Raw genomic sequence first — 55382 nt, forward strand, 5'->3', positions numbered from 1 at the left:
CGCACATGATCGTGGTGACCGGGGCGACCGGCCGGTTCGGGCCCGTGGTGGTCGAGGACCTGATCGCGAAGATGCCGGCCGGCGAGGTCGCCGTCGGGGCGCGCGACCCCGGGAAGGCGCGCCGGCTCGCCGAGCGCGGCGTCGGCGTCCGCGAGGCCGACTACGACGACCCGGCGAGCCTGGAGCGCGCCTTCGACGGCGCCGACCGGCTGCTGTTCGTCTCCGCCTCCGACACGACGCCGGGGGTGCGGGCCCGCCAGCACGCGAACGTCGTCGCCGCGGCGGCGACGGCGAAGGTGGGGCACGTCGTCTACACCAGCGCCATCACCGCCGAGGACGGCGCGAGCTTCCTGGCCGACCACACGACGACCGAGCGGGCGATCCGCGACGCCGGCCTCGCGTACACGTTCCTGCGCAACACCTTCTACACCGAGGAGCTGGTGCGGCCGGACGTGGCGACGGCCGCCGAAGTGACCGCGCCGGCGATCGGGCAGCCACTGGTGACGGCGACGATCGCGGACCTGGCCCTGGCGGCGAGCGCGGTGCTCACCGGCGACGGTCACGAGGGCGCCGTGTACGAGCTGCGCGGCCCCGGATGGACGTACCCGCGGCTGGCCGAGGCGCTCGGGGTGCCGTACCGGGAGGTCTCCGACGACGAGTCCGGCATGGCGTTCGTCCTGCCGCTGCTGCGGCTCCCCCAGTTCGGCACGCCGACGCCGGACCTGGAACGGCTGCTCGGCCGTCCCGCGACGACGGTGGAGGAGTTCGTCCGCACGCTGGCATGATGCGCCGATGGCGAGCCCGGCCGTCGTCGGCGAAGATGGGGGGATGACCGACGGCGACGGCCGCCGCGGCAGCGCCGCGCCGATCCTCGAGCTGCGCGGCGTCACCAAGCGCTACGGACGGCTGCGCGCGCTCGACGGCGTCACGCTGAGCGTGCGCGGCGGCGAGATCGTCGCCGTCGTCGGCGAGAACGGCGCCGGCAAGTCCACGCTGGTCCGCTGCATCGCCGGCGACACCGACGTCGACGAGGGCCACGTGGTGGTGGCCGCCGACGGCGCGAAGGCGCCGGTCGCCGTCGTCTGGCAGGACCTCGGGCTCTGCGACGACCTCGACGTCGTCGCGAACGTCTTCCTCGGCCGCGAGCACTCCCGGCTGCTGCTGGCCGAGAGCCGCATGGCCGCCGACGCCCGGCAGGCACTGGAGCGGTTCGGCTCGCAGCTCACCGACGTCCGGGCCCGGGTCGACACCCTCTCGCGCGGGCAGCGGCAGGAGGTCGCGCTGGCCCGGGCGCTGTCCACCGGCGCCGACCTGCTGGTGCTGGACGAGCCGACCGCCTCGCTGAGCGTGCTGCGCCGGGCCGAGATCATGCGCGTGCTGAGCGACCTGCGCGACGACGGCCGGGCCATCGTGCTGGTCAGCCACGACCTCGACGAGGTGTTCGCGCTGGCCGACCGCATCGTCGTGCTGCGCCACGGCCGCATCGTCGCCGGGGTGTCGCCGGCCGAGGTGCACTCCGACGACGTCGCGGCGCTGATGTCGGGCATCGAGACCGAGTCGGCGGCGCGGCGGCAGCTGAACCGCCTCAAGAGCCTGGTCGAGCAGCTCTCCGCCGCCGACCCCGCCGCGTCGCTGCCGCTCGTCGTCTCGGCCACCGCGGCCGCGCTCGACCAGGACATGCTCTGCGTGCACCTGCTCGACCACGCGCCGCGCGGGCCGCTGCTGCGCCGCACCGCCGCCATCGGGCTGCCGCCGGCGCTGGCCGACGACGCCGAACTGGTCCCGGTCGGCTCGGCCGGCGGGCTGGTCGGCGCGGCGGCGGCGCTCGGGCAACTGGTGGTCATCGACGACACCAGCGACGACGCCACGTGGACGGGGTACCTGGAACGGGCCGCCGCGGCCGGCGTGCGCAGCGCGTGGTCGGCGCCGATCGTCGGCTCGACCGGTGTCCTCGGCACCATCACCGGCTTCAGCACGTCCGCCGGCCGCCTCGACGCCGACCGCCGCGAGCTGGTCTCGCTCTACGCCGGCCACGCCGCCAGCGCCATCGAGCGCGAGCGGCTGATCGAGGAGGTGAGCCGGCGCAACGAGATCCTCGAGTCGCTGCGGGCCATGCTCGAGACACTGGCCGGACCCGACCGCGTCGACGGCGGCCTGTCCGCCGCGCTGCTCGCGCTCTGCCGCGGCCTCGGCGCCCGCGCCGCCGGCATGCTGCTCACCGACGTCGCCGAGCTGACCGGCGGCGAGGCGCGCTGGGTGCACATCGACCTGGACAACACAGCTGGTTCGGACCTGAAGGCGCTGGCCGAGGCCGCGCCCACCGGCACCGACCGGCCACGGCGCATCGGCGACGGCCTGGCGCTCGCGGGGCTGCCGATCCCCGGCGGCACCGGGCTGCTGCTGGCCCGCTGGGACGATCCCGCGGAGCCCGGCCGCGACGCCGTCGAGCTGCTCGACGACGCCCGCCGCTCGCTCGCGCTGGCGCTGGAGCGAGAGATGCTGGAACGCGCGCGCCGCGAGGCGGCCGCCGCCCGCCGGTCGCAGCAGCTGCAGCGCGAGGTGCTGCAGCACCTCAGCCACGAGCTGCGCACGCCTCTGACCGCGATCCACGGCTACGCCTCCACGCTGCAGCAGCCCGACCTCGTCTGGGACCCCGAGTCGATCGACCGCTTCCTCGCCGCCATCACCACCGAGTCCGCGCGCATGGAGCGCCTGGTCGGCGACCTCCTCGACTCCTCCGCCATCGAGTCCGGGCTGCTGCGGCTGCGTCCGGACTGGACGGACGTGCGGCTGGTGCTCGAGGCGGCGCGCAGCTGCGTGCCGCACCCCGGCCGGGTCAAGATCGGCGTCGCCGCGGGCCTTCCGCCGATCTGGGCCGACCACGACCGCCTCGAGCAGGTGTTCGTCAACCTGCTGGAGAACGCGGTCCGCCACGGCGGGCCCGACGGCGCCGTCCGCGTCGCCGCCGCGGCCGTCGACGGCGGCGCGTCGGTCGAGGTGCTGGTCAGCGACGACGGCCCGGGCATCCCGGCGGACGTCGCGGAGCGCGTCTTCGAGCCGCGGGTGCGCGGCGAGGGCAGCACCGGCGCCGGCCTGGGCCTCGCCATCGTCCGCGGCATCGCCGAGGCGCACGGCGGCCGGGTCGAGCTGGCCACCGGGGCGGAGTCGGGCTTCCGCGTCACGCTGCCGGTCGAGCCCGCCGAAGGCGAGGAGAGCGATGGCTGAGGAGCCCGGCGTCCTCATCGTCGAGGACGACCGCATCATCGTCGACGTCCTGCGGTCCAACCTCACCGCCCGCGGCTACCGGGTGGTGGTGTCGACCGACGGCTCCGACGTGCTGCGGCTGCTCGACCAGGCCGCGCCCGACGTCGTGCTGCTCGACCTCATGCTGCCCGGCCGCGACGGCTTCGACCTGTGCTGGGCGGTGCGCGACCGCTCCGACGTCGGCATCATCGTGCTGTCCGCGCGGCGCGGCGAGACCGACAAGGTGCGGGCGCTGAACCTCGGCGCCGACGACTACCTCACCAAGCCGTTCGGCATCGAGGAGCTGCTGGCCCGCATCAACGCCATGCTGCGCCGGGCCCGGCCGGCCGAGCCGCGGCTGGTGGCGCCGCAGGTCCGCGTCGGCGACGTCCGCATCGACTTCGACGCCCAGCTGGTCACGAAGGGCGGCAAGCGGGTGCACCTCACCCGCACCGAGTACGCGCTGCTGCGCGAGCTGGCGATGCACCCCGGCCGGCTGCTGACCCACGCCGAGCTGCTGCGCCGGGTCTGGGGCCCGGGCTACGAGACGCAGACGGAGTACACCCGCGTGTACGTCGGGCGGCTGCGGGCCAAGCTGGAGGGGCCCGACGGCGCCGAGCTGATCGTCACCGAGCCGCGGGCCGGCTACCGGTTCACGACGGACCGATGATGGCCCGCCGCCTGCTCGCCGCCGCCCTGCCCGCGGTGATCGTCCTGGCGCTGGGCGCCTGCGGCGCGGCCGGCACGTCCGGCGCCGGCGGCGACGGCGAGCTGCAGATCGCGCTGCTGCTGCCGGAGAACAAGACCGCCCGGTACGAGTCGCACGACCGCCCGGCGTTCGTCGACCGCGTCCACGAGATCTGCGCCGAGTGCGAGACGCTGGTCAGCAACGCCGACCAGGACGCCGCGCACCAGCAGGCGCAGGCCGAGGCGGCGCTCACCAACGGCGCCGACGTGCTGGTCCTCGACCCCGTCGACTCCCGGTCGGCGTCGGTCATCGTCCGGCAGGCGCACGCGGCGGGCGTCCCGGTGGTGAGCTACGACCGGCTGGTGCTCGACGCACCGGTCGACTTCCACGTCACGTTCGACAACGAGCAGGTCGGCCAGTTGCAGGCCGAGGTGCTGCTGGCCGCCGTCGGCGGCACCGACGGCGAGCTGGTGGTGCTGAACGGCTCGCCCACCGACGACAACTCGGCACTGTTCCGGCGCGGGGCGCACAGCGTGCTCGACGGCGCCGGGGTCGCCGTCGGCGCCGAGGTCGACGTGCCCGACTGGTCGCCCGACCAGGCGCAGGAGGCCATGGAGCGGGCCCTGACGACGCTCGGCCGCGACCGCGTCGCCGGCGTCTACGCGGCCAACGACGGCATGGCCGGCGGCGCCATCGCCGCGATGAAGGCGGCCGGGCTGGACCCGTTGCCCCCGGTCACCGGGCAGGACGCCGAGCTGGCGGCCGTGCGCCGCATCCTCACCGGCGAGCAGTACATGACCGTCTACAAGGCCGTGCGCACGCAGGCGGAGGCGGCCGCCGACGTCGCCGTCGGCCTGGCCCGGACCGGCGAGCCGCCGGACGGGCTGCGCACCGGCTGGGTCGACAACGGGCACGGTCGCGTGCCGGCGCTCATGCTGACGCCCGTCGCCGTCACCCGCGACACCATCGCCGCGACCGTGGTCGCCGACGGGTTCTGGACGGTCGACGAGATCTGCGAAGGGCTGGCCGCCGAGTGCGCCGCCGCCGGCCTGGCCGCGGACGGCGCGCCGTGAGCGGCTCGGTGTCGCCGGCCCGGCTCGGCCGCTGGGCGCCGCCGGCCGCGCTCGCCGTCATCTGGCTGGTGATGAGCCTGAGCAACCCGCGGTTCCTGTCCGCGGTGAACCTCACCAACCTCATGCTGCAGATCGTCGCCGTCGGCGCCGTGGCGGTGGCCGTCGTCCTCGTGCTGCTGATCGGCGAGATCGACCTCTCCGTCGGCGCGGTGTCCGGGTTCGGCGCGGCCGTCACCGCCGTGCTCAGCGTCAAGCAGGACTGGCCGGCGGTCCTCGCGATCCTCGCCGGGCTGGCGACCGGCGCGCTGGTCGGGCTCGCGCACGCCGCCATGGTGACGCGGGTCGGCGTGCCGTCGTTCGTGGTGACGCTGGCCGGGCTGCTGACGTGGCAGGGCGCGCTGCTGCTGGTGCTCGGCGACACCGGGACGGTCAACATCGACGACCCGCAGCTGGTGGCCATCGCGGGGACGTTCCTGGCGCCGGCCGCCGGGTGGGCGCTGGCCGCGGCGGTGACGGCGGGCGCCGTCCTGGCGATCGTCGGGTCGCTGCACCGCGAACGCGACCGGCCGGCGCGGCGGGTCTGGCCCTGGGTGGTCGCGGGCATCGGCGCACCGGTGGCGGCCGCCGTGTTCAACGCCGACCGCGGCGTGCCGCTGGCCGTCGTGGTGTTCCTGCTGCTGCTGGCCGGCGGCGACCTCATGGTCCGGCGCACGAAGCTCGGCCGGCACGCGGTGGCGACGGGGAGCAACGCGTCGGGGGCGCGGAGGGCGGGCATCGCCGTCGACCGCATCCGGCTGGTGGTGTTCATGCTGGCCTCCGTGCTGGCCGTCACCGGCGGCATCCTCGCGGCGTCGCGCCTGCTCGCCGTCAACCAGTCGTCGGGCAGCACCGACCTCATGCTGACGGCCGTGGCGGCCGCGGCGATCGGCGGCACCAGCCTGTTCGGCGGCCGCGGCACGGTGTGGTCCGCCCTGCTGGGTGCGCTCGTCGTCGGGTCGCTGGCCAACGGGCTGGACCTCATGGGCGCGTCGTCGCCGATCCGGCTCATCGCCACCGGCCTCGTCCTCGCCGTCGCCGTTGGGCTGGACACCCTGGCGCACCGTGCCGAGGTGACCCCGTTCCGGGAGCATTCGCGGCCCGGCCGCTAGCCGTCCGAGGGCGGCTTGCGCGGGGGTGTAGCGTTCACGCTGTGACGTCAACGGGCTTCCGTAACCCCCGGCGGAGGTGAGCCGACGTGCCTGACGCGACCGGCCCTGGCTCGCTGTCCGCCCTGCGGCTGGCCAACCGGCGGCGGCTGCTGGGAGCGCTGCCGGCCGCGCAGGCGGTCAGTCAGGCCGAGCTGGCGCGGCTGACCGGACTCGCCCCGGCCACCATCTCCGGGCTGGTCCGCGCCCTCGTCGACGAGGGCGAGCTGGTCGTGCGGCAGGGCGTGGCGAACGGCCGGCGCAGCCGGCTGGTCGAGCGGGCGCCGGTGCGGCAGCGCTACGGCATCGGGGTCGACCTCGGGCGCACGCACGTCAAGGTGGTCGCCGGCGCCGCGCCCGGCGACGTGCTGGCCGAGTCGGCCGTCGTCCTCGACGGCGGGCTGCGCCCCGACACCGTGCTCGACGTCATCGGCGCGCTCGCGGCGTCGGTGCGCCAGGAGGCCGGGCTCACCAGCGCCCAGATCGCCGGCGTCGCCGTCGGGGTCCCCGCGCCCATCGACACCGCGACCGGCGTCGTCACCGAGACCGCGATCCTGCCCGCGCTGGTCGGGTTCCCGCTGCGCGACGAGGTGGCGCGGCTGCTCGGCCGGCCGGTCGTCGTGGAGAACGACGCGAACCTCGGCGCGCTCGCGCTGGCCCGCCGGGCGGGTGCCGGCCGGTCGGTGGTGTTCGTCAAGGTCGGCTCCGGCATCGGCGCCGGCGTGGCCGTCGGCGGCGACCTGCTGCGCGGCGACTCCGGCGCGGCCGGCGAGATCGGCCACCTCGCGCTCGATCCCGGGCTGTCGGTGGTGTGCCGCTGCGGGCGGCGCGGCTGCCTCGAGACCGTCGGGTCGGCGGAGTCGGTGCGGACGGCGCTGAGCTCGGCGCTGCAGCGCGACCTCGGACTCGACGAGGTGCTCGGCCTCATCAACGACGGCCACCCGGTGGCCGTGCACGTGCTCGAGGACGCCGGCGAGCTGCTCGGACGCGGCCTCGGCTGGCTCGCGATGATCCTCAACCCCGCCGACATCGCGCTCGGCGGCCCGCTCCTCGCCGCCGGCGACGCCTGGCTCGGCCCCGTCCGCCAGGGCTTCCGCCGGGCGGTGCTGCCCGGCGTGGCCGAGCGGACCCGCGTCGCGATCTCGCCGCTCGGTGAGGGCACCGAAGCGGTGGGCGCGCTGGTCGCGTCCCTCACCGCGGGCGAATAACTCCCTATTGCTGTCGAAATACGAACGCATAAACAAGATGTAAACGCGTAATGTATTTGAGCCTTGACGGCAACCTGCCGCCGTTCCACACTCGACCTCACCCGGCCGAGCTGTCGGCGGGGGCTGAACCCAAAGGAGGGTTTCACCGTGCACCAGCCCAATCGACGGGCTGCCGTCTTCGCAGTCCTCGCCCTGGCCGCCGGCGCGCTGGCCGCCTGTGGCGCCAACGAGGAGAACGGCGGCGGAAGCGACGAGACCGCGGGCGGCGACGGCGGCGCCACCATCGCCCTGCTGCTGCCCGAGTCGGCCACCGCCCGCTACGAGGCGTTCGACCGCCCGCTGTTCGAGGCCAAGGTCCAGGAGCTGTGCTCTGACTGCGAGATCAACTACTTCAACGCCGACCAGGACGAGACCAAGCAGGCCGAGCAGGTCGACACCGCCATCTCGCAGGGCGTCGACGTCATGGTGCTGGACCCGGTGAACGGCCAGGCCGCGGCGGCGCTGGTGGCCGACGCGCAGGCGGCCGAGATCCCCGTCATCGCCTACGACCGCTTCATCGAGGGCGCCGACTACTACACCTCGTTCGACAACGAGAAGGTCGGCGAACTGCAGGGCCAGGCGCTGGTCGACGCGGTCGGCGGTGCGGGCGACGTGCTCATGCTGAACGGCTCGCCCGACGACCCGAACGCGGCCATGTTCAAGTCCGGCGCGCACAGCGTCATCGACGGCAGCGAGCTCACCGTCGTCGGCGAGTACGACAACCCGGACTGGAGCCCGGACAACGCGCAGGCCTGGACGACGGACCAGCTGGACACCATCGATCCCACGACGCTGGCCGGTGTCTACGCCGCCAACGACGGCCAGGCCGGCGGCGTCATCGCGGCGCTCACCGGCGCCGGGCTGCCGGCCGACCAGCTGCCGCCGGTGACCGGTCAGGACGCCGAACTGGCCGCCATCCAGCGCATCGTCGCAGGTGAGCAGTACATGACGATCTACAAGCCGATCAAGGGCGAGGCCGAGGGCGCCGCCGAGATGGCCATCTCGATCGTCAACGGCGAGGAGGTCGCCGACACCACCGACTTCCAGGGCGTGCCGTCGCTGATCCTCGACCCGATCGTGGTCACGACCGACAACGTCGCCGACACCGTCGTGGCCGACGACTTCTGGACGGTCGAGGACATCTGCACCGACGACTACGCGGACGCCTGCGCGGCCGCCGGTCTCAGCTGATCCGTCGAGACGACGAGGGTGGCATCGACCCAGGTCGGTGCCACCCTTGACGATGAGGAGATGGTGCCGATGAGCGTCGCCACACACGAGAGCGGTGCGTCCGCCGCCACGACCGGGCCGGTCCTGGAGCTCACCGGGATCGGCAAGCACTTCGGCGCCGTGCAGGCGCTGGCCGGGGTCGACTTCCAGGTCCACGCCGGCGAGGTGGTCGCCCTGGTCGGCGACAACGGCGCGGGCAAGTCGACCCTGGTCAAGATCATGTCCGGGGTGTACCAGGCCGACTCCGGCGCGATGCGGGTCGAGGGCCGCCAGGTGCACATCCACAGCCCGAGCGCCGCGCAGTCGCTGGGCATCGCGACGGTCTTCCAGGACCTCGCGCTCTGCGACAACCTCGACGTCGTCGCGAACCTGTTCCTCGGCAGCGAGCTGGGGACGAAGGCGTGGATGGACGAGGTCGCCATGGAGAAGGAGTCCTGGCGGCTGCTGCGCGAGCTGGGCGCGAAGATCCCGACCGTGCGCATCCCGGTGGCCAGCCTCTCCGGCGGCCAGCGGCAGACCGTCGCGATCGCCCGCAGCCTGGTGGGCCAGCCGAAGGTCGTCATGCTGGACGAGCCGACCGCCGCGCTGGGCGTCGCGCAGACCGCGGAGGTGCTCAACCTCGTCGAGCGGCTGCGCGAGCAGCACCTCGGCGTGGTCCTGATCAGCCACAACATGGCCGACGTGCAGGCCGTCGCCGATCGCATCGTGGTGCTGCGGCTGGGCCGCAACGAGGCCGAGTTCCGCGCCGTCGACGTCACGACCGAGCAGCTCGTCGCCGCCATCACCGGCGCGTCGGACAACGTCGTCGCCGAACGCAACGCCCGCCGCGACGCGTCAGGAGGGCCGGCATGAGCAGGACACAGGCCGACGAGACCGCGGCCCGGTCCGACCTGATCGACGAGCGGCTGGCTCAGGACACCGGTCTGCGCGGCGCCGCCGACGCGTTCCGCCGGCGGATCCGCGACGGCGACCTCGGGCTGCTGCCGGTCGTGATCGGGCTGTTCGTGATCGGCCTGGTCTTCTACCTGCAGGACGTCACGTACCTGTCGTCGAGCAACCTGGTGAACATCACGCTGAACGCGGTGCCGTACGGCATCATCGCGGTCGGCATCGTGCTGGTGCTGCTGCTCGGCGAGATCGACCTGTCGGTCGGCTCGATCAGCGGCCTGGCGGCGTCGATCACCGCGGTGCTGGTGGTCAACCAGGACCAGCCGCTCGCGCTGGGCATCCTGGCCGGGGCCGGCACGGGCGCGGCCATCGGCGTCGCGTACGGGCTCATCTTCACCAAGATCGGCGTGCCGAGCTTCGTCATCACGCTGGCCGGGCTGCTCGGCTTCGTCGGCGTGCAGTACGTGGTGCTCGGCGACCAGGGCACGATCAACCTGCCGCGGTCGTCGCCGCTGGCGCAGTTCGCCCGCGAGGACTTCCTCAGCCCGGCCGTCTCGTACGTGGTCGTGCTGGCGCTCGTGGCGCTGTACGCGCTGGTCAGCATCATCGGGATCCGGCGGCGGACGGCGGCCGGGCTGCCGGCGCAGTCGCTGACGCTGGTGCTGGTGAAGTCGGCGATCCTGCTCGGCGGGCTGGGCTTCCTGACGTACTACCTGAACATCGACCGCGGCTGGGGCTACGCCGTGGTGTTCTTCGTCGGGCTGGTCGTGCTGCTGGACCTCGTGCTGCGCAAGTCGACGTGGGGCCGGCACCTGTACGCCGTCGGCGGCAACGTCGAGGCGGCCCGCCGGTCCGGCATCAACGTCAACTGGATCTACATCTCGGCGTTCTCGCTGACCGGCGCGCTGGCCGCGACCGGCGGCCTGATGTTCCTCGCCCGGCTGACGTCGGTGTCGCAGGCCAGCGGCAGCAACGACGTCAACCTGACGGCCATCGCGGCGGCGGTCATCGGCGGCACCAGCCTGTTCGGCGGGCGCGGCTCGGCCTACTCCGCGCTGCTCGGCGTGCTGGTGCTGACGGCGATCACCAGCGGTCTCAACCGCATCGGTGTCGACTCGTCGGTCCGCTACATCGTCACCGGAGCGGTCCTGCTGCTCGCGGTGTCGATCGACGCGATCGCCCGGCGGGCCCGCGCCAGCAGCGGACGAGGTTGACTCCGGGCCGTCCGGTGGCGCGTGCGCACGCGCCGCCGGGCGGCCGGATGACTACGATCCCGGGATGGCTCTGGACCTCTTCCCCGTCATGCCCGTGACGGACTTCGCGGCGGCGACCAACTGGTACGAGCGGCTGTTCGGCGTGCCGTTCGCGTTCCGCGCCCATGACACCGAGGTGGTGTGGGAGCTGGCCGAGCACCGCTACCTCGCGGTGCACCAGGCGCCCGAGCACGCCGGCCACACCCACGTCACCGTCTTCGTCGACGACCTCGACGCGCTGGCCGACGGCATCGCGGCGCGCGGCATCGAGCCGGCGGTGCGCGAGACGTACGGCAACGGCGTGCGCAAGTTCACCTACCACGACCCCGACGGCAACGAGATCGGCTACGGCGGCGCGCCCGTCTCCTAGCGGCGGGCCCGGCGGTACTGCCGGACCGCCAGCGGCGCGAACACGACGAGCAGCAGCACGGGCCAGCCGACCGCCAGCGCCAGCGCGTGCTCCGTCAGCCACGACCCGCCGGGCACGGCGGGATTGCCGAACAGCTCGCGCGTCGCCGCGACCGTCGCCGACATCGGGTTCGCCTCGGCGACGGCGCCCAGCCAGCCCGGCATCAGCGACGGCGGCACGAACGTGTTCGCGATCATCGCGAACGGCAGCACCAGCGGGTACAGCACCGACGCGGCGTCGGGCGAGCGGAGCACGAGGCCCACGTAGATGCCGACCCAGATCAGCGCGAACCGCAGCAGCACGAGCAGCCCGACGGCGGCCAGCGCGGCCGCCGTCCCCTCGTGCCAGCGCCAGCCGACGAGGTAGCCGCAGCCGACCAGCACCACGAGGTCGGCCATCGCCCGGACGACGTCGGCGGTGGCTCGTCCGGCCAGGATCGACGACGTCGCGACCGGCATCGTCAGGAACCGGTCGGTGACGCCCCGAGCGCGATCCGTCACCACCGCCGCGACGGTGTTGACCAGTCCGAACACCATCGTCATGCCGAACAGCCCGGGCAGCAGGTACTCCTTGTGGTCCGCCCCGCCGGGCACCACCATGGCGCTGCCGAACACGTAGCCGAACAGCAGCACCGAGATCAGCGGGAACGCCAGCGCGCCCACGACCTCCTCCGGCGAGCGCCACCAGTAGCGCAGGTTGCGCCGGGTCATCGTCAGGGCGTCGGAGAGCGCGACCCGCAGCCGCTCCGGGCGGGTCCGCGGGACGGTGACCGTGCTCATGCCGCCTCCTCCTTCGTGAACTGGACGAACACCTCGTCGAGCGTGGGCCGGCGCAGGGCGATGTCGCGGACGGCGACGCCCTCGTCGTCGAGCGCGCGGGCCACCCGGGCCAGCGCCGCGACCCGGTCAGGCGCCGCGACGCTGACCCGTCCGGCCTGCTGGTCGACCTCGAGCGCGCCGCCGGTGACCCCGGCCAGCACCCGGCCCACCGCCGCGACGTCGGCGGCGTCGCCGACCAGCACGTCGATGCGGTCGCCGCGCAGCCGCGACTTCAGCTCGTCGGGCGTGCCACGGGCGATCACGCGGCCGTGGTCGATGACGGTGATCTCGTCGGCCAGCTGGTCGGCCTCGTCGAGGTAGTGGGTGGTGAGCAGCACCGTCGTGCCCTGCGCGACCAGCGTGCGCACGCCGTGCCACAGCTCGAGGCGGTGGCCGGGGTCCATGCCGGTGGTCGGCTCGTCCAGGAACAGCACCGGCGGCGCCATGACGAAGCTGATCGCGAGGTCGAGCCGGCGCCGCATGCCGCCGGAGTAGCCCTTGGGCCGGCGGTCGGCGGCGTCGCCGAGGTCGAACGTCTCGAGCAGCTCCGCCGCCCGGCGCCGCGCCGCTGCAGGGCCGAGCCGGTAGAGCCGACCGAACATCTCCAGGTTCTCGCGGCCGGTCAGCATCTCGTCGACGGCCGGCTGCTGGCCGACCAGGCCGATGCGGTAACGCACCTCGACCGGGTCGCCGACGACGTCGAACCCGGCCACCCGCACCCGGCCGCCGTCCGGGCGCAGCAGCGTCGACAGGATGCGCACGGCCGTGGACTTGCCGGCGCCGTTGGGCCCGAGCAGCCCGCAGACCGTTCCCGCGGGCACCGTCAGGTCGAACCCGTCGAGCGCGCGGGTGCTCCCGAACGCCTTGGTCAGCCCTTCGGCGACCACCGCTGGTTCCATCGCTCCTCCTTAGTAGATTCCATAGTATATACTTCAGAATATACTTAGCGTACGGGAGAATGACCGTGATGGACGCCACCACCAGCCGCGCACCGGCGCGCAGGCTCGGCCGGGCCGAACGGCGCGAGCAGATTCTCGACGCCGCCACCTCGGCGTTCGCGCGGGCCGGCGGGTTCGCGCACACCGGCCTCGACGACGTCGCGGCCGCGGCCGGGGTCACCCGGATGATCGTCTACCGGCACTTCGAGTCGAAGAACGAGCTGTACGCCGCCGTCATCGACCGCGCCGCCGAGCGGCTGTACGCCGCGGCCGTCGTCGACGGCGAGATGGACGACGACAGCGTCGCGCGGGTCATCGACTGGGCCCGCTCCGACCCCGACGGCTTCCGCGTGCTGTTCCGCTACGCCGCCGTCGAACCCGAGTTCCGCGACGGCATCGCCGAGCTCAAGACGTCGATGGCCGCGCACGTGCGGCCCTACGTGGAGGACGGCGCCACCGACCGCGCGTGGACCGACTGGGCCGCGCGCACCGCGACGGCACTGCTCATCGAGTCGATCATGGCCTGGCTCGACGGCGGGCAGCCCGACCCCGAGCATGCGACGGCGCGCATCCTGCGCGCCGTCGACCACGCCGTCGAGGCGATCGCCGCGGTGTGAACGGGCCGTCGTACGACGTCGTCGTGGCCGGCTCGGGGGCGACCGGTGCGGTGCTGGCCGCGCGCCTCAGCGAGAACCCGTCCCGGCGGGTGCTGCTGCTCGAGGCCGGCCCCGCCTCGGTGCCCGCGGAGCTGCTCGACGCGGCCACGATGCCGGCCGCGGCGCCCGGCCACCCGGCGGCGTGGGCGTTCCCGACGCGGCTGACGTCGTCGAGGACGGCGGTGGTGCCGCGCGGCCGCGTCCTCGGCGGGTCGACGACGGTGAACGGCGGCTACTTCGTCCGCGGCACGCCGGCCGACTTCGACCGGTGGGCGGCGCTCGGGAACCCGGCATGGTCGTGGGAGCGGGTTCGGCCGTTCTTCGCCGCCATCGAGGACGACCACGACTACGGCGACCGGCCGGGGCACGGGCGGGGCGGGCCGGTCCCGGTGCGACGCGACCCGGTGCCGCACCCGCTGACCTCGGCGTTCTACGCGGCCTGCGGCGAGCTGGGGTTCCCGGCGCAGCCCGACCAGAACGACGGCGGGCCGCCCGGTCACGGCCCGGTCCCGCTCGCCGTCGCCGGCGGGGTGCGGCAGAGCACGGCGCTGACGTACCTCGCGCCGGCCGCCGGACGGCCGAACCTCACGGTGCTGGGCGACGCGGTGGTGCGGCGGGTGCTGTTCGACGGGACGCGGGCGACGGGGGTGGACGTCACGCTCGGCGGCCGGCCGACGCGGGTGCGGGCCGGCGAGGTGATCCTGGCGGCCGGCGCGGTGCTGTCGCCGCAGCTGCTCATGCTGTCCGGCGTCGGGCCGGCGGCCGCGCTGACGTCGCTGGGCCTCCCCGTCGTCGCCGACGCGCCGGGCGTCGGCCGCGGCACGTCCGACCACCCGGAGATCACCGTCGGCTACCGCGCCGCGCCGCTGCCGCCGTCGGACGCGCTGCCGCTGCAGGGACGGCTGGCGTTCACCGCGACCGGGTCGCCGTACGCGGGTGACCTCGAGATCCTGTGCTGGACCCGGCCGCTGGGCACGGTCGTCCCGGGCGCCGGCGACGACCACTCGCTGCGGGTCGCTCTGCAGCAGGAGACCAGCCGCGGGACGGTCGAGCTGGCGTCGGCGGACCCGGCCGTGCCGCCGCGGCTGGATCACGGCTACCTGGCCACGCCCGACGACCGCGCCCGGCTGCGCGAGGGCGTCCGGGTGGCGGTGCGGCTGCTGACGGCGCCGGCGTTCCGGCCGCTGGTGGCGGCGCGTGGCGGCCCGCCCGACGACGTGCTGGGCGACGACGCGGCGCTGGATCGGTGGCTGCTCGGCCACGTCTGGACGGCGGTGCACCTGAGCGGCGGCTGCGCGATGGGCCCGGACGGCGTCGTGGACGAGCACGGCCGGGTCCACGGCGTCACCGGCCTGCGGGTCGCGGACACGTCGATCTTCCCGGCCGTCACGACCAGCGGGCCCGCCGCCACCGCCGTCATGGCCGGGGAGAGATTGGCCGCCCTGATCGAGGCGGAACGGTAATGGTTGCTGTAGAGTAACCGTTGCCCATGAGTAACCAAACAGCGGATGCGGCGTTCGACGCCCTCGGCGAGCCCGTGCGGCGGCGCATCCTCGAGCTGCTGCGCGACGGCCCGACGCCCGTCGGCAAGCTGGCCGAGCGACTGCCGGTCGGCCGGCCCGCCGTGAGCAAGCACCTGCGGGTGCTCAGCGGCGCCGGGCTGATCGAGCACCGCAGCGTCGGCACCAGGAATCTCTACGCGCTGGCGCCCGGCGGCCTGGCGGCCGTGCAGCAGTGGCTGGTCCACACGTGGGACGTCGCGCTGGACGCGTACGCGGCGGAGGTCGCCCGCGTCGCGTCCGCTGATCAGGAGGTGCGGCCATGACCACCGTCCCACCCGTACGCCGTGAGGTGCTGGTCGAGGCCGCGCCGGCGGTCGCGTTCGAGGTCTTCACCGACGGCATCGGCCGCTGGTGGCCGCTGGCCGAGCTGAGCGTCCACGGCGGCCGCGCCGGCTCCGTCGGCTTCGTCGACGGCGTCATCGTCGAGCGGACCGGATCCGGCGACGAGGCGGTCTGGGGCACCGTCACCCGGTGGGAGCCGCCCGGCGTGGTCGCGTTCAGCTGGCACCCGGGCCGGCCGGCGGACGTCGCGGGCCTGGTCGAGGTCACCTTCGCCGCGGTCGAGGGCGGCACGCTGGTGACGCTGCGGCACAGCGGCTGGGAGTCCTACGCCGACCCTGCCGCCGCCCGCGCCGAGTACGACCGCGGCTGGCCGACGGTGCTCGGCCGCTACGGCGGCGAGGTCGCCGCCCGCGCCGTCAGGCCGGCGCCGTCCGGACCAGCTCGGCGCCCTTGACGACCCGGCCGTCCTTGACGATCGCGACGAACGCGGTGTCGGGGCGGCCGACCAGCGAGATGTCGGCCACCGGGTCGCCGTCGACCAGCACGAGGTCGGCGAGCGCCCCTTCGGCGACGACGCCGAGCCGCCCGGGGTACGGGTAGCGCTCCCCCGACAGCGCCAGCAGCTCCGCGTTGCGGATGGTGGCCAGCTGCAGGACCTCGGCGGGCGAGTACCAGCGCGTCAGCTTGGCCAGCATGGCGCCCTGTCGCTCGGCGAGGCGCGGGTCGAACAGGACGTCGGTGCCGAAGGCGACCTTGACGCCGTGTTCGATCGCCAGGGCGAAGGCGGTGTCGGTGCCGGCGACGACGCTCTCCAGCTTGGCCTGGTTCGGCGGGGCGACGGGGTTGAGGTCGGCGTCGTCGAGGAACGGCTGCAGGCACCACCAGACCCCGCGCTCGGCCATGAGCGCCACGGTGGGCTCGTCGAGCAACTGGCCGTGCTCGATGCAGGCCACGCCGGCCTCGACGGCGGTGCGCACGGCCTTGGGCGTGTACGCGTGCACCGTGACGTAGGTGCCCCAGTCGCCCGCCGCGTCGACCGCGGCGCGCAGTTCCGCCGCCGTGTACTGCGCCACGTCGATGGGGTCGTAGCTGGAGGTGACGCCGCCCCCGGCCATGAGCTTGATCTGGGTCGCGCCGTTGCGCAGCTGCTCGCGCACCGCGCGCAGCACCTCGGGGACACCGTCGGCGATGGCGCCCGCGCCCATGAGCTCGCCGTGGCTGAGGTGGCCGGCCACGCCGCGCGGCACCTCGTAGGGCAGCCGGAAGTCACCGTGCCCGGCGGTCTGCGAGATGAACGCCCCCGACGGGAGGATGCGCGGCCCGGAGGCGACGCCTTCGTCGATGGCGCGCCTGAGACCCAACGACGGCCCGCCGACGTCGCGCACCGTCGTGAACCCGCGCATCAGGGTCCGGTGGGCGGCTCCGACGGCGTGCGCGTACAGGTAGCCGAGATCGGCGGTCAGCGCGGCCTGCATCGGGATGGTGGCGAACGCCGCGTGCCAGTGCGCGTCGATGAGGCCGGGCAGCAGCGTGCGCCCGCTGCCGTCGATGGCGGGGACGTCGTCGCGGACCTCGCCCGCGGGCACGACCCGCTCGATGACGCCGTCGCGCACCGTGACGTCCATCGGCGCGGTGAGCCGCCCGGCCTCGCTGTCGAACACGACGACGTCGGTGATGAGCAGCGCGTTCGGGTCGGCCATGGTCTCCCCCTGCGTGTCGCCCGGAGCTGCCACTGTAAGGGGTGTCAGGACGCCGGCGCTGGCGGTTCGGGCCGGACCGCCGCTGCGGACCGCGGTCCGGGCCCGGTGCCGGACCGGCTCGGGCCGCCGCCCCGGGGACGACGGCGGCCCGGCCGGTCAGCTCACGCCGTGCCCTCCTCGCCGGGCCCGCATCAGCCCGAGCCCGGCCAGCGCGAGCAGCATCGCGGCCGCGAGCAGCGTCGCGGCAGGAGCGCCGGTGTCCGGCAGCGCCTCGCCGCCGCCGTCCACGTCGCCCGGGCCGCCTGCACCGCCGCCCGCCTGATCGCCGTCGTCGGCACCGGCGTCGGCGTCGCCGCCGTCCACCTCGCCCGAGCCACCCTCGGCCGCGCCGCCGTCCTCGTCGCCGGGCTCGCCGGGTTCGCCGGGCTGCTCCGGCTCCGGGCAGGCCAGCGTGCCGGTCCGCAGCGAATGCCCGTCGGTGTCGTTGTCGTCGGACCAGTAGACCGGCCGCAGCCCGTCCACGCACTCCTCGACCGGCGTGATCGCGAAGCCCTCGGTGTTGAGGTTCGCCATCCCGGCCGGCCGCGCGATCCGCCCGGTCACCGCGAACGCGCCGTCGTCGCCCACCTCGAGCAGCGCGGACGTGCCGTCGCAGCCGTCGTCGCAGACCGCCCAGAGCGTGCCGGTGGCGACGTCGAAGTCCAGCGCCATGACGGCGCCCAGCCCCGGGTCCAGCTCCGCGAGCCGGTGCACGTCGCCGTCGTCGAGCAGCAGGTAGGCGTAGACCAGCCCGGTGCCCTCGATGCCGACGAAGTACACGCCGCCGCCGTGCCCGGCGTAGCCGTCCGGGTCGTACGGCGCACCGGTCGACGCCTCGGCGAAGCCGAGGCCGGTCAGCACGTCGTCGGGCACCCACTCGACCGCCTCGATGCCGGCGTTCGGGCCGGTCGGCGGCAGCTCGGGGGTGAGGTCCCACTCCGTCGACGCGGTCAGCTCCGGCTCGGCGCCGGAGACGTCGAAGCGGAGCAGGCTCAGCTGGCTGACGCCGTCGTCGTCGTTGTCGCGCTCGGTCCCGACGACGACGGAGCCGTCGCCGGTCACCGTCACACCCTCGCCGTCGGGCGTGCCGACGCCGCCCGGGTAGCGCAGCGGCTTGCCGGCCTCCCAGCCGTCCGCGGCGGTGTCGCGCCAGACGGCGCCGTCCCACTCCAGCCGGTGCAGCTGCCCGCGGCCGTTGTCGACCGCCCACAGGACGCCGTCCTGGAGATCGAGGCCGCTGAGGTCGCCGTCGAAGTCGCCGGCCTCGTCAGCGACGGTGACGTCCGGCCCGCCGGGCCACGGGCTGCCCGGCTCCGGGTCCGGGTCGGGCTGCGGCTCGCCGTCGCAGTGGTTCGGCGCACCCTTCGTCGGCGAGGTGGTGGTGCGGAACTCGCCGGTGCCGTCGGGGCAGCGGCCGTACGTCGACGCCGCGTGCTCGTCCCACGCGTAGGCGTCGACGAGCGTGCCGTTCGGTGTGTAGACGCGGGCCATGTCGCCGCCGCCGAGGCCGAAGCCGAGCGCGGCCTCCTCGTGCACGTAGAAGCCGCCGGACGCGATCACCGTCCCGGCCGCGATGGCGGAGAACCGGGTGTCGTCGTTGTCGCGCACCAGCCAGCCGGACAGGTCGACCGGCTCCGCGCCGGTGTTGACCAGCTCGATCCAGTCGCCGGGCACGCCGTCGCTGGACTCGACCTCGTTCACCTTCACGACGTCCTGGCCGGCCACCGGCACGCAGTCGTTCGGCTCGCCGGGCGTCGCCGCCGCCGTCACCGTGAAGGCGCCGAGGCCGTCCGGGCAGCGGCCGGCGCTCGGCTCCGGCACCGTCCCCCAGCTGTGCGCATCGGCGATCGCGCCGCTGCCGTCGGCCAGCTCGACGCCGGTCGCCTCGCCCGGCGCGAAGCCGAGCGCGGCGGCCTCGATCAGCAGCAGCTCGCCGGGCGCCAGGACGCCGTCCGGCACCGCGTAGCCGTCCTCGGCGCCGGGCGCGCGCACGACGTGCCCGCCCAGCTCGACGTCGGCGCCGCTCGGGTTGACCAGCTCGACGAACCCGGCCGCGACCTCGTTGACCCGCAGCGGCGACGTGCAGTCGTTGGCCTCGCCGCGGGTCGGCGCCGCCGTCTGCCGGACCTCGCCGGTACCGTCCGGGCAGCGGCCGTACGTCGTCGCGGCGTGCTCGGTCCAGTTGAGGCTGTCGACCAGGCCGCCGCCCGCGTCGGACAGCCGGACGGTGTCCGCGGCGCCCAGCCCGAACCCGAACCCGGTGGTGTCGTCCTCGGCCGCGTCGACGACCAGGTACCACCCGGCCGGGATGGCGGTGCCGGCCGGGAAGACGTAGTCCTCGGGGCCACGGTCCTGGTCGTCCTGCAGCTTCCAGCCGGACAGGTCGACCGTCGTGTCACCCGGGTTGTGCAGCTCCACCCAGTCCGGGTTGACCCGCTGCGAGACCTCGTTGACGACGACGGCCGGGGCCTGCGGGCCTGCCGCCGCCGGGACGCCGGCCGCCCCCAGCGGGACCAGCCCCGCCACTGCCAGGACGGCCACGGCCGCCCTCTGCGCCTTGCGCGCGCTCATCGTGCTCCCCCTCGTCGCTACGGCGGCCCCCGGCCGCCCCGGACAGCAAAGTGGGACGAACTGACCGGACCGGGAAGAACGGATGAACGACGAGCGAACTCGGGTTGCTGGACGATCGAGCATGAAACTGCGACCCGTAGGCATTGTGACGCCAGCGGGGCGGCCGCACAGTGGTGCCATGAACGAGATCACGCAGGAACGCACCCGCGCCGGGGCCCGCTGGGACGTCGCTGTCCTCGCCGCGACGCTCCTGGCGTTGGTGCTGGTCACCGGCCTGAACGTCACCTTCGCCGTGGCCGTCATGCCGAACCTGGCCGGCGCCGACGACCTCACGTTCGTGACGACCCTGCAGCGGTACAACGACAACCCGGTGTTCCCGCTGAGCTACACCGTCGCGCTGATCCTGACGATCCTCGCGCCGGTCGTGCTGCGGCGGCACGGCGACCGGGCCGCGACGCGCTGGGCCGTCGTCACGCTGGTGCTCTACGCCGTCGTCGTCGGGGTGACGGCGGTGGTGAACCTCCCGCTGAACGAGGAGATCGACGCCGCAGGCCTCGGCAGTGCCGCCGGCCTCGCCGACGTCCGCGACCGGGTCGAGGACGCCTGGGCGGCCGCCAACCTCGTGCGCAGCCTGGTGTCGGTCGCGGCCGTCGGCGCCGTCACGCGCGCCCTCGTGCTGCGGGCGGCGCCCGCGACGGCGCGCTGACCAGCGGCGTATTCTTCGCCCGTGGAGTTGCGGTTCGAGTCCCGCGGGTCCGGCTCGCCGTGGGTCGACACCGTGTGGACCTGCGCCAGCGGGCAGGTCGCGCAGATGACCTCCGTCGCCGGCGTGCGCTGGGGCCTGCTGTTCTGGCAGCAGGACGGCCGCGCGTACGCGGGGGTCACCGGCCCCGAGACCCGCACGAACACCGCGCCGGTGCCGATGGGCGCGAGCTTCGTCGGCATCGAGTTCGCCGTGGGCACCTCACTGCGGGCCGTCCCCACGGCCGGCCTCGTCGACGGCGGCATCCTGCTGCCCGACGCCACGTCCCGGACGTTCCGCCTCGACGGCGCCCGCTGGGAGACGCCGGGCCCCGACGACGCCGAGGCGCTGGTGGCGCGGCTGGTCCGGGCCGGGATCGTCGTCCGCGACTCCCTCGTCGCCGAGGTGCTGCGCGGCGGCGACCCGGCGGTCTCCGAGCGCACCGTCGAGCGCCGGTTCCGTGCGGCCACCGGGCTCACCCGCGGCGCCGTCCGGCAGATCGAACGGGCCCGGACGGCGGCCGAGCTGCTGGCCGGCGGCGATCCCGCCGCCGACGTCGTGGCGAAGCTCGACTACTTCGACGAGCCGCACCTGGCCCGGGCGCTGCGCGCGTACGTCGGGCGCACCGCCGGGCAGCTGCGCGCGGGCGGCAGCGGGGCGATCGCGCTCGACGTCGTCAGCGCCTGACGTCGTAGATGACCTTCATGATCCCGTTCGAGTAGGTGTCGAACTCGCGCAGGCTCAGCATCTGCTTGTCGCGGTCGGCCCGGCCGAACGCGCTCGCCCCGGCGCCGAGCAGCACCGGGAAGACCAGCAGGTTGTACTGGTCGATGAGGCCGGCGTCGCCCAGCCGCCGGGCCAGCTCCGCGCTGCCGTGGATGAAGATCTTGCCGCCGTCGCTCTCCTTGAGCGCCGCGACCTCCTCGGTCGAGCGCAGGAACGTGATCGGACCCCAGCCGTCGACGGCGGCGTCGTCGGGCAGCGTCGACGACACCACGTACTTCGGCAGCTCCTTGTAGTCGGCGTGGTCCTCCGAGGACGGCCACGTCGTGGCGAACGACTCGTAGCTGTTGCGGCCGAACATCAGCGCCGACGTCTCGGCGAGCTCCTCGCCCTTGAGCGACCACGCCTCCGGGACGAACTCGAGGTCCTTGACCACCCAGCCGGCGCTGCGGTGCCCTTCCCCCGGCCCGCCGCCGGGCGAGTCGACGACTCCGTCGAGCGACATGAAGCCGGTGTAGACCAGGTCACGCATGATGTCTCCTCGTACTCGGACGAACTGCTGGTACCCACGCTAGAGCTCGGCCGCGCCGGCGTCTTGGACGGAACCGACAGTCACGTCTGCGCCACGAGCAGCCAGGTCAGGTAGCCGGCGTAGGCCGCGACGAACAGGCCGCCCTCGACGCGGCTGATGCGGCGGCCCGACACGAACACCGGAATGCAGGCCAGCGCGGCCGCGACCATCAGCAGCAGGTCGCCGCCGAGGATCTCGCCGGGCACCTCGACGGCTCCCGGCGCCGCCAGGACCGTGATGCCGAGAATGGCGGCGATGTTGTAGACGCTCGAGCCCAGCAGGTTGCCCAGCGCGATGTCGCGGTCGCCCCGGATCGTCGAGAGGACCGTGGTCACCAGTTCGGGCGTCGTGGTGCCGATCGCGATGATCGTCAGCCCGATGACCACGTCGCTGACGCCGAACGCCCGGGCGGCGTCGACGGCGCCGTCCACCAGCAGCGTGGCGCCGACCAGGACGATCGCGATGCCGGCGACCAGACTCAGCACGGCCCGCCACGGCCCGTTCGGTGCGTACTCGGCCTCGTACTCCGCCCGGACGGCGCCGCCCTCGCGCCGGCTGACGCGCAGGATGGCGAGCGTGTACCCGGCCGCGAACAGCACGAGCAGCACGCCGTCGAACGTGGTGAGACTCCCGTCCAGCGCGAGGACGAGCAGCAGCACCGCTGCCGCCGCGATCATCGGGAGGTCGAACCTGACGATGCGCGTGTCGAGCGCGATGGGGCTGATCGCCGCGCTGAGGCCGAGGACCAGCAGCAGGTTGATCAGGTTCGCGCCGACGATGTTGCCGACGGCGAGGCCCGCGCTGCCCTGGCGCGCGGCGTCGATGCCGATGGCCAGCTCCGGCAGGCTGGTGCCGAGCGACACCACCGTCACCCCGACGACGATCGGCGCGAGGCCCAGCCGCAGCGCCAGCCCCGTCCCGCCCCGGACCAGCAGTTCGGCACCACCCAGCAGTCCGGCCAAGCCGGCGGCGATGAGCAGTGCGCTCGACACTCAGAACGCGTATCTGAACACGGCCGCGACCGGCCCGCCGCCGGGCACGTCGTCGGCGCGGACGGCCACGACGCGGCCGCCGGCCAGCAGCACCCGGCGGGCGATCTCGTCGGCGACGCCGTAGCTGGCGGCGTCGTCGGCGGCGGTCGTCACCGCGCCGGACTCCTCGTCGACGTAGCCGGGCAGCTTCTCGTCGATGTCGACGACCAGCGTGTCGACGACGCCGTACGTCGCGGCCCGCGCGATGGTCGCGACGTCGCCCGAGGCGCGGCCCTGGTCGAAGCGCCGGCCGAAGAGGTCGCGCAGCTCCGCGAGCTGCCCGGCGTAGAGATCGTCGAGCACCGTCCGCGCGCTGTCGGCCAGCTCGGCGTCGGTGCTGCCCTCGGGGCTGCCCGCGATGCCGGGGCCGGCCAGGTGCGGGTAGCTGTTCACCGAGCGGTAGATGGCGTCGAGCGGCTCGGTGGCGGCGAGGATCAGCGGCAGCTCGAGGCCGGTGAGCACGCCGCGCAGCGCTTGGTCGACCTTGCGCGCGTACTGGCGCAGCCGGACCTTCTGCCCTTCCGAGCCCTGGATGCGCCCGACCGGCGCGCGGTCGGCGAGCGACGACTTCCCCGCCGCCGATGCGGCGTCGGACGGCAGCCCCGGCACGTCGACGGTGAACGGCGGGCCGTCGCGGGTGACCTCGACCAGCCGCACCGACCCGGCCGCGAGCGCGAGCACGAACCCGGCCTGCGGGAACGTGACGGCGCGCAGCAGCGGCTTCACGTAGAACCGGTCGCTGACCTCGACGACGCCGGTCAGCTCGTTCGGCAGCCGGAACACCGTCACACCGCCCGGCGCCGCGAACACCGCCAGGCTGCGCGCCTGCTCGGCCCAGAAGTCGTCGTCCTCGACGAGGTCGTCCAGCGACTCCCTGACGTCGGCGACGGCGCCACGCTCGGCGCCGGCCTCGTCCAGCTGCCGCAGCGCCTCGGCCGCGAGGTTCTTCAGCTCGATCCGTCCGGTCTGAGCCTGCTGCGTGAGCGGGCTCGTCGGCACGTAGATCGAGACACTGGCGTGGTCGCGCGCCGCGATCAGCCGTTCCAGCTGTGCGCGCGTCGGGATGTCCGTGTGCAGCGTCACCTGACCACGGTCTCACGGTGTGGACGCTGGGCCAAGCGAAACCAGCAGGTCGCGCAGCGTCTCCTCGACCGGCGTGGTGCAACGCACCGACCGGTCGCCGCGCGGCTGTAGCAGGCCGCGGTCGTCGGCGTCGAAGAGCTGCACCAGTTCGGCGGCCAGCGCCGGCGGCACACCGGCGTCGCGCAGGACGTCCGCCCAGGCCGGGCGCGGCACGACCAGCACCTCGACCGGCCGGCCGAGCTCCGCGGCCAGGGCCGCCGCGACCTGCCGCTCCGTGGAGCGGGGCGCGTCGAGGTCGACGACCTCGGAGGCCGGCGGTGGGTACCGGAGCGCCTCGGCGACCGCGGCGCCCACGTCGCGGGTCGCGGCCATCGGGATCGCGGCGTCGGCGGACGACGCGAAGACCGGGAACACGCCCTGCTCGACGACGGCCGGCAGCACGTCGCCGGCCTTCTCCTGGAAGTGCGGCGAGCGGATCGCCGTCACCACCGCGCCGGTGCCACGCAGGCGGTTCTCCAGGTGGTGCAACCAACGCACCGGCCCGGTGCCGTCCGGCCGGTCGGCGCCGGCTGACGACAGCATGACGACGTGCGGCACGCCGCTGACCGCGACGCCCTCGGCGATCGCGTCGGCGAGCCGGCGGTGCGCGGCGTCGGGGTCGGCCGCGGCCGGATCGGTGGGCAGCAGGACGAACGCGCCGCGCGCGCCGGTGAGGGCGGCGGCCAGCGCCGCCGGGTCGGCGAGGTCGGCGACCGCCGCCTCGGCGCCGAGGCTGGTCCACTCCTGGCCCTTGGCCGGGTCGCGGACGACGGCGCGGACCCGCTCGCCGGCGGCGAGCAGGGCGCGGGCGGTGGCCCCGCCGACGTGTCCGGTGATGCCGGTGATGGCGTACATCGGTCGCTCCTTCCAGTCGGGATCCGATGTGGTCCAGTAGACCGGCGCCTACCGAGACGATCCATAGCTGTTCGCCTCGATAACATGTCTGAACGTCTAGTCTGGTGGCATGGATGCTCTCGCCGACGTGCTCGACGGCGTCCGCGCCCGCTCGGCGGAGTTCTGCCGGGCGGTGCTCGAGCCGCCGTGGGCGCTGCGCATCGCCGACGGCGCCGCCCTCGCCCTGGCGACGGTCCTGCGGGGGCACGCCTGGGTCGTCCCGGACGACGGCGAGCCGGTGCTCGTCCGGCCCGGCGAGGTCGCCGTCGTCCGCGGGCCGCGCCACTACACCGTCGGCGACCATCCCGAGACGGCGCCGTCGCTCACGGTGCTGGCCGGCAACCGGCTGACCACCATGGACGGCGTCGAGGTGTCGGCCGCCGAGGCCCTGGGCCGGGCGCCGGCCGAGCGGGCCGGTCACGGAAGCGACGACGGCGCCGCCGTCGTCGCCAGCGGCACCTATCAGGTCGGCGGCGACATCGGGTCGCGGCTGCTGACCGCCCTGCCCGCCGTCGTCCACGTCCCCGCCTCAGCAGCCGTCGCACCGGTGCTCGCGTTGCTCGCGGCCGAGCTGGAGCGCGACGAGCCGGGCCAGTCGGTGGTGCTCGACCGCCTCCTCGACCTCGCGCTCATCGCCAGCCTGCGCGCGTGGTTCGCCCGCGCCGAGGCGCAGACGCCGGGCTGGTACCGCGCGCTCAGCGACCCCGTCGCCGGGCCCGCCCTCCGCCTCGTCCACGATGACCCCGCGCACCCCTGGACCCTCGCCGAGCTGGCCGCCCGCTCCGGCGCCTCACGAGCCGCGTTCTCCCGCCGCTTCACCGCGCTGGTCGGCACTCCGCCCATGACGTACGTGACCGGCTGGCGGCTCACCGTCGCCGCCGACCTGCTGCGCCAGACCGACGCGACGGTCGAGACCATCGCCCGCCGGGTCGGGTACGCGAACGCCTTCGCCCTGAGCGTCGCCTTCAAGCGCGTGCGCGGCACCACGCCGCGCCTGCATCGCCGCGGCCGTCCCGTTCAGCCGGGGTCCTGACCGGGCCGAGCCGGCATGCGCGGTGCGGGCGCGGGTACCGAGCGGGCATGGCGATCAGCGGGGACGGCGCGCTCGGGCTGTGGCGGCGGGGCTACGGGTGGGCGAGCGCCGAGCGTGCGGGCCGGGCGGCCGCGCCGATCCGGTTCCTCGGCCGCCCGTCGGTGGTGGTCGGCGGGCCCGCGGGCGTGTCGCGGTTCTACGATCCGCGGCTGCGGCGCCAGGGGGCCGTCCCGGCGCCGGTCGGCGACGTCCTGTTCGGCCACGGCTCGGTCCACGGCCTCGACGACGAGCCACACCACCGGCACAAGGCGAGGTACCTGCAGTTGCTCACTCCCGCCGCCGCCGACGCGCTGCGCTCGAGTGCGCGGCGGGAGTGGGAGCGCGCCGCCCGGGTCTGGGAGCCCGGCCGCCCGGTGGTGCTCTTCGACGTGGCGGTGCGGGTACTCACGGCGACGGTGCTGCCGTGGGCCGGCGTCGCGGCCGGTCCGGACGGGGTCGAGCGACGTGCCGGCCAGCTGGCGGCGGTGCTGGACGGGTTCGCCCGCCCGGGCGTGCCGTACCTGCGCGCCGTCGCCGCCCGGCGCCGCCTGGACCGGTGGGCGTCCGGCCTGGTCCGCGGTGCGCGCGACGGCGGGCTGCGGGTCCCTCCGGGCACGCCGCTGGACGTCATGGCGCAGGCCCGTGACGCCGACGGGCGGTTGCTGACGCCGCGGGACGCCGGCGTCGCCCTGCTCAACGTGGTGCGGCCGGCGGTGGCCGTGGCGTGGTTCGTGGCCTTCGCGGCCGTCGCCCTGGCGCACCAGCCGTACTGGCGGGACCGCATCGCCGCCGGCGACGACGCGGCACTCGGCGCGTTCGCGCGGGAGGTCCGCCGCCACTACCCGTTCGTGCCGGTGCTCGCCGCCCGGGCCCGCGGCGACCAGGACGTGCTCGGCGTCGACGTCCCGGCCGGCGGCTACGTGGTGCTCGACGTCTACGGCACCGACCACGACCCTGCGCACTGGCCGGACCCGGACCGCTTCGACCCCCGGCGCTTCCTCGGCCCGCCGCCCCGGCCCGGCACGCTGATCCCGCAGGGAGGCGGCGCCCTGCGCACCGGGCACCGCTGCCCGGGCGAGGACGTCACCCTCGTCCTGCTCGAGGAGGCCGTCCGCCGTCTGGCGTCGACCCGGCCGGAGCTCCCGGACCAGGACCTGACCGTGGACCTCACCCGCATCCCGGCCCTGCCGCGCAGCGGGGTGCTGATCGCCGTCGCCCCATGACCCGCGACGACCTGCCGGTCCTGGACTCGCTGGACGACGTCGTGCGGGCGGTCCGCGACCATCCCGGCCTGCTCGTCCGGTACTCGAACGGCCCGGACGCCGACCGGCGCGACGGGCCGAGCCGCGACTACGAGGCCGGCCTGGACCTGCCGGGCTGGTCGGTCACGACGCTGCAGCCCGAGCCGTGGTGGCCGCGACCCCCGGCCGACTGGATCGCCCGCCGGCTGTGCAAGTACGACGAGCTGGGCCAGGACGGCCGCTTCCCCTGGCTGCTCACGGGCCGGGTCGTCGGCGAGGGCCCGGACCACGAGCCACTCGTCACCGACCTCGTCCCGGTGGCCAGGGTGGGCCGCCGGGCGCTCGCCGACGCCCGGCGTAGGTACGAGGAACGCTTCGACGTCGGACGTGGCTCGGCGGACTGACGGCGCGCGGGCCGGGGCATGCCGCCGCCCCGCCCCGGGTACGGGCCTGGCCAGCCTGGCGCCGACGAAAGGGTGGAAGACGATGAGCGACAGCCGTGACGTGGTGGACCTGATCGAGAAGGACCACCGGGAGATCGAGCGGCTCTTCGAGCTGCTGCGCACCGACCCAGGGCAGCGCGACCTGGCGGTGACGGAGGTGACGGCGCTGCTGGTCGCGCACAGCCGGGCCGAGGAGGCCGAGGTGTACCCCGTCGCGCGGGACGAGGCCGGCGAGACCGACGAGGTGGCGCACAGCCAGGAGGAGCATGCCGAGGCCGAGGCGATCCTCGAGCGGCTGGCCGCGATGGACGCGCACGACCCGGGGTACGAGGCGGTGCTGCGCGAGCTGGTCGACTCCGTCGGCCACCACGTCGAGGAGGAGGAGAACACCGTCCTGCCGGGCATGCGGCAGCGCCTCAGCGACGAGCGCCGGGCCGAGCTGGGCGAGGCGTTCCTCGCCGCCCGGGCCGACCACCTCGGTGACCGTCCGGGCGAGGCCACCCGGGCGGAGCTGGCCCAGCAGGCCCGCAACCTCGGCGTCGACGGCACGTCCGGCATGTCCAAGGACGAGCTGCGCGACGAGGTCACGCCCGACTGAAGGGGTCATCATGCGGAATCTGCGCCGCTGGGGCGCGGTGTACGTCCTGATCCTGTTGTTCCTCGGCTCCTGGCTGGGGCAGTTCTTCACCCAGCTCTCGGAGTTCCGCAGCGAGCAGCAGGCGCACGGCGAGCCGTTCACCTGGTCGAGCTATATGGCGTCGTTCTTCGCCTCGACGTTCGAGAACTGGCAGAGCGAGTGGCTGCAGCTGGTCTTCCAGGCCGTCCTGCTGCTGGCCGCGAAGCACCTGCTGTTCCAGGCCGACGCCGAGGACCTGGAGCGGATCGAACGGAAGATCGACACCATCCACGAGCACGTCGGCGCCGGCAGGCCCGAACCGGCCGAGGGCGACGACGCCGCGATCGGCCCGGAACCACGCACCTGACCACCTGCGCCAGAAGGAGACACCGATGTCGTACTGGCTGGACAGCACCGGCGACCCGCCGCTCGCGCCCTCGCCGCCGGTGAACGCGGACGTCGTGGTCCTGGGCGCCGGCATCGCGGGCATCACGACGGCGTACCTGGCGAAGCGGGCCGGGCTGACGGTGACGCTGGTCGAGGCGGACGACCGGCTGGCGGCGGGGGTCACCGGGCACACCACGGCCAAGGTGACCAGTCAGCACGGCGCTATGTATGCGCCGCTGACCAGCAGGTTCGGCGCCGAGACGGCACGCGCGTACGGCTCCGGGCAGCAGCTGGCGATCGACTGGATCGAGACCGAGGCCGACGCGATCGGCGCGACGATGGACTGGTCGCGACGCGACTCCTACGTCTTCGCCGAGCGGCCCTCGTCCGTCGACGGGCTGCGCCGCGAGGCCGACGCCGCCGCGGCCGCCGGCCTTCCGGCCACGTTCACCGGCGAGACCGGCCTGCCGTTCGAGGTCTCGGGTGCGGTGCGGTTCACCGGCCAGGCGCAGTTCCACCCGCGGCGATGGCTGATGGAGCTGGCCACCCGCATCCCCGGCGACGGCGGCACCGTCGTCACGGGCACCCGGGCGCTCGGGCTGACCGAGGGCGACCCCTGCGTCGTCGAGACCACGGACGGCCCGGTCCGCGGCCGGCACGTGGTCGTCGCGACGCACTACCCGGTGTTCGACCGCGGCCTCTTCTTCGCCCGGCTGGAGCCGCGGCGCGACCTCGTCGTCGCCGGGTACACCGACGACGGCGACGGCCCGCCCGGCATGTACATCAGCGCCGAGGACCGGCACTCCGTCCGCACGACCCCGGCGGAGGACGGCCGCACGCTGCTGATCGTCGGCGGCGAGCCGCACCGCGTCGGCGCCCGCACCAGCGTCGCGGACCACTACGACCGGCTGCGGGCCTGGGCCGCCGAGCGGCTGGGGCTGCGGGAACCGGTCTACCGGTGGCTCGCGCACGACCTCACGACCGTCGACACGCTGCCGTACGTCGGCCGGTTCCACCCGCGCGCCCGCAACGTCTGGGTCGCGACCGGGTTCGGGCACTGGGGCATGACGAACGGGACGCTGGCGGCACTGCTGCTGCGCGACCTCATCACCGGCGTGGAGAATCCGCTGGCCGGCATGCTCGACCCGCAGCGGAGCACCGTCCGGCAGTCGGCGGCGGAGTTCGTCAAGGCCAACGCCTACGTCGCCGCCCGATTCCTCGGCGACCGCGCCACCGCCCTGGCCGACCGTCACGACCTCGCGTCGCTGCCGCCGGGCCGCGGCCGGGTCGTGCGCGACGGCGTCCGCGCGGTCGCCGCCTACCGCGACGACGACGGCGGGCTGCGGTGCGTGTCCGCACGCTGCACCCACCTGGGCTGCCTGGTGGTGTTCAACGACGCGGAGAAGACCTGGGACTGCCCCTGTCACGCGTCGCGGTTCGGCACCGACGGCCGGGTGCTGGCCGGTCCCGCGGTCCACCCACTGGACACCGTCACCCCGCCCGGCTGACCACGACCGCGGCCGTCAGCTCCGCCACCACGCCCAGGCGCCGGCGGCAGCGGCCGCGCCGGTCGCGGCAGCGGCCAGGCCACGGCGGTGCCGCGAGAGCCCGAACTGCGGGCTCCCGGCCGCCGCGCGGCGGCCGAACCGCCCGGTTCGGATTGTCGGCGGCGTGCGGGATCGCCGTCGCGGCCAGCTCCGGCGGGAAGATCGGCGGCACCGGCTGGGCCCGGTGCGGCAGCCGCGACAGCACCCAGTCGAACTGCGGCGTGTTGACGGCGGAGAGCTGGACCATGGTGACGCGCACGTGTGAACGGTCGTGCAGCAGCTCGCACCGCAACGAGTCGTGGAAGCCCTGGATGGCGTGCTTCGCGCCGCAGTACGCCGACTGCAGCGGGATGCCGCGGTACGCCAGAGCGGAGCCGACCTGGACGATGACGCCGCGGTCGCGGGGGAGCATCCGTTCCAGCGCGGCGCGCGTGCCGTGGACGTAGCCCAGGTACGTCACCTCGGTGGTGCGGCGGAACTCCTCCGGCGTGATCCGCATGAACGCCGCCCCGCGCCAGCAGCGCGACCCGGTCACCGCGCCAGGCGAACGCGCGCGCGGCCGACACCGCCCGATGCCCCGGTCACACCACGACGGTTCTGGCCAGGTCGCTCATCGGTCATTCCCCTCCGCTCGCTGGGCGGCCCCATCAGAGGTCGCTGCCCCACTGGCTCGCTACCTCTGGGCGGCCGCGCGCATGCCTTGTGGCGGCCGGCCCACCCCTCGAGCGCTCCGGACGTCGTCCGGCGCGGCTTGGCTAGGCTGACGAGGTCGTGCAGCAGCCCGTCAACGTCGGCCGGGCGCGTCAGCCGTCGCCATCCGTCCCCCAGAGAAAGGCCGCCGTGTGTCTCAGCTCGATCACCGGCTCAGTGGCATCTACGCCGAAGTACTCCAGCGCAATCCTGGTGAGACCGAGTTCCACCAAGCGGTGCACGAAGTGCTCGACAGCCTCGGACCGGTGGTCAGCAAGCATCCGGAGTACACCGACGCGGCGGTGATCCGCCGCCTGTGCGAGCCGGAGCGGCAGATCATCTTCCGGGTGCCGTGGGTCGACGACTCCGGCGCGGTGCAGATCAACCGCGGCTTCCGGGTCGAGTTCAACTCCGCGCTCGGCCCGTACAAGGGCGGCCTGCGGTTCCACCCGAGCGTCTACCTGGGCATCGTCAAGTTCCTCGGCTACGAGCAGATCTTCAAGAACGCCCTCACCGGCATGCCCATCGGCGGCGGCAAGGGCGGCAGCGACTTCGACCCGCGCGGCCGCTCCGACGGCGAGGTCATGCGGTTCTGCCAGTCGTTCATGACCGAGCTGTACCGCCACCTCGGCGAGCACACCGACGTCCCGGCCGGCGACACCGGCGTGGGCCGGCGCGAGCTGGGCTACCTGTTCGGCCAGTACAAGCGCATCACCAACCGCTACGAGTCCGGCGTGCTCACCGGCAAGGGCCTCAGCTGGGGCGGCTCCCAGGTGCGCCGCGAGGCCACCGGCTACGGCGTGGTGTTCTTCGTCGACGAGATCCTCCGCGCCGGCGGCGACTCCTTCGACGGCAAGCGCGTGGTGGTGTCCGGCGCCGGCAACGTCGCCATCTACGCCGTCGAGAAGGTCCACGAGCTCGGCGGCACGGTGGTGGCCTGCTCCGACTCCGGCGGCTACGTCCTCGACGAGAAGGGCATCGACCTCGACCTGCTCAAGGACGTGAAGGAGTCGCGGCGCGGCCGCATCGAGGACTACGCCGAGGCACGCGGCGAGCACGCCCAGTACGTCGCCGGACGCGGCGTCTGGGACGTGCCCTGCGACATCGCCCTGCCCTGCGCCACCCAGAACGAGCTCGACCACGACGCCGCCGCGACCCTCGTCAGGAACGGCTGCCGCATCGTCGCCGAGGGCGCGAACATGCCCACCACCCCCGACGCGGTGCGCCTGCTGGCCGAGGCCGGCGTGGCGTTCGCCCCCGGCAAGGCCGCCAACGCCGGCGGCGTCGCCACCAGCGCCCTGGAGATGCAGCAGAACGCCTCACGCGACTCCTGGAGCTTCGAGCTCACCGAGGACCGCCTCGCGGCCATCATGCGCGGCATCCACGAGCGCTGCCTGGTCACCGCCGACGAGTACGGCGTCCCCGGCAACTACGTCGCCGGCGCGAACATCGCCGGCTTCATCCAGGTCGCCGACGCCATGCTCGCCCTCGGACTGGTCTAGCCGCACCGCACTGCGCGCGCGGTCACGGTCGCAGCCGGCCGCTGCCGCCGGCGATGGCCGCTCGGGCCCGGAATCGGTCCGGCGTCCGCGGCGGCGATTGGTCCTTCCGGCCGCGCCGGCGCCCGCGGAGGATGGACCGGAGCCCCCGATCCGGAAAGGACAGGCCATGCGATCGGACGCCGGCGGTGGATTCACGGTGCGTCGCCACTTCGACGCCACGACGGAGCGCCTCTATGCGGCCTTCGTGGAACCGCGCAAGCTCGAACAGTGGTTCGTCGTGCCCGGCTATCGCACGCCGGCCGACCGGATGCGGGTCGACGCGCGCGCGGGCGGGCGGATGGAGGCGGTCATGGTCTCCGAGGCGGACGGCTCCGAGATCCCGTTCGGATTCGAGTACACCGAGCTCGACCCGCCGCACCGCGTCGTCCTCGGGTTCGCCGAGCCACGCGAGCGGGTCACCGTGACCCTGATCGCCGGCCCCGGCGGATCGGCGGAGCTCACCTACGACTACGTCAGCTGGCCCGCCCCGGCCGACCCGGACGCCTCCCGGCGCGGAGTCGAGGACATGCTCGACCTCGTCGAGGCGGGCGTCGAGCGAGGCACCATCTAGGGTGTGTCTCCCAAATCCGTGGCCTACTGCGCGACGCCCAGGCGGCGCCTCGCTGCGTTCTCGTCAGTCGTCATAGAACCCCGCTATGACTCCCTCCTCGGCCTTGCGAGGCATCCACCTGGACGCCGCTCGCTACGGCCGAGATTTGGGAGACACACCCTAGCGCCGCCCGGCCTCCAGTTCGCGCCTGGCGCGGCGCAGGGCCTTCGACTCCGGGCTGTTGCCGCGCTGGTAGGGGTCGTCGGGCCGGACGGCGAGGGTCGCCAGCTGCCGGGCGACGCTGAGCAACTGCTTGGACAGCCGGCCGGTGTTGTACTGCAGCCCGTACTTCTCGACCAGCCGGCGCACGTCCTGGGCCACCTCGGGGTAGCGGCGGGCCGGGATGTCGGGGAACAGGTGATGCTCGATCTGGTGGCTGAGGTTGCCGGTGAGCACGTGGAACAGCGAGCTGCCGCTGATGTTGGCCGAGCCGAGCAGCTGACGCAGGTACCACTGGCCGCGGGTCTCGTTCTCGGCGTCCTCCTTCGCGAACGTCTCGACGTCGGCCGGGAAGTGGCCGCAGAAGATGACGTTGAACGCCCAGATGTTGCGGATGACGTTGGCGACGGCGTTGCCGCCCAGCACGGCCAGCGGCACCCACCACGCGGTGAACGGCACCAGCGGCAGCGTGAGCGCGGGGAAGAGCACGTAGTCCTTGAGCAGCTGGCGGCCGATCTTGCGCAGCGCCCGCTTCCGGCGGGCCTGGAACTCCTCCTTCGGCAGCCTGCCCGCGAGGTACTCGTCCAGCTCGACGCCGTGGTACATCACGCCCCACTCGAAGACCAGCATGAGCAGGAACGCCAGCGGCAGGTTGAAGCGGTGGCTGGGGTACCAGGGCTGGTCCTTGTCGATGCGGAACAGGTTGTAGCCGATGTCGCGGTCCATGCCGTGGATGTTGGTGTACGTGTGGTGGACGTAGTTGTGGCCGTGCTTCCAATCGTGCGCCGGCGCGACGATGTCCCACTCGTACCGCTTGCCGTCGATCATCGGGTCGTTCATCCAGTCGTACTGGCCGTGCATGACGTTGTGCCCGATCTCCATGTTCTCGAGGATCTTGGCGAGCGCGAGCAGCGCGATGCCGGCGACGAACACGGGCCAGAAGAACGGGAAGAACAGCCCGATGCGCCCGAGGATCTCGAAGGCGCGCTGGACCTTGATGACCCGGCGGATGTAGTCGGCGTCGGTCTGGCCGAGGTCGTCGAGCACGCGCTGGCGGACGGCGTCGAGCTCGTGCCCGAACTCCTCCAGCTGTTCGTAGGTCATGTACTCGAGGCCGATCGGCGACCGCTTACCGGCGTCGGCGCCGACCAGCGGCTTCGGCGCTTCGTCGTGGTCGGACGCGCTCAACGGCTCGATCGGTGCGGGCTTGCGCTTGCCGAACATCAGTGTCCTCTCGTTCGCCCGTCAGAGGGCCATGTTCACGTCGCCGACCGGGACGTTGACGCAGATCTTGATCGTCTCGTCGGTGTCGGCGCTCACCTCGCCACTGATGACGTGGCGGACGGCGCCGTGGTTCTTCTTGACCGCGCAGGTGTTGCAGACGCCCATCCGGCAGCCGAAGTCCGGGCGCAGGCCGGCGGCCTCGGCCTGCCGCAGGATGGTGTCGCCGTCGTTGCCGACCACGACGTCGCTCTCTTCAAACGTCAGCGCGCCGGTGGCGTCGGCGGCGTCCGGGTTCGTCGAGGGCACCTTGAAGTGCTCGGTGCGCAGCATCGCGCCGGCGCCGAGGCGCTCGTAGGTGTCGCGGACCGTCGCGATGAGCCCGGCCGGCCCGCAGACGTAGCTGAGCGTGGCGGCGGGGTCGACGCCGAGCCGCTCGAGGTGGCCGGCGGTGAACCGTCCCACCAGCTCACCGCCGCCGGGCTCGCGGGTGTAGACGCGGTGCAGCCGCGCGAACCCGGCGCCGGCCAGCTGGTCCAGCTCGGCGGTGAACATCTCGTCCGCCCGCGAGCGGGCGTAGTGCAGGAACGTCACCCGGCCGCGGTGTCCGGTGTCGCGCAGCGTGCGCAGCATCGACATCAGCGGCGTGATGCCGCTGCCCCCGCTGAGCAGCAACAGGTCGTCGGGAACGCGGTCGGGCAGGACGAAGTCGCCGCCGGCCTGGGAGAGATGGACGATGGTGCCGGGCGCGAGGTCGCGGTGCACGAACTGCGACACGTAGCCGTCCGGATGCGCCTTGACCGACACGCTGAAGGTGCCGTCGGCGCCGGCGGCCGAGCTGGACACCGAGAAGCAGCGGATCCGCCGGGTGCCGTCGACCTCGACCCCGAACTGCACGTGCTGCCCCGCGGCGAAGCCGTCCCACGCACCGTTGGGCCGCAGCACCACCGTGCTCGCCTGCGCGGTGTCGCGGATGACTTCGACGACCCGGGCGCGGACGAGAGCGACGGTGAGCATCGGATGCAGGTGCTCGAGGTAGTGGTCGACCGAGTGCGGTGAGGTCAACGCCGCCACGGCTCGGGAGCCGAGCATCCTGCGGATGACGCCGATCGCGGCCTCCTCACTCAGTGAACACGCGTGCACTCAAATCGTGGGCCGGACGCGCGCGAAACGCAATGGGAACGTCCTGTGACATCGCGCACGAACGGAACACGCGTGCACCGGTGACGGCGTTAGGCTCAGCCTCATGCCCGCCCAGGCCGCCGCACGACAAGCGCAGAAGGAACGCACCCACGAGGCGCTGCTGACCGCCGCTCTCGACCTGAGCCGCCGCTACGGGTTCGCGCAGATCAGCCTGCGTCAGGTCACCGGCCACGCGGGCGTCGTGCCGACCGCGTTCTACCGCCACTTCGACTCGATGGAACAGCTCGGGCTGGTGCTGGTCGAGCAGTCGTTCGCGACGCTGCGGCGCATGATCCGCGACGCTCAGCGCGACCCGCACGTCTTCGACAACATCATCGACGCGTCGGCGGCGATCCTCGTCGACGCGGTGAAGCAGAACCGCGCGCACTTCGACTTCGTGGCCCGCGAACGCGTCGGCGGGTCGCCCGCCGTCCGCCGGGCCATCCAGCACGAGCTCGACCTCTTCGTGAGCGAGCTGGCGATCGTGCTCGCGCGGCTGCCCCACATCGAGACCTGGAGCAGCGAGGACGTGCAGATGGTCGCGCGGCTGTTCGTGCGGAACATGGTCTCCCACGCCGAGGAGGTCGTGGACATGCCCGACGGACGTCCCGATCTCGAGGAGCAGATCAGGGACGGCGCGCGGCGCGAGATGCGGGTCATCGTCATCGGCTTCCGCGACTGGCGCTCGGCGGCGCACCGGTGACGTCGGTCACCGCCCGGCGAGGAAGTGCTGGGCCACCTCCGCGGCGGTCAGGGCGCGGTCGTACAGCGCCACCTCGTCGAGTCCGCCGTGCAGGCGCCGGCCCCGGTCGTCGCCGCGGGCACCCAGCTTGACGCTGATGTCGGACTGGCCCGGACGTACCGTCGTCGCCTGGCGGCCGACCTCGACGCCGTCGGCATAGACGACCATGGTGGCGCCGTCGAACGTGCCCACGACGTGGTGCCACTCGCCCGTCCCGAGCGGCGTCCGTCCCGTGACGATCGCGGCGCTGCGGGCGTCGAGGACGCCGAACGTGGGCCGGCCCAGCCCGTCGAGCCGGAGCAGGAAGCCGTTGTACGCGGGCCCCTCGTAGGACTCCACGACGCCGATGCCGTCACCGGACGCGGGCCGGTCGGCGCGCACCCAGGCCTCGACGGTGAGCTGCCCGTCGGCCGAGCCCACCTGGCCGACCGGCGCCTCGCCGTAGCCGCCGGCCAGCTCCAGCCCGGCGGACCCGTGGACCGCTCCTTCAGCGCCCCGGACGGTCTCGCCGCGGGTGCTGCCGGGACTCGTCCCGGTGGCGTCGGCGATCAGCGTGCCCTCGGTCTCCTCCAGTCGCCACCACGCGCTCGGCTCGGCACCGGCGACCACCTCGGCGTACTCCCCCGCCCCGGCCGGATACAGCCCGGCCGCGAACGTCGCGCCGGCGCCCTCGCCGTCGACCCGGAACACCAGCTGGCCCGGCGCCGCGCCGGCCGGTGCGCCGACCCGCACGACGTGGCGGCTGGTGATGGGCCGGCCGCCGCTGTCGACGACCACGTCCTGCTGGGACGGCGTGACGGTCCAGCCGTCGGGCGCGGTGACGGTCAGGGTGCCGCGATACGTCCCGGCCGAGCGCGCGGTGACGTCGACGGCCACCTCGCTGACGCCGCCCGCGACGACGGCCCGCTCGCCGTACGGCGCGCTGATGGTGGCGCCGACGGGCGTGGCCGCGATGGCCTCGGCTCGTTCGAGGAACGGCAGCAGCGTGCCCATGGCCACGTGCACCGGCCTGGTGTCGCCGTTCGGATCGACGGCGCGGACGGCGCGCATCCGCTCGCGCAGCACCACCATGCGCTCGCGCGCGGCGGCAGCGTCGTCGCCGCGGCCGTCGGCCAGGGCGGTGAGCAGGTCGACGGCCTCCGACACGGCCTGTCCGCCCAGCGCGCTCGCCTCGAGCCACGGCCGCAGCTCGCCGGCCAGCGCGTCCGGGAGGACCGGCGCCAGGGAGTCGGCCCGGCCAAGCGCCGCGGCGTGGGCGCGCAGCCGCTCGCCGGGACCGGCGAGGTCGGCGCCCGCGGAGTAGGCCCGCAGGTACGCGTCGACGAGACCGGCCAGGCGCGGCCCCATGCGGTCGCTGTGGAAGCCGTCGTAGCGGTGCGCGTCGGCGAACACCTCGAAGTCGCCCACGCGGTCACCGGCGAGGCGGGTCAGCACCGCCCGCCACGACCGGTCCGGCACGTAGGCGGCCGGGTTCCAGGCGTAGTCGGCCGCCGTGGCCAGGGACACCTGCGAGGCGTACTGCTCGCTCATCTGGTTCCACGACACCCCGAGGACCGTTCCGGGCAGGCCGGGCGAGCGGCCCACCACCGGCCCGAGGTGCAGGCGGCCTCGGTCGTAGTCGTTGACCGGGTAGTTGTCGAACACGATCAGCTCGTGCCGCGGAAACGCGGCGCGCACCTGCTCGACGTCGAGCGGCTCGATCTCCGGCGACATCACCGCCGGGCCGGTCCAGTACAGCTGCCAGTTCGCCGACAGGTTCGCATCGAAGACCGACCGGTACGGCGTCGGCTCGTTGGTCCAGTACAGCGATGGGATGGTGATGGGCGGGCCGAGCTCGTCGTGCCGGGAGAAGAACCGCTGCTCGAGGTCGGTGAGCACCTCGGTCTGGGCCCGCGCCACCGGGTGGTCCGTGCCGGCGTAGCGCTCGGTGTCCTCGGCGCAGGTGAACTGCTCGGTGACGTCGTCCCACGAGATGACGAAGCGGGTGACGCCGATCTCGCGCAGCTGTTCGAGCCGGGCGAGCAGGGCGTCGCGATCGGCCTGGCGGGCGTGGCAGATGCCGGGCGCCGTCCCGCCGTGCATGGGCGCCGCCGGGCCGACGCGGTAGATGAACGTCACGTGCCGCTCGCGGGCGTAGTCGACCAGGCGTTCCAGTTCGGCCAGTTGCTCCGGCTCGTACAGCTCGCGCCAGGCGCGTCCGGTGGTGCGCGGGTCGTTCGCCGGGCCGTAGAAGTAGACGTTCATCTTCAGCGCGGCGAGGAAGTCGATCTGGTCGCGACGTGCCTGCCACGACCAGTCCGGGCCGTAGAACGACTCCAGCCCGCCGCGGAACGCGAACCCCGGGCCGTCCTCGATCTTCACCGCCGGCAGCGCCGCGTCCTCGAGCGCGGCGAGCTGCCCGAGGGTCTGGGCCGCGTAGAACAGCCCGGCGTCGTCGCCGGCGAGGACGGCGGACGCGGACGGCCCGCGCAGCGCCCGGGTGCCGAGGAGGTACTCCTCCGCGCCGAGACCGTCCACGTCGGCGGCGCTCCAGCCGAACGGGTCGAGCTCCTCGACGGCGTCCGCGGCGGACTCGGCGCCGACCAGGTGGACGGTCAGGAGGCCCGGCCCCGGACGGTGCCGCTCCCGCAGGCCCTGCGCGGTCAGCGCCTCCCGCACGGCCGTGGCCGTGGCGTCGTCGACGTCGCCGCCGGCCTCGATCGCGAAGAACCGCACGCCGAACGGCTGACCGAGCCGCTCGACCGAGCGCGGCGCCGGCTGCAGCAGCTCGAGCGGGTCACCGGCACTCGACGCGGCCGTCCGCTCGGTCGTCACGTCCTCGGCGCCCGATGGGCCGGCGGCCGCCGAGGCGGAGAACGCCCCGGCCAGCAGCAGCGGTATCACGACCTGGGCTGCGAGGGTCCGAACCGGCATGACGACCTCCGTCTGGTGGCGGGCGAGCCGCCCAAAATACCGGACTAGTCCGGTATAAGGAAGGGCCGAGTTCCGGACGGCGGCGGGTGAAGCCGTGGTGAAGCCGCGATGAAGACACGGCCGGGCACGATCGTCCGACATCGACGAGAGGACCCCGCCGTGGTCACCAGCCGCATCCTCACCCGTGTCGTCCCAGCGCTGGCCCTCGCGGCGGCGCTCACCTCGGCCCCGGTCGCCGGCCACGCCGACGACGCGGCGACCGATCCCCGCCCACCCGCTGTGATCTTCGACTCCGACATGGACTTCGACGACGCGGCGACGCTGGCCTACCTGGCCCAGGAGGACCGGCTCGGCCGGATCGACCTGCGCGCCGTCACCGTGACGAACAACGGCAACGGCCTGCCCGGCCGGGCCATCCGGCACGCCCGCTGCCTGCTGGAGCGGCTCGGACTGGACGACGTCCCGGTGGCGGACGGCTCCGACACGGCGCCCAACGCGTTCCCGGCCGAACTGCGCCAGACCTTCGACCGGGTCTTCGAGGACGTCCTCGCCGGCTGCACCGCCAGCGAGGCGCCGTCGCGGATCCGCGCGTCCGAGCTGATCCGCTGGATCGTGGCCCTGGACCCGGCCGCCCACGTGATCGCCACCGGCCCGCTGTCCAACGTCGCCGCCGCCCGGCTGGACCCGCACCGCGTCACGTCGATGGGCGGCGCGGTGCGGGTCGGCGGCAACCTGTGCTGCGGCACCCCGCCCGAGTTCGACGGGAGCCAGGAGTTCAACTACTGGATCGACCCACCCGCCTCCCGGGCGGCGCTGCGCAGCCTGGCCCGGCTGGTCCCCCTCGACGCCACCAACGACGTGCCGATCACCCCGCAGTTCGTCCAGCGGCTGGGCGCCGAAGGCCGCACCACCGCCGCCGGCATCGTGTTCGGCCTGGTCAGCCACCCCGAGGTCGCGCCGCTGATCGACGCCGGAATCATGTCCTGGTGGGACCCGCTGACCGCGATGAGCGTCATCCACCGCGGCATCGTCGGCTTCGAGACGGGACGCCTCGACGTCATCACCACCGGCCCGCAGGCGGGGCGCACCGTGCTCTCACCGACCGGCCGGCCGGTCGTGTTCGCGAACGCGGCGAACGCCGCTGACTTCGAACAGCTCTTCCTGAACACCCTCAACGGCAGCCGCTGACCCCGAGACATCAGGTCCACCGCGCGCGAAGGAGCGACTCAGTGTTGTCGATCGACGCGGGCCCCTCGACCGCTCGACCCAGGACTCCGCTGATCCACGGCATCATGGCCGTGATTCTGGTGGGGCTCCTGTCCACGATGGCGCTGCCGGCAGAAGCGGATCAACCGGCGAGTAGCCCGGCAGCAGGCGAGGTGGGCACGAGCTCGTGGACGCCGGGACTGAGCCCGTTCTACAGCGCGACGGAACGGGTCTGGCGCGGTCAGGACGGCCCTCAGCGCCGCAGCCTCCTCGAGGCGTGCCCGCTCAGCTACCTCTGTCTCGCCACGGGCGAAGGCAATGGCCGCCACACCGTCTACTGGCTCCGGGAGTGCCCCGAACGCTCCATCTGGAACTTCATCGATGCCGGCGCGGTCGTCAACCATCAGACCGGCGGTGCGGTGGCCGGGTTCAGGTACCAGAGCCACTCGCTCTACTGGGCCCTCGGACCGAACAACGTGATCCATTCGATCGACTGGAAGCCCGTCTGGTACGTCGATCCCTGCTGAGATCAGGCCTGGGCCGGACCGCCCGGAGCCGTCACGAATCGGGCGATGGCGTGCTCCCCGCCCCGAGCCGGGGAGCACGCCATCGTTCTCGGTGGTGCGTCGGCTAGTCGCCGCTGACGGACGATCCCGTCGCGTGACGGCGGCCGCGTCGCACCGCCACGCCGGCGGCGCCGGCGAGCAGGACGATCCCGCCGAGCAGCGCCACCGTGCCCGCGTCGGTACCGGTGTCGGGCAGCGACGGGTCGTCGTCCGGCGACGGGTCGTCGTCCGGCGGCGGCGGGGTGTCGGCGCCCGTCATGGTGTGCTCGGTCTGGCAGTCCGGGTTTCCGTCGGCCGCCTCGACGCAGACACCGCGGTCGTCGTCGGTGGTGACGACGTTGTGCAGCGTGCCGTCACCGTCGTCGGTCACGGTCACCGAATAGGTGATCGTCACCGTCTGGCCGACGGCCAGGTCGCCGTCCCACCGCAGGGTGGTCCCGTCCCGGCTCACCTCACCCGACGACGCCACGGCGTCGTCGTTGTAGGTGGCGTCGTCGGCCACCTGCGACAGGTCGTCCTCGACCCAGGCGCCCTCCACGGCCGCCGCGCCGACCTGGGTCACGGTGATCGTGTAGGTGACGGTGTCGCCCGCCTCGACCTCCGACCCCGGAACCGGGTCCGACGTCTTGGCGTAGGTGTACTCGCCCTGGCGGTGATCGGTGGTGCAACCCTCGTTGCCGTCCTCCGCGGGCACGCACACACCCTCGTCGGTCGGATCGGTGACCACGTTCACCAGCTCGTCGTCGCCCTCGCCGACGGCATTGGCCGTCACCGAGTAGGTCAGCGTGACGACCTGCCCCACCTCCAGGTCACCGGTCCAGGTCAGCGTCGGCTCCTCGTAGGACACCTCGCCGGAGTCCGCGGCCGCGTCGTCGTTCCACACGGCGTCGTCCAGGACGGCCGCGAGGTCGTCCTCGACGGTGGCGCCCTCGACCGGCGCGTCGCCGACCTGGCTGATGAGCACGGTGTAGGTGATCACGTCGCCCTCGGCGACGACCGAGCCCGGAACCGGGTCCGACGTCTTGGAGTACGTGTACGAGCCGTTGATGTGCTCGGTCGTGCACGCCTCGTCCTGACCCGCCGCCGGCACACACTCGCCCGGTGTGGTCACGACGTTCTCGAGGTGCCGGTTCCCCTCCGCGGTCACCGTGACCGAGTAGGTCACCGTCGCCACGTCGCCCTGGCCGAGCTCGCCCGACCAGGAGAGCATCGGTTCCTCGAACGACGCCTCCCCGGCCGACGCGGCGAGATCGTCGTTCCACGTGGCGTCGTCGAGGACGTCGGACAGATCGTCCTCGTACGACGCCGTCACGTCGGCGATGCCGATGTGCGTCGCGGTCACCGTGTAGGTGATCACGTCGCCGACGTCCACCGTGGAACCGGTCTCCGGGTCCGACGTCTTCATCACCTGGTAGTCGCCGAACACGTGCGTGGTCTGACAGTCCGGGTTCTGATCCGGCGCCGGCACGCAGATCCCCTCCAGGCAGTCCGGATCATCATCGGCGCAGACCGACCCGACCACGTTGTGCAGCTGCCAGTCGCCGTCCCCGGTGACCGTCACCGAGTAGGTGAGGTCGACGACGGCGCCGACGGCCAGGTCACCGCTCCAGTGCAGCGTGGGCTCGGTGTACGACACCTCGCCGGAGGAGGCGACGGCATCGTCGTTCCAGGTCGCGTCGTCCAGCACGCCGGTGAGGTCGTCGTCGAGGAACGCCCCCGTGACCGCGCCGTCGCCCTTCTGGATCACCTGGACGTGGTAGGTCACCACGTCGCCGATGCCCACTGTCTCGCCCGGAGCCGGGTCAGCGGTCTTGGACACCGTGTAGTAGCCCAGGACGTGCTCGGTGCCGCACGACTCCTCGTCCACGCAGCCCGGCGAGGTCACCTGGTTGTCGAGGAACTTGTTGCTGTCGCCCTGCTCGAGCTCGCTGGCGTCCTTCACCGTCACCGAGTACGTGATCGTGGCCGTGCCACCGACCGGGATCGTGCCCTCCCAGTCCAGCACGCCGTCGGTGAACGTCGCCGTGCCGATGTCGGCCGACACGTCGTCGTTGTAGGTGGCGTCGTCCAGCACGTCGGTCATGTCGTCCGAGAGCACCGCGCCCGCCGGCACCGGTCCCTCCTGGGTCACCGCCACCGTGTAGGTGATCGTGTCCCCCGGCTCGACCGTCGCCCCGTCCTCCGGGTCCGACGACTTCTCCACCGTGTAGTCCGTGACGACGAGCGCCGCCGAGGTGCGCATCACCAGCTCGGTGTGCTCCGCCCGCGCCTGAGCCCGGTTGACGTACACGTCCTGCGGCTGCGCGCCGTTCGTGGTGATCGGCACCTGGAAGGAGAACGACCCGCCGGACGGCAGCTCCGGCCCGATCACCCGGATCGCGGTCGGCTGCTCCGGCCGTGTCGTGCTCCAGCCGACGGTGTTGCCCGACGGGTCGCCGGCGGCGCCGTTGGACGCGTCGGCCGGGTCGTCGGTCAGCGTCGCCGGGTCGGCGTCGGTGTAGTAGACGGTCCCGCCGTCCGGCAGCACGACGTCGTCCAGCGTGTAGGTCCCGTTGAACGAGGTGCCCCGCTGGTCGCCGTTGTACGGGAGGATGTCGATCGTGTCGGTGAACGCCTGCGCGTAGGGGTCGAACGACTCGATCGTCACCGTCCACGAGCCCGAGCCCACGCCGTCGCCGCCGACGTTCGGGATGTACTCGACGTCGGAGGTCTTCAGGATCGTCGTGTAGCCGTCCGTCGAGACCGCCACCTGCGCGTCGTCGTCGGCGCTGACGTCGCCGTAGGTCGCCACGACCGTGTTGGTGAGCCGCGATCCGGGCTCGACGGACGAGTCGGCGACGGCCTGGTAGGTGAGGTCGTGCGGCTCGTTGGTGGCCACACCGTCCAGGGTCCAGGTCAGCACGAACCGGCCCGAGCCGTCGGGCGTCACCACGGGCTCGGGATCGGCCGACCCCTCCACGTACGTCATGCCCGGCGGCAGCGTGTCGACGAGCTGGTAGCCGTCGACGGTCGGCGGGATCGCGCCGGTTCCGTTGGCCGAGTAGGTCAGCGTGAAGTCGACCGGGATGCCGGGCGTGATGACGCTCTCCTCGGCGGTCTTCGTCACCGCCGGGGTGGCACCGATCACGTACAGGACGTCGCGGCCTGAGCCGATGTACGGGTAGCGCATGCCCGGCGTGCGCGGGCCGCTGCCGTCGGACGGGTCGAGGGTCCGGCTCGGCCGGGACCACTCCCCGTTGATCGCCACCTCACCGAACTCCCAGATGTCCTGGCCGACCGGCGCGTCGTCGTCGACCGCGAAGTGCACCTGCAGCGGCACGTTGGCCGTCCCGGCGACCGCGGAGAAGGGGTACGTCGCCCGCACGGCCTTCACCGTGGAGAGGTCGGCCGGCTCGGTCGTGGTCCACCCGCCCGGGTCGGTGACGCAGCTGAAGCCGTTCGGGTCGTAGCCGCCGCTACCGGGGGTCACCGACGCGTGCGCGCCCACGTAGTACTCGACGGTCGCACCGGGAACCGAGGGACCACCCCAGGACAGCCAGAGGTCGTAATCGGTGAACGTCACGTAGGCGGTGTCGAGGATGACGCACTGGCTGATGATGTCGGCGGGCGCGTAATCGCCCTGGCCGAAGCTGTGGACCGTCGTGGCGTCGACCATCGTTCCGGGCGAGACCTTGAACTGGTTGCTCCACCACGACGGCACCTGCACGCCTGAGTACTCCGGGCGGTACGCGTTGCTCCAGCCGCCCCGGGTCCAGGTCTTGCTCGAGACGTTGTTCGACGGGTCGTCCTCCGACGTCTCGCCGGCCGGCGACGTGTAGGTCGGGACGTCCGACGTCAGGGTGATGCTGTCGTTCTGGACGCCGGTGACCCGGAACCAGACCGAACCGCTGGCCACGGCCTGGGTGTCGGTCGGCAACGGCCGGCCGGTCGAGTCGTGGGTCGGCACCTGGACACGGGAGTAGTCGATCCCGGTCAACGTCAGGGTGAAGGTGGTCGGGCCCGTCTGCGTCAGGGTACAGCCGTCGACGAATGGCGCGGTCTGCTCGGCCGCGTGGGTGTCGTCGGACCAGGGATGCCCGATGGCCCCGGCCGGGTTCCCGGCGGCGCCGCCGCCGAACGCGGAGCAGGCGTTCGGACCCACCGCCAGCGCCGCCCCCGTGCCGGTGCTGGTCGTGAGGGTGTAGGTGACGGAGTCCGGACCCGGGTCGCTGCCCGCCCCCAGGAACAGCGTCCACTCGAGGTCGAGGTCGACGAAGTCGTCGTCGCCATAGGCGACACCCGCGGTGGACGAGCCCCAGGCGATGTCCATCTCGAACGGGTTGTCGATCGGGATCGGCGGAACCTCGGCGGTGAGCCCGTCGATCGTGCCGATCGCGCTCACCTCGTCGCCGGTCTCGCCGTCGACCTCGATGCCCGTCTGGACCACGACGGCGGTCCCCTCACGATGGGTGCCGAGGTTGCACAGCAGCCTCCGGCCGTCCGCCGAGATCTCCGACACCGGGTCGACGTCACTGGTCAGGCAGGCCTCGGGAACGGCCTCGAAGCGGCCATGGGCCAGCGTGACCGTGAAGTCGACGTTGTCGACGTCCTCGTTGCCGGGCGCCTCCTGGTCGTCGTTGACGTTCACCCGCCATTCGGCGACCACCGGGTCACCCGACGCCGCGACCTCCGGCGGATCGATCCATTGACCGGTGATCTCGTACACCGGCGCCGCCGCGGCCACTCCGGTGCTCGCGATCGCCATGCCGGTCGACGACGTCACCATCGCCAGCGCGGCCGCGAGGCCACGGTGCGCGCGACGCCGCCGCGCACCATCGCCACCACGGATATCTGACTTGATCGGTCCTGCGGACATAGTGCCTCCCCACCCACTACGAAAAACCGAACACATTGCCCCCCGGCAAGCCGCCGAAACGCGCCGGAATACCTGTGCGACCGGCCCGGATCGACGGCGCCCAGCTTTACAGGAAGCCGCACCAGGCCGCAGGAATGCGGCGCAATTGCACCGCTCTGGCCAGGGTGTTTCTGGGTTGAGAACCGGGGTGAATGAGGGTGAGGACCGGGTGAGTTCATTCATCCATTCGGCCGAATTCGGCGCCACCGACGCCCGGAACTGATACCTCATTGACCACGACGTCGAGCCGCTCACCCCGGCTCACCCCGCCCGGCGTCGCACCGGCCGCCCGACTCGGCGGATCCCGGTAGAGTCGCCCCAACCCATCGACCCGATCGTGAGGTACGACGTGAGTGCTCGAGAACTCGCCGAGATCGTCGCCGACGGTCGTTGGGACGATTTCGCGACACTGTGCGACAACACGTTCTTCCGCATGTCGCTGACCTGCCCCGCGGAACTCCAGGACACGCTCGAGACGGCGCCGGAGGAATGGATCCGGCGCCATCCCCGGCAGTACTACGCCCGCGCGGGACTGCGAGCGATCAACAAGCGCTTCTCCGTCTTCGAGACCGAGCCGCTCGAGGTGTTCACGGCGTGGGTCGCCGAACAGGACCCGGTGCTGACGCGTGACGCCGTCACCCTGCTGATCGCGCAGTTGCAGTACCGGCGCTTCATGGGCCAGTTCGACGAGGCCCTGCAGGTCGCCCGGCAGATCGAGCAGGCGATCGAGACCTCGACGGACTACGTCGACTTCGACGACTTCGTGGCCTGCATGTTCTTCCCGATCGGGGCGACCAGGCTGATGACCGGCGACCTCGCGGGCGGCATCGCCGCGTTCAGCTCCGCGCTGCGCTGGAGCCGGCACTGGCGGCCGCACCCGGCGGAGCGGCACGCCCGCAACTACCTGGCCACCACGCTGGCCCTGGCCGGCGACTACCGCGCCGCCGCCGAGCTGGTCGATCCGGACGAGCCGGTGCGCCAGTCCGACCCGGGCACGCTCGCGTTCCTGTACGAGTGCGGCGGCGCCTTCGGCCCGGCCCTGATCGCGCTCGGCGCGTACGACCGCACGCGGACGGCGTCCGCACTGGAGCGCCTCGACGATGCCGCCCGATCCGACGAGTTCTGGTGGCTGGGTGTGCACGCCCAGGCACTGTGGCAGCTCCACTGGGGCGAACCGCAGGAGGCCGCCGCGCTGATCGAGCGGTCGCTGCTGACCTTCCGGGAGCTCGCGCCGGCCGGGTCGATGGCACGCACCCTGCTGGTCAGCGACCTCGCCGACACCTATCAGGCGCTGGGGCTGATCGATCGGGCCATGAACCTGCTCGACCAGCCCGACACCGCCGGCGACGCGCCCTGGACGCTCATGTCGCGGGCGCGCCTGCACAACCTGACCGGCAACCCCCGCAGCGCCCTGGACCTGCTCGGCACCGACGGCGTCCGCACGGCGTTCCTCCCCACCCCGGCGTCGTGGCACCTCATCCGCGCCAACGCCTACCACCTGCTGCGCAACGACGAGCGGGCGAACGAGGCGCTCGGTCACGCGGCCGCCGCCATCACCAAGCTCGGCGATCGCCTCGCCGTCGCCGAATGCGCCGCCGAGCTCCGCGACCGCCTCGCCGCCCTCGTCGACGATCCGCCTGACACCCGCACGCTCTACCGGCACCAGCGCTCGGCCCAGCTCACCCGCCGCGAGCTGGAGGTCCTGCTCGCCCTGCGCACCAAGACGTCGGTCCGCGACATCTCCGAGCAGCTGTTCCTGTCGCCGAACACGATCAAGACCCACCTGCGAAACCTCTATCGCAAGCTCGGGGTCAACACCCGCGAGGAAGCCTTGCAGGCCACGCGCAAGCTGGAGTTCTGACAGCGACAGATGAGCGGTCCGGTCGAGGTCGCTACGGCTTCAGCTTGTCCGGCAGCACCTTGTGAGTGCCGTCGCACCACGGCTGGTCGGTGGACTTGCCGCACCGGCAGACGGCGCTGACGGGGCGGGTGGTGCGGTGCGCCCGGCCGTCGGCGTCGGCGACGACGTGCTCGCCGCGTAGCAGCAGCGGCCCGCCGGGGCAGACGATGACGTCGGGGTGCTCGATGCGGTCCGTCATGCCGCCACGCTCCGGTCCGCGAGCCAGCGCCGGGCGAACCGGTCCTCCAGCCCGAGACAGGTCAGCGCGCCGAACACCACCTCCGGAGCCTGGGCCGGCTCCTCGGCGACCAGCGCCCCGCAGATGGTGCGGACGGCGAGCTGCTCGTGCACGGCGTCGGCCTCGACGTGCTCCTCGTAGTAGGCGATCATCTCGGCCGGGAGCCCGAGCCGTTCCAGGCCCTGCGCCATCCGCCGCGACGGCAGCGAGCTGGTCGCCTCGAACGCCGCCAGATGACCGAGTGCCGCGCCGCGCAGCCGGCGGTGCAGCCCGAACAGCGACATCGCGTTGTTCTGCGCCAGCACCTCGACCGGGACGTCGTCGATGTAGGCCCCGTAGTCCGAGCGCAGGCCGGTGGCGTCGAGGCCGCGGACGAACAGGTGCGAGTGGAGCCGGTTCGGATCGCCGCAGCCGTACTCGTCGTACTGCAGCTCCATCAGCGCCGCCTTCGGCCCGGTGCTCAGCCGCGGCACCACCCACGCCGTCGGGTCGGCCTCCTTGAGGTGGTAGATCGTTCGATGACGCAGCAATTCCAGCGTCTGCTCGACGGTGGCGTCGCGCTGCACGAACGACGCGACGGAGGCGCCGTCGAACCCGTCGATCAGCTCGAACAGGGCGTCGGCGAACGGCTCGGAGAGCTCCGGCGGCGGGAACGACTCACGCAGCTCCGCCTCGAACCGGCGTTCCAGGACGCGGCGCAGCGTCAGCAGCTCCGGCTCCCATTCCAGTTCGTCGCCGACGTCCTCGAAGCCCCGGTAGGACAGCTCGTACAGCACCCAGAGACTCAGCTGCCGGTCGGCGTCGTCGGTGGCGGGGACGGCGGCCAGCCCGGCCGTCGCCGTCCCCTCGTGCAGGGCGGCCGCCAGTGCCTCGCTGAGCTCGCCCCGTGCCTTCGGTATCCGCATGCCCGGCTAATACCCGCGCACGAGCGCGGGATGCACCGTCAACGCGGCGCGACCGCCGGTGCGATGCTGGCGCGGAGCTGGCCGAGGATGCGGGCCAGCAGCCGCGACACCTGCATCTGGGTGACGCCCAGCTCCTCGCCGATCTCCTGCTGCGTCAGCCCCTTGAAGAAGCGCAGGTAGAGGATGCGCCGGTCGCGTGGCTTCAGCTCCCGGCAGGCCGGGCCGAGCACCGTCACCGCGTCCGCGCGGGCGAAGCCGTCGTCGTCCTCGCCCAGTGCCTCCGCGAGCGGGGTGTCGTCGTCGCTCATGCGGTAGTCGATGGACGCGGCGGTGAAGCACTCGCGCGACGCCTCGGCCTCGCGGACGTCCTCGACCCCGACCCCGAGATGCCCGGCCAGCTCCGACGCCGTCGGCGCCCGGCCCTGGTCCTGCGACAACTCCGTCCGGGCCGCCGTCACCGCCGCCGCGAGCTCCTGCACGCGCCGCGGCGGGCGCACCGTCCACCCGTGGTCGCGGAAGTAGCGCTTCACCTCGCCGCTGATCGTCGGGACCGCGAACGAGACGAAGTCCTTGCCGCGGCCCGGGTCGAACCGCCGGACCGCGTTCACCAGCCCGAGGTTGGCCACCTGCAGCAGGTCGTCGCGCTCGATGCCGCGCCAGTAGTAGCGCCGCGCGATGGACTCCGCCAGCCCGAGATTGAGCACGACGACCTCGTCCAGCAGCCGCAGTCGCTCGCCGCCCCGGGCGCCCACAGAGCGCTCCAGCAGCTCCATCGTCAGTCGCTCGTGGTCGTCATGGTTCTGGTTCTGGTGTCGAATGCCGTGCGTCGCAAGTGCCTGGCGCATGAGATGCACCCTCTCCAGAGATGGAGCAAACGTGGCGAGTTTCTTGACCACGCCCATCCACCGAACCACGGTGACCGGTTCGTTATCAAGCCCAACTGGACAGAAAGGTCCGTCTGCCCCTGGGCCGGTGCCGGGATCGGGCCTCTGCCCGGTCGCCTCCCACCCTGCATACATGGGCTTTCACCTGCATCGATGGCGACCAGCGCGGCTCGGCCGGCGCCGAACCCGGGCCCGTCGAGGATGACGCCGCCCAGTACGGACCACCGCCGTCGAACGCGGCGGCTCCGGCCCCGCGTATGCCGCAGCCGCTCGGGGTACGGGTCCGTCCACCGGAAGGGAGCAACCGTGAAGGCCGTGGTCCTGAACTGCACGCTCAAGCCGTCGCCGCAACCGTCCAACACCGGCGCGCTGGCCGACGTCGTTGCCGGATTCCTGGGTGAGGACGGCGTCGAGGTCACCGCGTTCCGGCTGGCCGACCTGAAGGTCCCGCCCGGCGTCCAGACCGATCTCGGCGACGGCGATGACTGGCCGCGGGTCCACGACGCGATCCTCGCCGCCGAAATCCTGGTCGTCGCCAGCCCGACGTGGGTGGGGCGGCCGTCGTCGCTGGCGCAGCGAGCGGTGGAGCGGATGGACGCGATGATCTCCGAGACCGCTGACGACGGCCGGCCGGTCGCGTTCGACAAGGTCGCCGGCGTCGTCGTCACCGGCAACGAGGACGGCGCGCACCACGTCATCTCCGAGCTGTGCGGGGCGATGATGGACATCGGGTTCACCATCCCGGCGCAGGCGTGGACCTACTGGCACCTCGGGCCCGGCCCCGGCCCCGACTATCTGGACGAGACCAAGGGCCACGACTGGGCGCACACCACCGGCCGCACCATGGCGGCCAACCTGGTTGCGACCGCCTCGGCGCTGGCCGCGTCGCCGCTGCCGTCGCCGGCCTGACACGGGCTCAGTCTCCCAGCAAGGTGCCGAGCGGGCCGAGGTCGAGGTCGAGGTCGCGGACGGTCAGCCCGTACCGGCCGCGCAGCTCGGCCATCGCCTCGTCCAGCCGCAGCAGGGCCTGGCCCAGCGCCTCCACCTGATCGTCGTCGAGGTCGCCCTCGTCGACGCGGCGCAGCGCCTGCCGCTCCATCAGCTGCCGGATCAGCTCGACGACCGTCAGGACGAGCTTGAACAGGTCCCGCTCGACGGAGTCCGCGTCGGCGTCGATGCGTTCCGGCAGGACGGCGGGCGGCCGGGTCATCGCCGCTCCTCCGCCCGGATCGAGCGGATCAGCGCGTGCAGCCGGACCTCCACCAGGTCGACGCCGGCGAGGGAGATGACGATGTCGCCGGAGAGCACGACGCCGGTGCCGAGCAGCCGGTCGAGCAGGTCGACCAGGGCGATCCGCGCGCCGTCGGGCGGCGCCGGGGCGAGCGTCACGACTCCTCCTCCACCGTGACGAACGAGTACGCTGGCCAGGGTCCGGCCAGCTCGAACCGGCAGTCCGGGTGCCGGTCACGCAACGCCTCCACCGTGGCGGCGAAGGCGTCCGCACCATCGAACGGCACGAGGTAGGCGCCGTTCAGGCACATCGGGGTGTCGTGACCGGTCAGCCGCTGGTCCTGGGCAGCGAGCCGGCGGGCGTCGGCGGCCTGCCGGGCCAGCTCCTCGTGCACCTGGCCGGCCACCGCCGTCGCATGGGCGAACGCGTCGCCGCGGGCGGAGGCGGCCGCTTTCCGGCGGGTCAGGTAGGCCGCGCCGGCGCCCGGCGCGCCCGGCGCCGGCTCCGCGTCGGGACGCGGCTCCACCGGCTGCGGCGCGTACACCTTGACGCTCCACTCGGCCCGCCCGGCGACCTCCTCCAGCGCACTCCGGAAGCCGTCGTGCCAGCGATCCAGCCGGCCGCGGACGGCGTCGTCGTCATCGACGATGGTGCCCAGCCGCAGCGGCGCCACCGGCGCCGCGCCGGCGACCCCGGCCACGACGGCGTGGTGCGCCCGCGCCGCCGTCTCCAGCCAGGCGAGGTCGGCGAGGTTGCGGGCCAGCCGCTCCTCGCCGAACGCACCGTCCGGTCCGACGTCGACGGTGCCGACGACGGCCGCGAGGTCGCGGTGGCGCACGAGGCGCACCGGTTCGTCCGCCACCCCGCGCAACCCGCCGACGACGTCGTCACCGACCGGCGCCGCGATCGCGTACAGGTAGCAGGCGGTCTCACTCATCGCGCTCCTCGCCGCTGGACAGCATCGGGTCGCGACGCCACCAGTCGATGCCCATCTCCTGGGCCTTGTCGACCGACGCCACCAGGAGCCTGATCCGGATCGTCAGCAGCTCGATGTCGAGCAGGTTCACCCGGATGTCACCGGCGATCACGATCCCCTTGTCCAGCACCCGTTCCAGGACGTCGGCGAGGTTCGCCGGCTGCGGCGGCGCGGCCAGCGCCGACCCGTACGGCCGGGTCAGCGGGGCGCGTTCTCGGGCCTGCGTCATGAGTTCAGTCCTCTCTCGACGCGCCGCGGGTGTAGCGCCGCACGCGCCGGTAACCGGTGAGGTCGCCGTCCTCATCGAGGTCGACGGCGTACTCGGCCAGCAGGTCGGTGGAGCGCGGGATCCGCTCCAGCTCGAGCACCTCGACCCGCACCCGCCAGCCGTCGTCGGTCCGGTGGATGCCGGTGACGGCCTCGGCCGTCCGCCCGCTGAGCGTGGCCAGTTGCTCGACCGCCCGCTCGGCCGCTTCCGTCGCCTTCACAGCAACCGCCCGATCAGCTCGTCCTCCATCGCCGCGGCCTCCTCCTCCGAGAGCAGCCCGGCGGCGCGGGCCTGCTCCACCTGCTCCAGGGCCTGGCGGACGGCGACGGGGTCGCGGTACTGCCGCTCGGCCTCGTCAGCGACCAGCCGGGCCGCCGCGACCGCCCCCCGCACGGACGCCAGCGGCCAGGTGACCAGTACGGTCAGGACACCCATGGGTCGTCACCCGGTACGAAGTCGTACGGTGCCGTCGGCCCGACCAGCCGGATCCGGCCCCGCCCGGTGAGGTCGCTCGCCGCCTGTTCCACGGCCCGTTCGAAGGCGTCGCGCCGCTCGTCGGCGACCAGGAACGCGATGTCGGCGAGGTAGTCGATCTCGCCCGCGGAACGGACGTTCCAGTCGGCGGCGGCCGGGGCGAGCAGGTCGAGCAGCGCCGCGCTGTCGGCGTCGCGCTTGAGCTCCAGTGCCCGCGCGACCAACTCGCCCAGCCGGATCCGCTCGGTCCAGCTCGCCTCGACGCTCTGGTCGCGGGTGCGCTCGCGCAGCGCGGCGATGTCCGCGTACTCCGCGACGATCTCGGCCAGCACGGCCTCCTCGTCGTAGCGGGCCCGGACGATGAACTGGCGGCAACCCGCCAGCTCGTCGAGGACCGCTGCGAAGTAGTCCGCGTTCGGCGCCAGCAACTCGGCCACGATGGCGTCCGTGTCGGACACCACGGAACCGAACCGCACCGGGATCACCGCGCAGCCCAGCGCCAGCGTGTCCGTCACGCGGCTGTGCGCGAGCAGGTCGTCGCGCCGCCCGAATACGCGGCCGGTGGCGATCTTCCCGGTCGCGGCGGCCACCGGGCCGTGGGCGACCAGCTCGACGCCGCCGTCGTCGATGCCGGTGAGCTCGTCCGGCACGGGCGCGCCGACCGGCACGACGGCGTACACGTAGTGCGCCGTCGGCACGGCCGTGTGGCCCTCCATCGTCGGTGCTACCTGCGTCGTCCTCATGCGTTCTGACTCCTCCGGCGGCGAGCGGTGGCCTTCTTGGCCGGCCGCCGCCGCTCCTCGTCCTCGTCGTCGTCGCCCGTGATGGCGTCCTTGATGCCCTCGATGGCGCCGGACGTCTTGCCCTTGGCGGCCTCGTGCACGCCGTCGCCCATCAGCTCGGTGAGGTCCTTGCCGCCGTGCTCGTACAGGTCGAGCCGGTTGGTGGCCTCGGCGAAGCGCAGATAGGTGTCGACGCTGGCGATGACGATGCGGGCGTCGATGGTCAGCAGTTCGATGCCGACCAGCGAGACGCGCACGTACGCGTCGATCACGAGTCCCTTGTCGAGAATGATGTCGATGACGTCGGCGAGGCCGCTGGGCGATGGCCGCTGCAGCTGGCCGCCACCGGAACGTCGCTGGTTGACCATCGTCATGTCGTGATCACCTCTCGGTCTCCTCGTCCTCTTCCAGCTCCTCGTCCTCTTCCGGCTCCTCGTCCTCCTCCGGCTCCTCCTCGAGCTCCTCCTCGTCGCCGAGCTCCTCCTCGTCGCCGAGCTCCTCCTCGTCGCCGAGGTCCTCCTCGTCCTCCGCGTACTCGTCGTCGTAGGCCTCGTCCTCCTCGGCCTCGCGCTCGCGCGCCTCCTCGTCGGTCTCCTCGACCTCGCCCTCGTGGATCTCGCCGCGCCAGCCCTCGACCTGGTCGGGGTCGCGCAGGAGGTGCACCATGACGTGGCGGCGGAAGTGCTTGAGCTCCAGCCGGGCCCGGCGGCCAGGCGCCCGCCAGAGGTTGCCGGTGCGCTCGACCAGCCCCTGGGGGTAGTACTCGAGCACGACGACCACCCTGGTCAGCCGCGGCGCCAGTTCGTGGAACGTCACGGCGCCGTCGACGTGGCCCTTCTCCCCCGCCGAGCGCCAGACGATCAACTCGTCCGGCACCTGCTCGAGGATGGTCGCCGACCACGTGCGGTGCGACCAGAACACCTGCGCCTTGAAATCCAGCTTCTCGTCGGACTTCTGCTCGACGCTCTCGACCTTCTTCATGAAGCCGGCGAAGTCCTGGAACTGCGTCCACTGGTCGTAGACGACGCGGACCGGGGCGCCGATGTCGATCTCCTCGACGATGTTCGTCGAGCGGGTCGCCTTGTCACCCTTGGTGCCCCCGTTCGAGCCGCCGCGGGAGAAGGCGCCCGCGACCTTGTCCTTGACGCCGCCGACGGCACCCTTGACCGCGCCGGTCAGCCCGTCCTTCGCGGCACCCGCGACAGCGGCGCCGCCGATCGGGCCGCCGCCGGCGATGTCGTCGAGTTTGTCGGTGGCCTTGCCGATACGCTCACCGGCGGACTTCATCGCCCACTCGCCGAGCGACGTGAGCCCGTTCTTCGCCTCGTCCTTGAGCCGGTCCAGCGGCAACTCGTCGAGCACGCCGCGCAGGCTCTGCTCCGGGCGGGCATCGGTCTCGGTGTCGGTGCGTGCCATGCGGGTCACCTCCCCGAGCCGGCGCGCGAACGGCCGGACGACGCGGTCTTCTTCGCCGCCCGCTTACGGGCCGGCTTCTCCTTGCGCGACGACTCCTTGCGCGACGACGCCGAGCGCTTGGCCGGCGCCTTCTTGGCGGCGCGCTTGCGCGGCCGCTTCTCCTCGGCGGGCTCTTCCTCGGCCGCTTCCTCTTCGGCGGGCTCTTCCTTGGCCGGCTCCTCCTCGACGTCCTCGACGTCCTCGGCCTCGTCGGAGTCGCGGCCGCCGCTGATCGGGGTCCGCTCGGTGACCGCGCCGGTCAGCCGATCGGATCGGTCTCGGATGGAGTCGCTGAGCTGGTCGATGCGCTGACCCACCACGCCGACGGCGGCGCCGCGGGCGGCGGTGTACAGCGTCGTGCGGACCTGGTCGGTG

Annotated in this window: 53 protein-coding genes and 2 pseudogenes (1 of these 55 cut by a window edge); 29 read left to right on the forward strand and 26 right to left on the reverse strand. The window is 73.3% G+C overall.

Features of this window, described 5'->3' with window-relative positions:
* The first annotated feature begins 5 nt into the window (after positions 1-5).
* The 10 genes from BLU82_RS20205 to BLU82_RS20250 all read left to right on the forward strand — a co-directional run bounded on the left by BLU82_RS20205 (position 6) and on the right by BLU82_RS20250 (position 11176).
* Positions 6-785 (forward strand): NAD(P)H-binding protein, encoded by a 780-nt coding sequence (locus tag BLU82_RS20205; RefSeq protein WP_092622890.1) that lies wholly within the window; start codon positions 6-8, stop codon positions 783-785.
* 43 nt (positions 786-828) lie between these two features.
* A complete protein-coding gene (locus BLU82_RS20210; protein WP_172885655.1) occupies positions 829-3225 on the forward strand; it encodes an ATP-binding cassette domain-containing protein in 2397 nt (798 codons plus the stop codon).
* Positions 3218-3913: a response regulator transcription factor gene (locus tag BLU82_RS20215; protein ID WP_092622892.1), complete on the forward strand. Its 696-nt coding sequence runs from the start codon at positions 3218-3220 to the stop codon at positions 3911-3913. The genes BLU82_RS20210 and BLU82_RS20215 overlap by 8 nt, the downstream gene beginning before the upstream one ends.
* Positions 3910-5004, forward strand: coding sequence for a substrate-binding domain-containing protein (locus tag BLU82_RS20220; protein WP_092622893.1), 1095 nt, complete (start codon positions 3910-3912; stop codon positions 5002-5004). Before BLU82_RS20215 ends, BLU82_RS20220 begins: the two co-directional genes overlap by 4 nt.
* Positions 5001-6152 (forward strand): sugar ABC transporter permease, encoded by a 1152-nt coding sequence (locus BLU82_RS20225; protein ID WP_157741150.1) that lies wholly within the window; start codon positions 5001-5003, stop codon positions 6150-6152. Before BLU82_RS20220 ends, BLU82_RS20225 begins: the two co-directional genes overlap by 4 nt.
* Before the next feature lie 86 nt (positions 6153-6238).
* Positions 6239-7396: an ROK family transcriptional regulator gene (locus tag BLU82_RS20230; RefSeq protein WP_092622895.1), complete on the forward strand. Its 1158-nt coding sequence runs from the start codon at positions 6239-6241 to the stop codon at positions 7394-7396.
* 147 nt (positions 7397-7543) lie between these two features.
* A complete protein-coding gene (locus tag BLU82_RS20235; RefSeq protein WP_092622896.1) occupies positions 7544-8626 on the forward strand; it encodes a sugar ABC transporter substrate-binding protein in 1083 nt (360 codons plus the stop codon).
* Positions 8627-8695: 69 nt separating this feature from the next.
* The gene (locus tag BLU82_RS20240) at positions 8696-9517 is read left to right on the forward strand and encodes an ATP-binding cassette domain-containing protein (RefSeq protein WP_092626062.1); all 822 of its coding nucleotides are present in this window, start codon (positions 8696-8698) and stop codon (positions 9515-9517) included.
* Positions 9514-10767, forward strand: a complete 1254-nt coding sequence (locus tag BLU82_RS20245; RefSeq protein ID WP_092622897.1) for a sugar ABC transporter permease — start codon at positions 9514-9516, stop codon at positions 10765-10767. The genes BLU82_RS20240 and BLU82_RS20245 overlap by 4 nt, the downstream gene beginning before the upstream one ends.
* A 64-nt stretch (positions 10768-10831) precedes the next feature.
* The gene (locus BLU82_RS20250; RefSeq protein WP_092622898.1) at positions 10832-11176 is read left to right on the forward strand and encodes a VOC family protein; all 345 of its coding nucleotides are present in this window, start codon (positions 10832-10834) and stop codon (positions 11174-11176) included.
* Here the strand turns inward: BLU82_RS20250 and BLU82_RS20255 are convergent.
* Complete coding sequence (locus BLU82_RS20255; protein WP_092622899.1) at positions 11173-11994, reverse strand: ABC transporter permease; 822 nt, start codon at positions 11992-11994, stop codon at positions 11173-11175. The genes BLU82_RS20250 and BLU82_RS20255 overlap by 4 nt on opposite strands.
* Entirely contained in the window at positions 11991-12932 is a 942-nt protein-coding gene (locus BLU82_RS20260; protein WP_092622900.1) for an ATP-binding cassette domain-containing protein, read from the reverse strand. Before BLU82_RS20260 ends, BLU82_RS20255 begins: the two co-directional genes overlap by 4 nt.
* Before the next feature lie 59 nt (positions 12933-12991).
* Here BLU82_RS20260 and BLU82_RS20265 point away from each other — a divergent pair, with 59 nt between their 5' ends.
* The 4 genes from BLU82_RS20265 to BLU82_RS20280 are packed head-to-tail and all read left to right on the forward strand — an operon-like array spanning position 12992 to position 15925.
* The gene (locus BLU82_RS20265) at positions 12992-13588 is read left to right on the forward strand and encodes a TetR/AcrR family transcriptional regulator (protein WP_092622901.1); all 597 of its coding nucleotides are present in this window, start codon (positions 12992-12994) and stop codon (positions 13586-13588) included.
* Positions 13585-15090 (forward strand): mycofactocin system GMC family oxidoreductase MftG, encoded by a 1506-nt coding sequence (gene mftG, locus BLU82_RS20270; protein ID WP_092622902.1) that lies wholly within the window; start codon positions 13585-13587, stop codon positions 15088-15090. The genes BLU82_RS20265 and mftG overlap by 4 nt, the downstream gene beginning before the upstream one ends.
* Before the next feature lie 26 nt (positions 15091-15116).
* Positions 15117-15452 carry a helix-turn-helix transcriptional regulator gene (locus BLU82_RS20275; protein WP_092622903.1) on the forward strand — a complete coding sequence of 112 codons (336 nt, stop codon included), beginning with the start codon at positions 15117-15119 and terminating at the stop codon, positions 15450-15452.
* Positions 15449-15925: an SRPBCC domain-containing protein gene (locus BLU82_RS20280; protein WP_092622904.1), complete on the forward strand. Its 477-nt coding sequence runs from the start codon at positions 15449-15451 to the stop codon at positions 15923-15925. Before BLU82_RS20275 ends, BLU82_RS20280 begins: the two co-directional genes overlap by 4 nt.
* Here the strand turns inward: BLU82_RS20280 and BLU82_RS20285 are convergent.
* Complete coding sequence (locus tag BLU82_RS20285; protein ID WP_092622905.1) at positions 15888-17171, reverse strand: amidohydrolase family protein; 1284 nt, start codon at positions 17169-17171, stop codon at positions 15888-15890. The genes BLU82_RS20280 and BLU82_RS20285 overlap by 38 nt on opposite strands.
* A 156-nt stretch (positions 17172-17327) precedes the next feature.
* Positions 17328-19781, reverse strand: a complete 2454-nt coding sequence (locus BLU82_RS20290) for a lamin tail domain-containing protein (RefSeq protein ID WP_172885656.1) — start codon at positions 19779-19781, stop codon at positions 17328-17330.
* A gap of 178 nt (positions 19782-19959) precedes the next feature.
* Between BLU82_RS20290 and BLU82_RS20295 the strand changes: the two genes are divergently transcribed.
* Together BLU82_RS20295 and BLU82_RS20300 are read left to right on the forward strand one after the other, a co-directional pair.
* A complete protein-coding gene (locus BLU82_RS20295; protein WP_172885657.1) occupies positions 19960-20487 on the forward strand; it encodes a DUF1772 domain-containing protein in 528 nt (175 codons plus the stop codon).
* A gap of 21 nt (positions 20488-20508) precedes the next feature.
* Positions 20509-21210, forward strand: a complete 702-nt coding sequence (locus BLU82_RS20300) for a helix-turn-helix domain-containing protein (RefSeq protein WP_092622907.1) — start codon at positions 20509-20511, stop codon at positions 21208-21210.
* On the opposite strand, the gene BLU82_RS20305 is transcribed toward BLU82_RS20300, so the two are convergent.
* The 4 genes from BLU82_RS20305 to BLU82_RS20320 all read right to left on the reverse strand — a co-directional run bounded on the left by BLU82_RS20305 (position 21200) and on the right by BLU82_RS20320 (position 24825).
* Entirely contained in the window at positions 21200-21778 is a 579-nt protein-coding gene (locus BLU82_RS20305; RefSeq protein WP_092622908.1) for a dihydrofolate reductase family protein, read from the reverse strand. The genes BLU82_RS20300 and BLU82_RS20305 overlap by 11 nt on opposite strands.
* A gap of 80 nt (positions 21779-21858) precedes the next feature.
* On the reverse strand, positions 21859-22809 hold the full coding sequence (locus tag BLU82_RS20310; RefSeq protein ID WP_197682349.1) for a calcium/sodium antiporter: 951 nt from the start codon (positions 22807-22809) through the stop codon (positions 21859-21861).
* The gene (locus BLU82_RS20315; protein ID WP_197682350.1) at positions 22810-23931 is read right to left on the reverse strand and encodes a hypothetical protein; all 1122 of its coding nucleotides are present in this window, start codon (positions 23929-23931) and stop codon (positions 22810-22812) included.
* A 12-nt stretch (positions 23932-23943) separates the two neighbouring features.
* Positions 23944-24825 (reverse strand): NAD(P)H-binding protein, encoded by an 882-nt coding sequence (locus tag BLU82_RS20320; protein WP_092622909.1) that lies wholly within the window; start codon positions 24823-24825, stop codon positions 23944-23946.
* 109 nt (positions 24826-24934) lie between these two features.
* Between BLU82_RS20320 and BLU82_RS20325 the strand changes: the two genes are divergently transcribed.
* From BLU82_RS20325 to BLU82_RS20350, 6 genes are all read left to right on the forward strand, one after another.
* Positions 24935-25897, forward strand: coding sequence for an AraC family transcriptional regulator (locus tag BLU82_RS20325; protein ID WP_092622910.1), 963 nt, complete (start codon positions 24935-24937; stop codon positions 25895-25897).
* A gap of 47 nt (positions 25898-25944) precedes the next feature.
* Positions 25945-27159: a cytochrome P450 gene (locus tag BLU82_RS20330; protein ID WP_092622911.1), complete on the forward strand. Its 1215-nt coding sequence runs from the start codon at positions 25945-25947 to the stop codon at positions 27157-27159.
* Entirely contained in the window at positions 27156-27581 is a 426-nt protein-coding gene (locus tag BLU82_RS20335) for a DUF6098 family protein (protein WP_092622912.1), read from the forward strand. Before BLU82_RS20330 ends, BLU82_RS20335 begins: the two co-directional genes overlap by 4 nt.
* A gap of 82 nt (positions 27582-27663) precedes the next feature.
* A complete protein-coding gene (locus tag BLU82_RS20340) occupies positions 27664-28218 on the forward strand; it encodes a hemerythrin domain-containing protein (RefSeq protein WP_092622913.1) in 555 nt (184 codons plus the stop codon).
* Positions 28219-28228: 10 nt separating this feature from the next.
* Positions 28229-28603, forward strand: coding sequence for a DUF6766 family protein (locus BLU82_RS20345; RefSeq protein WP_092622914.1), 375 nt, complete (start codon positions 28229-28231; stop codon positions 28601-28603).
* 25 nt (positions 28604-28628) lie between these two features.
* Positions 28629-30131: an FAD-dependent oxidoreductase gene (locus BLU82_RS20350; protein ID WP_092622915.1), complete on the forward strand. Its 1503-nt coding sequence runs from the start codon at positions 28629-28631 to the stop codon at positions 30129-30131.
* Positions 30132-30273: 142 nt separating this feature from the next.
* Here BLU82_RS20350 and BLU82_RS20355 read toward each other — a convergent pair.
* Positions 30274-30678: pseudogene (locus BLU82_RS20355) on the reverse strand (SDR family NAD(P)-dependent oxidoreductase); the annotation flags it as partial.
* Positions 30679-31012: 334 nt separating this feature from the next.
* Between BLU82_RS20355 and gdhA the strand changes: the two are divergent.
* Positions 31013-32362, forward strand: a complete 1350-nt coding sequence (gene gdhA / locus BLU82_RS20360) for an NADP-specific glutamate dehydrogenase (protein ID WP_092622916.1) — start codon at positions 31013-31015, stop codon at positions 32360-32362.
* Between the two features lie 166 nt (positions 32363-32528).
* Positions 32529-32972 carry an SRPBCC domain-containing protein gene (locus BLU82_RS20365; RefSeq protein ID WP_092622917.1) on the forward strand — a complete coding sequence of 148 codons (444 nt, stop codon included), beginning with the start codon at positions 32529-32531 and terminating at the stop codon, positions 32970-32972.
* A 159-nt stretch (positions 32973-33131) separates the two neighbouring features.
* On the opposite strand, the gene BLU82_RS20370 is transcribed toward BLU82_RS20365, so the two are convergent.
* Together BLU82_RS20370 and BLU82_RS20375 are read right to left on the reverse strand one after the other, a co-directional pair.
* Positions 33132-34274, reverse strand: a complete 1143-nt coding sequence (locus BLU82_RS20370) for an acyl-CoA desaturase (protein WP_197683097.1) — start codon at positions 34272-34274, stop codon at positions 33132-33134.
* 141 nt (positions 34275-34415) lie between these two features.
* Complete coding sequence (locus tag BLU82_RS20375) at positions 34416-35483, reverse strand: ferredoxin reductase (RefSeq protein ID WP_197682351.1); 1068 nt, start codon at positions 35481-35483, stop codon at positions 34416-34418.
* 154 nt (positions 35484-35637) lie between these two features.
* Between BLU82_RS20375 and BLU82_RS20380 the strand changes: the two genes are divergently transcribed.
* Positions 35638-36276 (forward strand): TetR family transcriptional regulator, encoded by a 639-nt coding sequence (locus tag BLU82_RS20380; protein WP_092622919.1) that lies wholly within the window; start codon positions 35638-35640, stop codon positions 36274-36276.
* A gap of 6 nt (positions 36277-36282) precedes the next feature.
* On the opposite strand, the gene BLU82_RS20385 is transcribed toward BLU82_RS20380, so the two are convergent.
* Complete coding sequence (locus tag BLU82_RS20385) at positions 36283-39228, reverse strand: beta-N-acetylglucosaminidase domain-containing protein (protein ID WP_172885658.1); 2946 nt, start codon at positions 39226-39228, stop codon at positions 36283-36285.
* A gap of 108 nt (positions 39229-39336) precedes the next feature.
* Between BLU82_RS20385 and BLU82_RS20390 the strand changes: the two genes are divergently transcribed.
* Positions 39337-40416: a nucleoside hydrolase gene (locus BLU82_RS20390; protein WP_092626072.1), complete on the forward strand. Its 1080-nt coding sequence runs from the start codon at positions 39337-39339 to the stop codon at positions 40414-40416.
* 41 nt (positions 40417-40457) lie between these two features.
* Positions 40458-40961 (forward strand): hypothetical protein, encoded by a 504-nt coding sequence (locus BLU82_RS20395; protein WP_092622921.1) that lies wholly within the window; start codon positions 40458-40460, stop codon positions 40959-40961.
* A 103-nt stretch (positions 40962-41064) separates the two neighbouring features.
* Here BLU82_RS20395 and BLU82_RS20400 read toward each other — a convergent pair whose 3' ends face one another.
* Entirely contained in the window at positions 41065-45744 is a 4680-nt protein-coding gene (locus tag BLU82_RS20400) for an LPXTG cell wall anchor domain-containing protein (protein WP_157741152.1), read from the reverse strand.
* A 499-nt stretch (positions 45745-46243) separates the two neighbouring features.
* On the opposite strand from BLU82_RS20400, the gene BLU82_RS20405 reads away from it, so the two are divergent.
* Positions 46244-47755: a LuxR C-terminal-related transcriptional regulator gene (locus BLU82_RS20405; protein WP_157741153.1), complete on the forward strand. Its 1512-nt coding sequence runs from the start codon at positions 46244-46246 to the stop codon at positions 47753-47755.
* Positions 47756-47786: 31 nt separating this feature from the next.
* Here BLU82_RS20405 and BLU82_RS20410 read toward each other — a convergent pair whose 3' ends face one another.
* The 3 genes from BLU82_RS20410 to BLU82_RS20420 are packed head-to-tail and all read right to left on the reverse strand — an operon-like array spanning position 47787 to position 49782.
* On the reverse strand, positions 47787-47993 hold the full coding sequence (locus BLU82_RS20410; RefSeq protein ID WP_092622924.1) for a CDGSH iron-sulfur domain-containing protein: 207 nt from the start codon (positions 47991-47993) through the stop codon (positions 47787-47789).
* Positions 47990-48937 (reverse strand): iron-containing redox enzyme family protein, encoded by a 948-nt coding sequence (locus BLU82_RS20415; RefSeq protein ID WP_092622925.1) that lies wholly within the window; start codon positions 48935-48937, stop codon positions 47990-47992. The genes BLU82_RS20410 and BLU82_RS20415 overlap by 4 nt, the downstream gene beginning before the upstream one ends.
* Positions 48938-48975: 38 nt before the next feature.
* On the reverse strand, positions 48976-49782 hold the full coding sequence (locus BLU82_RS20420; RefSeq protein ID WP_197682352.1) for a SigB/SigF/SigG family RNA polymerase sigma factor: 807 nt from the start codon (positions 49780-49782) through the stop codon (positions 48976-48978).
* Positions 49783-50127: 345 nt separating this feature from the next.
* On the opposite strand from BLU82_RS20420, the gene BLU82_RS20425 reads away from it, so the two are divergent.
* On the forward strand, positions 50128-50730 hold the full coding sequence (locus BLU82_RS20425) for a flavodoxin family protein (protein ID WP_092622927.1): 603 nt from the start codon (positions 50128-50130) through the stop codon (positions 50728-50730).
* Positions 50731-50737: 7 nt separating this feature from the next.
* On the opposite strand, the gene BLU82_RS20430 is transcribed toward BLU82_RS20425, so the two are convergent.
* The 10 genes and pseudogenes from BLU82_RS20430 to BLU82_RS20475 form a co-directional block, all read right to left on the reverse strand.
* On the reverse strand, positions 50738-51031 hold the full coding sequence (locus tag BLU82_RS20430) for a gas vesicle protein K (protein ID WP_092622928.1): 294 nt from the start codon (positions 51029-51031) through the stop codon (positions 50738-50740).
* Positions 51028-51210, reverse strand: coding sequence for a gas vesicle protein (locus BLU82_RS20435; protein ID WP_197682353.1), 183 nt, complete (start codon positions 51208-51210; stop codon positions 51028-51030). Before BLU82_RS20435 ends, BLU82_RS20430 begins: the two co-directional genes overlap by 4 nt.
* Complete coding sequence (locus BLU82_RS20440; RefSeq protein ID WP_092622930.1) at positions 51207-51989, reverse strand: GvpL/GvpF family gas vesicle protein; 783 nt, start codon at positions 51987-51989, stop codon at positions 51207-51209. The genes BLU82_RS20435 and BLU82_RS20440 overlap by 4 nt, the downstream gene beginning before the upstream one ends.
* A pseudogene (locus BLU82_RS20445) lies at positions 51985-52257 on the reverse strand (gas vesicle protein); the annotation flags it as partial. The gene BLU82_RS20440 and the pseudogene BLU82_RS20445, both read right to left, overlap by 5 nt.
* 4 nt (positions 52258-52261) lie before the next feature.
* Entirely contained in the window at positions 52262-52516 is a 255-nt protein-coding gene (locus BLU82_RS20450) for a gas vesicle protein (protein ID WP_092622931.1), read from the reverse strand.
* Positions 52513-52731, reverse strand: a complete 219-nt coding sequence (locus BLU82_RS20455; RefSeq protein WP_092622932.1) for a gas vesicle protein GvpG — start codon at positions 52729-52731, stop codon at positions 52513-52515. Before BLU82_RS20455 ends, BLU82_RS20450 begins: the two co-directional genes overlap by 4 nt.
* Positions 52719-53513 carry a GvpL/GvpF family gas vesicle protein gene (locus BLU82_RS20460; RefSeq protein WP_092622933.1) on the reverse strand — a complete coding sequence of 265 codons (795 nt, stop codon included), beginning with the start codon at positions 53511-53513 and terminating at the stop codon, positions 52719-52721. The genes BLU82_RS20455 and BLU82_RS20460 overlap by 13 nt, the downstream gene beginning before the upstream one ends.
* On the reverse strand, positions 53510-53926 hold the full coding sequence (gvpJ, locus tag BLU82_RS20465) for a gas vesicle protein GvpJ (RefSeq protein ID WP_092622934.1): 417 nt from the start codon (positions 53924-53926) through the stop codon (positions 53510-53512). The genes BLU82_RS20460 and gvpJ overlap by 4 nt, the downstream gene beginning before the upstream one ends.
* 7 nt (positions 53927-53933) lie before the next feature.
* On the reverse strand, positions 53934-54968 hold the full coding sequence (locus BLU82_RS20470) for an SRPBCC family protein (protein WP_092622935.1): 1035 nt from the start codon (positions 54966-54968) through the stop codon (positions 53934-53936).
* A 5-nt stretch (positions 54969-54973) separates the two neighbouring features.
* Positions 54974-55382, reverse strand: the 3' portion of a protein-coding gene (locus BLU82_RS20475; RefSeq protein WP_092622936.1) for a hypothetical protein. The gene runs 185 nt beyond the window's last position; the window shows 409 of its 594 coding nt (coding positions 186-594); its start codon lies off the right edge, out of view; it ends in the stop codon at positions 54974-54976.

This window comes from Jiangella sp. DSM 45060 (assembly GCF_900105175.1).
Lineage (GTDB): Bacteria > Actinomycetota > Actinomycetes > Jiangellales > Jiangellaceae > Jiangella.

Coding starts and splice junctions, on each gene's coding strand:
- BLU82_RS20240 (WP_092626062.1), top strand. CDS start 8,696: ATGAGCGTCGCCACACACGAGAGCGGTGCGTCCGCCGCCACGACCGGG.
- BLU82_RS20255 (WP_092622899.1), bottom strand. CDS start 11,994: ATGAGCACGGTCACCGTCCCGCGGACCCGCCCGGAGCGGCTGCGGGTC.
- BLU82_RS20275 (WP_092622903.1), top strand. CDS start 15,117: ATGAGTAACCAAACAGCGGATGCGGCGTTCGACGCCCTCGGCGAGCCC.
- BLU82_RS20455 (WP_092622932.1), bottom strand. CDS start 52,731: ATGGGTGTCCTGACCGTACTGGTCACCTGGCCGCTGGCGTCCGTGCGG.
- BLU82_RS20295 (WP_172885657.1), top strand. CDS start 19,960: ATGAACGAGATCACGCAGGAACGCACCCGCGCCGGGGCCCGCTGGGAC.
- BLU82_RS20325 (WP_092622910.1), top strand. CDS start 24,935: ATGGATGCTCTCGCCGACGTGCTCGACGGCGTCCGCGCCCGCTCGGCG.
- BLU82_RS20420 (WP_197682352.1), bottom strand. CDS start 49,782: ATGCGCCAGGCACTTGCGACGCACGGCATTCGACACCAGAACCAGAAC.
- BLU82_RS20350 (WP_092622915.1), top strand. CDS start 28,629: ATGTCGTACTGGCTGGACAGCACCGGCGACCCGCCGCTCGCGCCCTCG.
- BLU82_RS20440 (WP_092622930.1), bottom strand. CDS start 51,989: ATGAGTGAGACCGCCTGCTACCTGTACGCGATCGCGGCGCCGGTCGGT.
- BLU82_RS20430 (WP_092622928.1), bottom strand. CDS start 51,031: ATGACCCGGCCGCCCGCCGTCCTGCCGGAACGCATCGACGCCGACGCG.
- BLU82_RS20370 (WP_197683097.1), bottom strand. CDS start 34,274: ATGACCTACGAACAGCTGGAGGAGTTCGGGCACGAGCTCGACGCCGTC.
- BLU82_RS20470 (WP_092622935.1), bottom strand. CDS start 54,968: ATGGCACGCACCGACACCGAGACCGATGCCCGCCCGGAGCAGAGCCTG.
- BLU82_RS20335 (WP_092622912.1), top strand. CDS start 27,156: ATGACCCGCGACGACCTGCCGGTCCTGGACTCGCTGGACGACGTCGTG.
- BLU82_RS20415 (WP_092622925.1), bottom strand. CDS start 48,937: ATGCGGATACCGAAGGCACGGGGCGAGCTCAGCGAGGCACTGGCGGCC.
- BLU82_RS20380 (WP_092622919.1), top strand. CDS start 35,638: ATGCCCGCCCAGGCCGCCGCACGACAAGCGCAGAAGGAACGCACCCAC.
- BLU82_RS20460 (WP_092622933.1), bottom strand. CDS start 53,513: ATGAGGACGACGCAGGTAGCACCGACGATGGAGGGCCACACGGCCGTG.
- BLU82_RS20290 (WP_172885656.1), bottom strand. CDS start 19,781: ATGAGCGCGCGCAAGGCGCAGAGGGCGGCCGTGGCCGTCCTGGCAGTG.
- BLU82_RS20340 (WP_092622913.1), top strand. CDS start 27,664: ATGAGCGACAGCCGTGACGTGGTGGACCTGATCGAGAAGGACCACCGG.
- gvpJ (WP_092622934.1), bottom strand. CDS start 53,926: ATGACGATGGTCAACCAGCGACGTTCCGGTGGCGGCCAGCTGCAGCGG.
- BLU82_RS20285 (WP_092622905.1), bottom strand. CDS start 17,171: ATGGCCGACCCGAACGCGCTGCTCATCACCGACGTCGTCGTGTTCGAC.
- BLU82_RS20385 (WP_172885658.1), bottom strand. CDS start 39,228: ATGCCGGTTCGGACCCTCGCAGCCCAGGTCGTGATACCGCTGCTGCTG.
- BLU82_RS20280 (WP_092622904.1), top strand. CDS start 15,449: ATGACCACCGTCCCACCCGTACGCCGTGAGGTGCTGGTCGAGGCCGCG.
- BLU82_RS20305 (WP_092622908.1), bottom strand. CDS start 21,778: ATGCGTGACCTGGTCTACACCGGCTTCATGTCGCTCGACGGAGTCGTC.
- BLU82_RS20215 (WP_092622892.1), top strand. CDS start 3,218: ATGGCTGAGGAGCCCGGCGTCCTCATCGTCGAGGACGACCGCATCATC.
- BLU82_RS20205 (WP_092622890.1), top strand. CDS start 6: ATGATCGTGGTGACCGGGGCGACCGGCCGGTTCGGGCCCGTGGTGGTC.
- BLU82_RS20390 (WP_092626072.1), top strand. CDS start 39,337: ATGAAGACACGGCCGGGCACGATCGTCCGACATCGACGAGAGGACCCC.
- BLU82_RS20365 (WP_092622917.1), top strand. CDS start 32,529: ATGCGATCGGACGCCGGCGGTGGATTCACGGTGCGTCGCCACTTCGAC.
- BLU82_RS20210 (WP_172885655.1), top strand. CDS start 829: ATGACCGACGGCGACGGCCGCCGCGGCAGCGCCGCGCCGATCCTCGAG.
- BLU82_RS20410 (WP_092622924.1), bottom strand. CDS start 47,993: ATGACGGACCGCATCGAGCACCCCGACGTCATCGTCTGCCCCGGCGGG.
- BLU82_RS20375 (WP_197682351.1), bottom strand. CDS start 35,483: ATGCTCGGCTCCCGAGCCGTGGCGGCGTTGACCTCACCGCACTCGGTC.
- BLU82_RS20345 (WP_092622914.1), top strand. CDS start 28,229: ATGCGGAATCTGCGCCGCTGGGGCGCGGTGTACGTCCTGATCCTGTTG.
- BLU82_RS20250 (WP_092622898.1), top strand. CDS start 10,832: ATGGCTCTGGACCTCTTCCCCGTCATGCCCGTGACGGACTTCGCGGCG.
- BLU82_RS20220 (WP_092622893.1), top strand. CDS start 3,910: ATGATGGCCCGCCGCCTGCTCGCCGCCGCCCTGCCCGCGGTGATCGTC.
- BLU82_RS20320 (WP_092622909.1), bottom strand. CDS start 24,825: ATGTACGCCATCACCGGCATCACCGGACACGTCGGCGGGGCCACCGCC.
- BLU82_RS20245 (WP_092622897.1), top strand. CDS start 9,514: ATGAGCAGGACACAGGCCGACGAGACCGCGGCCCGGTCCGACCTGATC.
- BLU82_RS20330 (WP_092622911.1), top strand. CDS start 25,945: ATGGCGATCAGCGGGGACGGCGCGCTCGGGCTGTGGCGGCGGGGCTAC.
- BLU82_RS20400 (WP_157741152.1), bottom strand. CDS start 45,744: ATGGCGATCGCGAGCACCGGAGTGGCCGCGGCGGCGCCGGTGTACGAG.
- BLU82_RS20260 (WP_092622900.1), bottom strand. CDS start 12,932: ATGGAACCAGCGGTGGTCGCCGAAGGGCTGACCAAGGCGTTCGGGAGC.
- BLU82_RS20265 (WP_092622901.1), top strand. CDS start 12,992: ATGACCGTGATGGACGCCACCACCAGCCGCGCACCGGCGCGCAGGCTC.